This window comes from Pseudomonas sp. F01002 (assembly GCF_004402115.1).
Classification (GTDB): domain Bacteria; phylum Pseudomonadota; class Gammaproteobacteria; order Pseudomonadales; family Pseudomonadaceae; genus Aquipseudomonas; species Aquipseudomonas frigoris.
The window spans coordinates 203,418-260,373 of the sequence record NZ_SOPU01000017.1 but is presented as its reverse complement, the minus strand read 5'-3'; the positions used below and the strand labels follow the sequence as shown (position 1 = coordinate 260,373).

At 61.3% G+C, this 56,956-nt stretch carries 52 protein-coding genes and 1 pseudogene (1 of these 53 running past the window's edge); 39 read left to right on the top strand and 14 right to left on the bottom strand.

Annotated features, from left to right (window positions below):
* Both E3W21_RS13500 and E3W21_RS13495 read right to left on the bottom strand, forming a co-directional pair.
* Positions 1-51, bottom strand: partial view of a cupin domain-containing protein gene (locus tag E3W21_RS13500; protein ID WP_134420340.1) — the start only. The gene continues 663 nt to the left of window position 1, outside the view; 51 of the gene's 714 nt are visible here — the first part of the coding sequence; the start codon lies at positions 49-51; its stop codon lies off the left edge, out of view.
* A gap of 42 nt (positions 52-93) precedes the next feature.
* Positions 94-951, bottom strand: coding sequence for a GNAT family N-acetyltransferase (locus tag E3W21_RS13495; RefSeq protein ID WP_134420338.1), 858 nt, complete (start codon positions 949-951; stop codon positions 94-96).
* Between the two features lie 242 nt (positions 952-1,193).
* Between E3W21_RS13495 and E3W21_RS13490 the strand changes: the two genes are divergently transcribed.
* From E3W21_RS13490 to E3W21_RS13430, 13 genes are all read left to right on the top strand, one after another.
* Positions 1,194-2,666, top strand: coding sequence for an aldehyde dehydrogenase (locus E3W21_RS13490; RefSeq protein ID WP_134420336.1), 1,473 nt, complete (start codon positions 1,194-1,196; stop codon positions 2,664-2,666).
* A 504-nt stretch (positions 2,667-3,170) separates the two neighbouring features.
* Complete coding sequence (locus E3W21_RS13485; RefSeq protein ID WP_129444761.1) at positions 3,171-3,839, top strand: haloacid dehalogenase type II; 669 nt, start codon at positions 3,171-3,173, stop codon at positions 3,837-3,839.
* 57 nt (positions 3,840-3,896) lie between these two features.
* Positions 3,897-5,171 carry an FAD-binding oxidoreductase gene (locus E3W21_RS13480; RefSeq protein WP_129444760.1) on the top strand — a complete coding sequence of 425 codons (1,275 nt, stop codon included), beginning with the start codon at positions 3,897-3,899 and terminating at the stop codon, positions 5,169-5,171.
* Between the two features lie 94 nt (positions 5,172-5,265).
* Positions 5,266-6,903: an ABC transporter substrate-binding protein gene (locus E3W21_RS13475; protein WP_134420334.1), complete on the top strand. Its 1,638-nt coding sequence runs from the start codon at positions 5,266-5,268 to the stop codon at positions 6,901-6,903.
* A gap of 45 nt (positions 6,904-6,948) precedes the next feature.
* Positions 6,949-7,905, top strand: a complete 957-nt coding sequence (locus tag E3W21_RS13470; protein WP_033062145.1) for an ABC transporter permease — start codon at positions 6,949-6,951, stop codon at positions 7,903-7,905.
* Positions 7,902-8,777: an ABC transporter permease gene (locus E3W21_RS13465; protein ID WP_134420332.1), complete on the top strand. Its 876-nt coding sequence runs from the start codon at positions 7,902-7,904 to the stop codon at positions 8,775-8,777. Before E3W21_RS13470 ends, E3W21_RS13465 begins: the two co-directional genes overlap by 4 nt.
* A 1-nt stretch (position 8,778) precedes the next feature.
* Entirely contained in the window at positions 8,779-10,620 is a 1,842-nt protein-coding gene (locus E3W21_RS13460) for an ABC transporter ATP-binding protein (protein WP_134420330.1), read from the top strand.
* Positions 10,617-10,925 (top strand): (2Fe-2S)-binding protein, encoded by a 309-nt coding sequence (locus E3W21_RS13455; protein WP_129444756.1) that lies wholly within the window; start codon positions 10,617-10,619, stop codon positions 10,923-10,925. Before E3W21_RS13460 ends, E3W21_RS13455 begins: the two co-directional genes overlap by 4 nt.
* A complete protein-coding gene (locus E3W21_RS13450) occupies positions 10,907-12,298 on the top strand; it encodes an NAD(P)/FAD-dependent oxidoreductase (RefSeq protein WP_134420328.1) in 1,392 nt (463 codons plus the stop codon). Before E3W21_RS13455 ends, E3W21_RS13450 begins: the two co-directional genes overlap by 19 nt.
* Complete coding sequence (locus E3W21_RS13445; RefSeq protein ID WP_134420326.1) at positions 12,295-13,449, top strand: FAD-binding oxidoreductase; 1,155 nt, start codon at positions 12,295-12,297, stop codon at positions 13,447-13,449. Before E3W21_RS13450 ends, E3W21_RS13445 begins: the two co-directional genes overlap by 4 nt.
* Positions 13,446-14,603 carry an acetylornithine deacetylase gene (gene argE, locus E3W21_RS13440; protein ID WP_134420324.1) on the top strand — a complete coding sequence of 386 codons (1,158 nt, stop codon included), beginning with the start codon at positions 13,446-13,448 and terminating at the stop codon, positions 14,601-14,603. The genes E3W21_RS13445 and argE overlap by 4 nt, the downstream gene beginning before the upstream one ends.
* A gap of 260 nt (positions 14,604-14,863) precedes the next feature.
* Positions 14,864-16,321, top strand: coding sequence for an NAD-dependent succinate-semialdehyde dehydrogenase (locus tag E3W21_RS13435; RefSeq protein WP_134420322.1), 1,458 nt, complete (start codon positions 14,864-14,866; stop codon positions 16,319-16,321).
* Between the two features lie 25 nt (positions 16,322-16,346).
* Positions 16,347-17,426, top strand: coding sequence for a tartrate dehydrogenase (locus E3W21_RS13430; RefSeq protein ID WP_134420320.1), 1,080 nt, complete (start codon positions 16,347-16,349; stop codon positions 17,424-17,426).
* Positions 17,427-17,549: 123 nt separating this feature from the next.
* Here the strand turns inward: E3W21_RS13430 and E3W21_RS13420 are convergent, their stop codons facing one another.
* Positions 17,550-18,476 (bottom strand): glyoxylate/hydroxypyruvate reductase A, encoded by a 927-nt coding sequence (locus tag E3W21_RS13420; RefSeq protein ID WP_134420318.1) that lies wholly within the window; start codon positions 18,474-18,476, stop codon positions 17,550-17,552.
* 272 nt (positions 18,477-18,748) lie between these two features.
* Between E3W21_RS13420 and gabT the strand changes: the two genes are divergently transcribed.
* The 20 genes from gabT to E3W21_RS13315 all read left to right on the top strand — a co-directional run bounded on the left by gabT (position 18,749) and on the right by E3W21_RS13315 (position 41,798).
* Complete coding sequence (gene gabT / locus E3W21_RS13415; RefSeq protein ID WP_129444749.1) at positions 18,749-20,041, top strand: 4-aminobutyrate--2-oxoglutarate transaminase; 1,293 nt, start codon at positions 18,749-18,751, stop codon at positions 20,039-20,041.
* A gap of 95 nt (positions 20,042-20,136) precedes the next feature.
* A complete protein-coding gene (locus E3W21_RS13410) occupies positions 20,137-20,793 on the top strand; it encodes an HAD family hydrolase (RefSeq protein ID WP_134420316.1) in 657 nt (218 codons plus the stop codon).
* 45 nt (positions 20,794-20,838) lie between these two features.
* Positions 20,839-21,327, top strand: coding sequence for an Lrp/AsnC family transcriptional regulator (locus E3W21_RS13405; RefSeq protein WP_008055821.1), 489 nt, complete (start codon positions 20,839-20,841; stop codon positions 21,325-21,327).
* Positions 21,328-21,731: 404 nt separating this feature from the next.
* Positions 21,732-22,502, top strand: coding sequence for a DUF4198 domain-containing protein (locus tag E3W21_RS13400; protein ID WP_256661556.1), 771 nt, complete (start codon positions 21,732-21,734; stop codon positions 22,500-22,502).
* 28 nt (positions 22,503-22,530) lie between these two features.
* On the top strand, positions 22,531-23,736 hold the full coding sequence (locus E3W21_RS13395; RefSeq protein ID WP_129444746.1) for a DUF1624 domain-containing protein: 1,206 nt from the start codon (positions 22,531-22,533) through the stop codon (positions 23,734-23,736).
* A gap of 66 nt (positions 23,737-23,802) precedes the next feature.
* Positions 23,803-25,146: an OprD family porin gene (locus E3W21_RS13390; protein ID WP_134420312.1), complete on the top strand. Its 1,344-nt coding sequence runs from the start codon at positions 23,803-23,805 to the stop codon at positions 25,144-25,146.
* 20 nt (positions 25,147-25,166) lie between these two features.
* Positions 25,167-25,412, top strand: coding sequence for a hypothetical protein (locus E3W21_RS13385; protein ID WP_129444745.1), 246 nt, complete (start codon positions 25,167-25,169; stop codon positions 25,410-25,412).
* 94 nt (positions 25,413-25,506) lie between these two features.
* Positions 25,507-28,068, top strand: a complete 2,562-nt coding sequence (nirB, locus tag E3W21_RS13380) for a nitrite reductase large subunit NirB (protein ID WP_134420310.1) — start codon at positions 25,507-25,509, stop codon at positions 28,066-28,068.
* Positions 28,068-28,445: a nitrite reductase small subunit NirD gene (gene nirD / locus E3W21_RS13375; protein WP_033062163.1), complete on the top strand. Its 378-nt coding sequence runs from the start codon at positions 28,068-28,070 to the stop codon at positions 28,443-28,445. The genes nirB and nirD overlap by 1 nt, the downstream gene beginning before the upstream one ends.
* Positions 28,446-28,485: 40 nt before the next feature.
* The gene (locus tag E3W21_RS13370) at positions 28,486-28,926 is read left to right on the top strand and encodes a CBS domain-containing protein (RefSeq protein ID WP_134420308.1); all 441 of its coding nucleotides are present in this window, start codon (positions 28,486-28,488) and stop codon (positions 28,924-28,926) included.
* 840 nt (positions 28,927-29,766) lie between these two features.
* Positions 29,767-30,210 carry a CopD family copper resistance protein gene (locus E3W21_RS13360; protein ID WP_134420404.1) on the top strand — a complete coding sequence of 148 codons (444 nt, stop codon included), beginning with the start codon at positions 29,767-29,769 and terminating at the stop codon, positions 30,208-30,210.
* Between the two features lie 116 nt (positions 30,211-30,326).
* Positions 30,327-31,670, top strand: coding sequence for a coproporphyrinogen III oxidase (locus tag E3W21_RS13355; protein WP_134420304.1), 1,344 nt, complete (start codon positions 30,327-30,329; stop codon positions 31,668-31,670).
* Between the two features lie 22 nt (positions 31,671-31,692).
* Positions 31,693-33,081: an oxygen-independent coproporphyrinogen III oxidase gene (hemN, locus tag E3W21_RS13350; protein ID WP_134420302.1), complete on the top strand. Its 1,389-nt coding sequence runs from the start codon at positions 31,693-31,695 to the stop codon at positions 33,079-33,081.
* 66 nt (positions 33,082-33,147) lie between these two features.
* Positions 33,148-35,361, top strand: a complete 2,214-nt coding sequence (gene nosR / locus E3W21_RS13345; RefSeq protein WP_134420300.1) for a transcriptional regulator NosR — start codon at positions 33,148-33,150, stop codon at positions 35,359-35,361.
* 53 nt (positions 35,362-35,414) lie between these two features.
* The gene (gene nosZ, locus E3W21_RS13340) at positions 35,415-37,337 is read left to right on the top strand and encodes a TAT-dependent nitrous-oxide reductase (protein WP_371927087.1); all 1,923 of its coding nucleotides are present in this window, start codon (positions 35,415-35,417) and stop codon (positions 37,335-37,337) included.
* A gap of 27 nt (positions 37,338-37,364) precedes the next feature.
* A complete protein-coding gene (locus E3W21_RS13335) occupies positions 37,365-38,660 on the top strand; it encodes a nitrous oxide reductase family maturation protein NosD (RefSeq protein WP_134420296.1) in 1,296 nt (431 codons plus the stop codon).
* The gene (locus E3W21_RS13330) at positions 38,657-39,580 is read left to right on the top strand and encodes an ABC transporter ATP-binding protein (RefSeq protein WP_134420294.1); all 924 of its coding nucleotides are present in this window, start codon (positions 38,657-38,659) and stop codon (positions 39,578-39,580) included. The genes E3W21_RS13335 and E3W21_RS13330 overlap by 4 nt, the downstream gene beginning before the upstream one ends.
* Positions 39,577-40,407 carry an ABC transporter permease gene (locus tag E3W21_RS13325; RefSeq protein WP_134420292.1) on the top strand — a complete coding sequence of 277 codons (831 nt, stop codon included), beginning with the start codon at positions 39,577-39,579 and terminating at the stop codon, positions 40,405-40,407. Before E3W21_RS13330 ends, E3W21_RS13325 begins: the two co-directional genes overlap by 4 nt.
* 33 nt (positions 40,408-40,440) lie before the next feature.
* Positions 40,441-40,944: a nitrous oxide reductase accessory protein NosL gene (locus E3W21_RS13320; RefSeq protein ID WP_134420290.1), complete on the top strand. Its 504-nt coding sequence runs from the start codon at positions 40,441-40,443 to the stop codon at positions 40,942-40,944.
* 110 nt (positions 40,945-41,054) lie between these two features.
* Complete coding sequence (locus E3W21_RS13315; RefSeq protein WP_134420288.1) at positions 41,055-41,798, top strand: SDR family NAD(P)-dependent oxidoreductase; 744 nt, start codon at positions 41,055-41,057, stop codon at positions 41,796-41,798.
* A 125-nt stretch (positions 41,799-41,923) separates the two neighbouring features.
* On the opposite strand, the gene E3W21_RS13310 is transcribed toward E3W21_RS13315, so the two are convergent.
* The 11 genes from E3W21_RS13310 to E3W21_RS13260 all read right to left on the bottom strand — a co-directional run bounded on the left by E3W21_RS13310 (position 41,924) and on the right by E3W21_RS13260 (position 51,164).
* Complete coding sequence (locus E3W21_RS13310; RefSeq protein ID WP_134420286.1) at positions 41,924-43,417, bottom strand: nitrite reductase; 1,494 nt, start codon at positions 43,415-43,417, stop codon at positions 41,924-41,926.
* Positions 43,414-44,253, bottom strand: a complete 840-nt coding sequence (gene cobA, locus E3W21_RS13305) for a uroporphyrinogen-III C-methyltransferase (protein ID WP_134420284.1) — start codon at positions 44,251-44,253, stop codon at positions 43,414-43,416. The genes E3W21_RS13310 and cobA overlap by 4 nt, the downstream gene beginning before the upstream one ends.
* Positions 44,254-44,323: 70 nt before the next feature.
* Entirely contained in the window at positions 44,324-45,502 is a 1,179-nt protein-coding gene (gene nirJ / locus E3W21_RS13300) for a heme d1 biosynthesis radical SAM protein NirJ (RefSeq protein WP_134420282.1), read from the bottom strand.
* Between the two features lie 230 nt (positions 45,503-45,732).
* The gene (locus E3W21_RS13295; RefSeq protein ID WP_134420280.1) at positions 45,733-46,233 is read right to left on the bottom strand and encodes an Lrp/AsnC family transcriptional regulator; all 501 of its coding nucleotides are present in this window, start codon (positions 46,231-46,233) and stop codon (positions 45,733-45,735) included.
* The gene (locus E3W21_RS13290; protein WP_129444726.1) at positions 46,208-46,651 is read right to left on the bottom strand and encodes an Lrp/AsnC family transcriptional regulator; all 444 of its coding nucleotides are present in this window, start codon (positions 46,649-46,651) and stop codon (positions 46,208-46,210) included. Before E3W21_RS13290 ends, E3W21_RS13295 begins: the two co-directional genes overlap by 26 nt.
* Positions 46,644-47,159, bottom strand: coding sequence for an Lrp/AsnC family transcriptional regulator (locus tag E3W21_RS13285; RefSeq protein ID WP_134420278.1), 516 nt, complete (start codon positions 47,157-47,159; stop codon positions 46,644-46,646). The genes E3W21_RS13290 and E3W21_RS13285 overlap by 8 nt, the downstream gene beginning before the upstream one ends.
* A complete protein-coding gene (locus tag E3W21_RS13280; protein WP_134420276.1) occupies positions 47,156-47,614 on the bottom strand; it encodes an Lrp/AsnC family transcriptional regulator in 459 nt (152 codons plus the stop codon). The genes E3W21_RS13285 and E3W21_RS13280 overlap by 4 nt, the downstream gene beginning before the upstream one ends.
* A 1-nt stretch (position 47,615) precedes the next feature.
* Positions 47,616-48,794, bottom strand: coding sequence for a cytochrome D1 domain-containing protein (locus E3W21_RS13275; protein WP_134420274.1), 1,179 nt, complete (start codon positions 48,792-48,794; stop codon positions 47,616-47,618).
* Positions 48,791-49,114 (bottom strand): cytochrome c, encoded by a 324-nt coding sequence (locus E3W21_RS13270; protein ID WP_134420272.1) that lies wholly within the window; start codon positions 49,112-49,114, stop codon positions 48,791-48,793. The genes E3W21_RS13275 and E3W21_RS13270 overlap by 4 nt, the downstream gene beginning before the upstream one ends.
* Before the next feature lie 19 nt (positions 49,115-49,133).
* Positions 49,134-49,448, bottom strand: coding sequence for a c-type cytochrome (locus E3W21_RS13265; RefSeq protein WP_056739447.1), 315 nt, complete (start codon positions 49,446-49,448; stop codon positions 49,134-49,136).
* A gap of 24 nt (positions 49,449-49,472) precedes the next feature.
* A complete protein-coding gene (locus E3W21_RS13260; protein ID WP_134420270.1) occupies positions 49,473-51,164 on the bottom strand; it encodes a nitrite reductase in 1,692 nt (563 codons plus the stop codon).
* A 199-nt stretch (positions 51,165-51,363) separates the two neighbouring features.
* On the opposite strand from E3W21_RS13260, the gene E3W21_RS13255 reads away from it, so the two are divergent.
* The 6 genes and pseudogenes from E3W21_RS13255 to E3W21_RS13230 all read left to right on the top strand — a co-directional run.
* Positions 51,364-52,167 carry a CbbQ/NirQ/NorQ/GpvN family protein gene (locus E3W21_RS13255; RefSeq protein ID WP_129444720.1) on the top strand — a complete coding sequence of 268 codons (804 nt, stop codon included), beginning with the start codon at positions 51,364-51,366 and terminating at the stop codon, positions 52,165-52,167.
* Positions 52,151-52,738: a cytochrome c oxidase subunit 3 family protein gene (locus E3W21_RS13250; RefSeq protein WP_134420268.1), complete on the top strand. Its 588-nt coding sequence runs from the start codon at positions 52,151-52,153 to the stop codon at positions 52,736-52,738. The genes E3W21_RS13255 and E3W21_RS13250 overlap by 17 nt, the downstream gene beginning before the upstream one ends.
* Before the next feature lie 10 nt (positions 52,739-52,748).
* Positions 52,749-53,006: a cytochrome C oxidase subunit IV family protein gene (locus E3W21_RS13245; protein WP_134420266.1), complete on the top strand. Its 258-nt coding sequence runs from the start codon at positions 52,749-52,751 to the stop codon at positions 53,004-53,006.
* 255 nt (positions 53,007-53,261) lie between these two features.
* Positions 53,262-53,702: a cytochrome c gene (locus E3W21_RS13240; RefSeq protein WP_111450213.1), complete on the top strand. Its 441-nt coding sequence runs from the start codon at positions 53,262-53,264 to the stop codon at positions 53,700-53,702.
* Between the two features lie 3 nt (positions 53,703-53,705).
* Positions 53,706-55,133 carry a cbb3-type cytochrome c oxidase subunit I gene (locus E3W21_RS13235; RefSeq protein WP_134420264.1) on the top strand — a complete coding sequence of 476 codons (1,428 nt, stop codon included), beginning with the start codon at positions 53,706-53,708 and terminating at the stop codon, positions 55,131-55,133.
* 79 nt (positions 55,134-55,212) lie between these two features.
* Positions 55,213-56,956 (top strand): annotated as a pseudogene (locus E3W21_RS13230) (nitric oxide reductase activation protein NorD); the annotation flags it as partial.

Genomic DNA, 56,956 nt, shown 5'->3' with positions numbered 1-56,956 from the left:
GACGCGGCTGCCGTCGGCGCGAGCCAACAGCAGAACGGTAGGTTCAGACATACGGGTGACGCTCCTAAAAAAAAGGACTGTGGGGGATAGCGGTCAGCCAATGGCTTGAGTCGCCAGTGCGAACTGTTGGACGCCATTGGCTGTTTGCGGTGGCGTGCCCTTGGTCATTTGCGCCACGGTATCGACCTGCTTCAAACCCGCCGACTGCAGCCATTCGGCCAGGCCGCTGTCTGCCGGAATGTCGATGCGTACGAAGGCGTCCGGTACGTGCGCCAGCAACACGGCGATCAGGTGTTTAGCCTGTTCGAGGTTTTCGGCGACGACCGGGCCGATGCAACGACCACGGCCGAAGGGGCGCAGCAAGGCGAAGGCGCGTAACTGGCCGTCGCGCTCGATCCCCACCGAATGCTCGACCACTTCAAACAGATCCGCGAGCACTGCTTCGCGATCCAGCCCGCTGCCGGCGTTGGCCAAAGCCAGCACGCGAGCCTGATCCGCCGCGTTCAGTGCACGGCAATGTTCGCCGTCGGCCAGTGCGGCGGGTGCAGGTGCATTGACGTTGCCCTGATGCTGCTGAATCCGGCCGAATTCGACAAAGCCCTGGCTGGCGTAAAGCGGTGCGCCGGCCAGTGTGGCGTTGAGCATCGGGGTGCGTGACTGGCAGGCATCCAGTGCCTGTTCCATGAGCTTGCGGCCGATGCCTTTGCCTTGATAGTCATCACTGACAATCACCAGGCCAATGGTGGTGAAGCCACCCTGGGGGCAGGCGAATGCCGTGCCGATCACACGCTCGCCATCCAGCACCACAAAGCCGTCGCTGACCCGTTGCAGCATCGCCCAGTCGTCCAGGCGATGGGGCCACTTCAACTGCACGGACAAGGCGTGGGCCGAGGGCAGGTCGGCGGCCGTCATTGGCCGATAGACATAAGCAGGTTGTTGCAAGGCGGACATGGCGAGTCTCCGTTGGACAGTTAGCGCGAGCGGCCGGATTTCCAGCGCGATGGTGCCTGTATCCCATCTGTGCGAAGGCCTGACAAGGGGGGCTGGAGCATTCGGCAGATTCCGCAAGCCCGAGGCCGGCAGACCACACTTACTACTTAAATGCACCGCAAGGTCGGCAGCAAATGCCAGGGCTTTTTTTCTACGATGGAGACCTGAGTTCACGACGCGTCGTCCCTTATTTGGAGTGCTCCATGGATAGCTTCGATCCCCGCCTTATCGCTGTGCGCAGCGCTCACTTCATTGCTGGAAAGTACCGCGATGCGCAACCCGGGCTGGAGGTGGTGCGCCCCTCTGACGGCCAGGTCTATGCTCAGTTGCCAATCGCCGATGCCGACCTGGTGGATGAGGCGGTCACTGATGCCTGGCAGGCGTTCAACCGCAGTGACTGGGCCAGCCGTCCACCCCGGGAGCGAGCGCGGGTGATGCGCCGCTGGGCCGATCTGATCGAGGCGGACGCCGCCATTCTGGCACCGCTGGAAGCCGTGGGCTCGACGCGTCCTCATAAAGATGTGATCGCCTGGGACATTCCTTATGTCGCCGAAGGCATTCGCTTCTTCGCCGAACTGGCGGACAAGCATGGCGGTCACGTGGCAGCGACCCAGACCGATAGACTGGGTATGCAGATCGCCGAGCCCTACGGCGTCATTGCCGCCATCGCACCGTGGAATTTCCCCTTGAGCATGGCCTCCTGGAAGGTGGCCCCGGCGTTGGCAGCCGGTAATGCCGTGGTGCTCAAACCTTCGGAGCTGACGCCATTCTCCAGCCTGCGCTTTGCCGAACTGGCACTGCAGGCGGGCATTCCGGCGGGGATTTTCAACGTTATCCAGGGCGATGGCCGCATCACGGGCGATGCCTTGTGCCGCCATCCGCGAGTGGCCAAAGTGACGTTCACCGGGTCCACGGCGACCGGGTCGAGCATCATGTCGACCTGTGCGCTGGTGGGGCCGAAACCGGTGACCCTGGAACTCGGCGGCAAGAGCCCACAACTGGTGTTCGCTGATGTACCGGACATCGCCAAAACCGCGCGCACTGTGGCACTGGCCATCACTGGTAACGCCGGGCAGGTGTGCGTGTCCGGTTCGCGGTTGTTGATCCAGCGCTCGATCCTGGAACCCTTTGTTGCGCATTTGCAGGCGTATTTCGAGGAACTACACCCGGGGCCGACCTGGTCATCCGAGAGCACGTTGTCGCCGATCATTTCCCGACTGCAAGCCAGTCGCATCGACGGTATCGTCCAACGCTCGCGTCAGGCTGGTGCTGAAGTGCTGACCGGCGGCGGAGTGTTTGAAGGTCTGGGCGGCGCTTATTACCAACCGACGTTGCTGACGGGGCTGGACAATGACAGCCCGGCCGTCTGCGAAGAAATCTTCGGCCCGGTGCTGACGGTGCAGGCATTCGATGATGAAGAACAGGCGCTGAGCCTGGCCGCGCACGCCACCTACGGCTTGGCGGCGGGTGTACACACCGCCGATATCAATCGCGCCCTGCGCCTGGTCCGGCGGCTGGAGGCGGGGACGGTGTGGGTGAACCGTTACGGGCGCAGTAACGACTACATCCTGCCGACCGGCGGCTACAAACGCTCCGGCATCGGCAAGGACCTGGGGCGCGAAGCGTTCGAAGCCAATTTACGCTTCAAGAGTGTGCTGATCGATATCGTGCAATAACACAAATCCCCCTGTGGGAGCGGGCTTGCTCCGGGCGGCGATCCGACGAAGAGGGAGTGTCAGTCGACATCAATGCTGCCTGACACACCGCCTTCGTCGGATCGCCGCCCGGAGCAAGCCCGCTCCCACAGGTTCTCAGCAACCTCCAGATATTCGCCACGTTTGAATCAGCACCCAAACGGGCGCTTCCGCAAGGAAGCGCCCGTTTTCGTTCAGCCCGGCGCAGGTTCTGCGGTAGATCGGTGCGTGATCGGGCCTTGCAGGGCTATAAAGGCCCATAAGAGCGCACAAATACGGGGTTTGCCCAAGGCTTGTGCGCGCCGCAAAGTCTGCTGAGGGCAGGCGCCAAAACGGTGGTTTGTATCGAGCGAAGGTCGCTTTTAACGCCATCTGCTGATTTCACAGTGTTGTAATGACGGTGTGCTGCAGCGTTGCATCACAGCTTCGGTAACGGAGCGAATGCTTGTCACGCCATGACCTCAACGAACTTCAGGACCGCACTCAATGAGCTTTCTTCGCCCCAAATTCATTACGTTCGACTGCTACGGTACGCTGACCAACTTCCACATGGGCACGATGACTCGCGAGCTGTTCGCCGATCGCGTGAAGCCCGAGCAGATGGATCAGTTCGTCAAGGACTTCTCGGCCTACCGCCTGGACCAGGTCATGGGTGACTGGATGCCATATGACGAAATCCTCAAGACCGCACTGGCGCGGACCTGCAAGCGCTGGGGCATCGAGTACCGTGACGAAGGTCAACTGTATTACGACGCCGTACCGACCTGGGGCCCGCACCCCGATGTGCCGGCCGGCCTGTCGAAAATCGCCGACAAGATCCCGCTGGTGATTTTCTCCAACGCCAGCGACAGCCAGATCATGTCCAACGTCGACAAACTCGGCGCACCGTTCCACAAGGTTTTTACCGCCGAACAGGCCCAGGCCTACAAGCCGCGTCTGGCCGCGTTCGAGTACATGCTCGACAACCTCAACTGCGGACCGGAAGACATCTTGCATGTGTCCTCCAGCTTCCGTTATGACCTGATGCCGGCCCACGACATGAAGATCAAGAACAAGGCCTTCGTCGCCCGTGGTCACGAAGTCCCGGCCAATGCCTTCTACGGCTACCAGCAGATCACCGATATTGGCGGGCTGGCCGCACTGGTTGGTCTCTGAGTCGAACGGTAACGGCGCTCTTCAACGCATTCTTTTTTTGGCATAGGCGGGTTAGACATGGGCAGTGAATCCTACTGGCTCGACACCGCACCGGCGTTCAGCGGTGCACAGTTCGGCGCATTGCCCGGGCAGGTCGACGTGGCCATCGTCGGTGGTGGTTTCACCGGCCTGGCGGCGGCCCGGGCGTTGGCCTTGAAGGGCGCCAGTGTGGTGGTGCTGGAGGCCGGAAGGGTCATCGGTGAAGCGTCGGGGCGCAATGGCGGCCAGTGCAACACCGGCGTTGCCCAGGACTACGCCGGGCTCAGCGCCAGCCTCGGTGCCGACAAGGCACGGGCTTATTACCAAGCCTACGAAAGCGCGGTGCAGAGCGTGGTGTCGTTGGTGGAGCAGGAGCAAATCGCCTGCGACCTGATTCGCAACGGCAAGCTCAAACTGGCCGCCAAGCCCATGCACTACGAAGGGCTGGCACGGACCTGCGAACTGATTCGCAAGGAAGTCGATGCCGACGTCGAATTGCTGACCGCCGAGCAGACCCGCGCGGAAGTCAATTCCGCGCAGTTCCACGGTGGCTTGCTGCAGCGCAACGGCGTGCAGATGCATGTCGGGCGCTTCGGTGTCGGGTTGGCCGAGGCAGCGGCACGTCACGGCGCGCTGATCCATCAAGGCACTTCGGTCACTGACTGGAAAGCCCAGGCCGGCGGTTATCAGGTCAACACCAGCAAAGGATCGCTGCACGCCGGTCAGGTGTTATTGGCCACGGGCGCCTGTCAGCACGGTGGTTTGGGCTGGTATCGGCGGCGGATCGTGCCGGTGGGCAGTTTTGTCATCGCCACCGAAGTCCTTCCACCGTCGCTGATCGAGCAGTTGTTGCCGGGCCGCCGCGCCTATGTCACCAGCCGCATGATCGGTAACTACTTCCGCCTCACCCCGGACAATCGCCTGCTGTTTGGCGGCCGTGCGCGGTTCGCCATGTCGGACAGCGTCAACGACGCCAAAAGCGGCAAGGTGCTGCACGCGGCGATGGTGCAGATGTTCCCGCAGTTGGCCAACGTGAAGATCGACTACTGCTGGGGCGGGCTGGTGGACATGACCTCAGACCGACTGCCTCGGGCGGGTCAGCACGGCGGTGTTTATCACTCCATGGGCTACAGCGGCCATGGCGTGCAGATGTCGGTGCACATGGGCCAGGTCATGGCCGATGTCATGGCCGGCAACGTCGAAGCCAACCCTTGGCGTGAACTCGAATGGCCGGCGATTCCTGGCCATTTCGGCAAACCGTGGTTCCTGCCGTTCGTAGGTGCCTATTACCGCTTCCAGGATTATTTGCATTGAGTTGATGTTGTGGCGTCACCGTCGTTTGCGTTTCCAGGACGTTCCGGTCAACCGGGACACTCGAGCCTTCTCATTTTCGACAGGTACAACTGATATGACTGACAACAAGATCGACTCCCAACTGATCTCCGGCCAGGAAAGCCTACGGGTATTCGAAGGCCTAAATCGCGGCATGTCGCGCCGCAACGCCTTGCAGATGCTCGGCGTGGCCGGTGTGGCTGCGGCGGGCGCCGGCAGCCTGTTCGGCGCCGCCGGTAAACTGTTTGCCGAAGAAGCCGCCACCCCCGGCAAAGGCAAACCGGGCGGGCGGATTCGCGTCGCCGGCATGTCCAGTTCCACCGCCGATACGCTGGACCCGGCCAAAGGCGCGTTGTCGACCGACTACGTGCGCCACTTCATGTTCTACAACGGCCTGACCCGTTTCGACGCCCACTTGGTGCCGCAACTGGAACTGGCCGAGCGCATCGACAACACCGACGCCACGCTGTGGACCATCACCCTGCGCAAGGACGTGACCTTCCACAACGGCAAGACCCTGAGCGCTGCCGACGTGGTGTACTCGCTGTCGCGCCACAAGGATCCGCTGACCGGCTCCAAGGTCATGCCGCTGATGGCGCAGTTCGAAGAAATCAAAGCCACCGGCCCCAACGAAGTTCAAATCCGCCTGAGCGCGCCGAACGCCGAGCTGCCGTCGATCCTCGCCGTGTCGCACCTGATGATCGTTCCGGAAGGCACCACCGATTTCAACCAGGGCATCGGCACCGGGCCGTTCAAGGTCAAGGAATTCAAACCGGGCGTGCGCTCGATTGCCGCGCGCAATACCGGCTACTGGAAACCGGGCCTGCCGTACCTGGACGAAATCGAGTTCATCGCCATTGCCGACGAACCGTCGCGGGTCAACGCGCTGTTGTCGGGCGACGTACACATGATCAACGAGGTCAACCCGCGCTCGACCACGCGCATCAAGGCCAGCGCCAAACACCGGGTCGTGGATGCGCCATCGGGTAACTACACCGACCTGATCATCCGCCAGGATCAGATGCCGGGCAAAAGCGCCGAATTCACTCAGGCCATGAAGCACCTGCTGGACCGTGAACAGGTTAAATCCGCAGTGTTCCGGGGCTTTGCCGTGGTCGGTAACGACCATCCGATTTCCCCCGGTTCGCGCTACTACAACGCCGACCTGCCGCAACGGGTCTACGACCCGGAAAAAGCCAAGTTCCTGCTCAAGAAGGCCGGCATGGAAAGCATCACTATGCCGCTGGTCGCATCGCCGGCCGCCACCGGTTCGGTGGACATCGCGGTGCTTTTGCAACAGTCGGCGAAACAGGCCGGGCTCAAGCTCGACGTCAATCGCCTGCCGAGCGATGGCTACTGGTCCAATCACTGGATGAAGCACCCGCTGAGCTTCGGCAACATCAACCCGCGGCCGAACGCTGACGTGATGTTCTCGCAGTTCTTCCAGTCGAAAGCGCCGTGGAACGAATCGGGCTGGCAGAACGATCAGTTCGATCAGTTGCTGATGCTCGCCCGGGGTGAAACCGACGACGCCAAGCGCACCAAGATGTACGCCGACATGCAGACCCTGGTGCATGACCACAGTGGTATCGGCGTGCCGGTGTTCATCAGCAACATCGACGGTGTCGACCAGCGCATCAAAGGTTACGGCAGCAACCCGCTGGGTGGTTTCATGGGCTACATGTTCGCCGAGCAGGTCTGGCTGGACGCTTGATGAGCAGTGGTTGAAGCGACGGGGACATTGCATGAGGGTAGGGCGATGAATAGCAACACACTGTGGTTGATCGGCCGGCGCCTGGGCGCCGCGATCGTGACTTTGTTGATCGTGTCCATGGTCGTGTTTGCGATCACGGCGGTACTGCCGGGGGACGCGGCGCAACAATCGCTCGGGCAGTTCGCCACGCCGGAACAGGTGGCGGCCTTGCGTCTGAAACTGGGGCTGGATCAGCCCGGTGTGTTGCGTTACCTGCACTGGTTGATGAACCTGCTGAGCGGCGACATGGGCCAGTCGGTCTCCAACGCCATGCCGGTCAGCGAGTTGATGGCCGGGCGGGTGCCCAACACCTTGATGCTGGCGGCCGCGACGGCGCTGGTGTCAGTGCCGGTGGCGTTGATTCTGGGCATCGGCTCGGCGATGGGCCGCGGGGGGCGCATCGACAGCTTCCTGAGCTTTTTCACCCTGGCCATGGTGGCCGTGCCGGAGTTTCTGGTGGCGACCCTGGCGGTGCTGATTTTTGCGGTGAACCTGGGCTGGTTGTCGGCGCTGTCCTATGCCAGCGACATCACCTCACCTTGGCAATTCATGCGCACTTACGCCTTGCCGGTGATGACGCTGTGCTGCGTCATCGTCGCGCAAATGGCCCGCATGACCCGGGCAGCGGTGATCGATCAACTGGACAGCCCCTACGTGGAAATGGCCCGGCTCAAAGGCGTGAGCCCGATGCGCATTGTGCTGCGCCATGCCTTGCCCAATGCCATCGGACCGATCGCCAATGCCATCGCCCTGAGCCTTTCTTACCTGTTGGGCGGGGTGGTAATCGTCGAGACGATCTTCAACTACCCCGGCATCGCCAGCCTGATGGTCGATGCGGTGACCAACCGCGACATGGCGCTGGTCCAGGCCTGCACCATGCTGTTTTGCACGGCGTACCTGGGGTTGGTGCTGATTGCCGACCTGTGCGCGATTCTGTCCAATCCGAGGCTGAGAAACCAATGAACAATCTCATTGTGAAATCGACGCCTGCGACCCCCGACCTGTCGGTTGGCAAGGTGTCTCATGGTCCGGCCTGGCTGGGTCTGATCGGGGCTGCGATGTGCGTTATCTGGTTGCTGGTGGCGATCTTCGGCCCCTGGCTGGCGCCGCACCCGGTGGGTGAAGTGGTCTCTGACAATGTCTTTGACAGCATCAGCGCCGTTTACCCGTTCGGTACCGATTACCTGGGCCGCGACATGCTCAGTCGCATCCTCGTCGGCGCACGTTTCACCGTCGGCCTGGCGTTGGTGGCGGCGGTGTTGGCCAGCGGTCTGGGCACCAGTTGCGCGCTGCTGTCGGTGGTGTCGCCGAAGTGGCTGGACGAGGTGATCAGTCGCTTGATGGACGCCTTTATCTCGATCCCGAGCAAGATGCTGGCGCTGATCATGGTCTCGGCCTTCGGCTCGTCGGTTACCTTGCTGATCTGCACCGCGGTGCTGAGCTTCACCCCCGGCGCGTTCCGCATCGCCCGCAGCATGGCGGTGAACATCGAAGCCCTGGAATACGTGCAAGTGGCCCGTACTCGCGGCGAACGTCGGCTGTACATCGCGTGCGTGGAGATCCTGCCGAACATGCTCAACCCGGTACTGACGGACCTGGGGCTGCGTTTCGGCTTCATCGTGCTGCTGCTCAGCGGCATGAGCTTCCTCGGTCTGGGCGTGCAACCACCGGATGCCGACCTCGGCTCACTGGTGCGCGAAAACATTGGCGGCCTCAACCAGGGCGCGCCGGCCATCGTGATTCCGGCCCTGGCCATCGGCACCCTGACCATCGGTGTGAATCTGTTTATCGACCGCCTGTCTTCGCGACGTAGTCGACGTTCGAGAGGCCATTGAAATGAGTGAATTGATTCGAGTCGAAAACCTGCGCGTGGTCGCCTGCGGTGAGCGCGGCGAGGTAGAAATCGTCAAGGGTGTGAGTTTCTCCCTGGCCAAAGGTGAAGTGCTGGCGTTGATTGGCGAGTCCGGTTCGGGCAAGACCACCATCGCTCTGGCGCTGCTCGGTTACGCCCGGCGCGGTTGTCGCCTGGCGTCTGGCGTGGTGCAGATCGGCGAGCACGACATGCTCGCGTTGAGCGAAAGCGAGCTGCAAGGCCTGCGGGGCAACCGGGTGTCCTATATCGCCCAGAGTGCGGCGGCGGCGTTCAACCCGGCGAAGAAACTGATCGATCAAGTAGTGGAGGGCGCGTTGATTCATGGCCTGGGCAGCCGGGCCGTGCTCGAAGCCAAGGCCGTCGAGTTGTTTCGCGACCTGGCGCTGCCGGACCCCGATCGCATCGGCCAGCGCTATCCCCATCAGGTCTCCGGCGGGCAACTGCAGCGGGTCATGGCGGCCATGGCTCTGATCAGCGATCCGCTGCTGGTGGTGCTCGACGAACCGACCACGGCCCTCGACGTGACGACCCAGATCGACGTGCTGCGCGCCTTCAAACGGGTGGTGCGCGAACGTGGGGCGACGGCGGTTTACGTGTCCCACGACCTTGCCGTGGTCGCGCAAATGGCCGATCAGATTGTGGTACTCAACGGCGGTGAGATTTTCGAACAAAGTGCCACCGCGCCATTACTCAAAGGCCCGGCCCACGAATACACCCGCAGCCTGCTGGCGGCGGCGCGGCCGGACACGACGATTCGTCCGCCCTGCGATGTGGCGCAAGACACGCCCTTGCTGACCATCCAGGGCCTGACTGCCGGTTACGGCAACAAGAACATGCACGGCATGCCGTCGATTCGGGTGCTGGAAGACATCGACCTGACCGTGCGCCGGGGCCAGGCCATCGGCGTGATCGGTGAGTCGGGCTCGGGCAAATCGACCCTGGCGCGGGTGGTGGCGGGGCTGCTGACCCCGGCGCTGGGCGGGCTGACCTTCGATGGTCAACCGCTGGGCGGCAGCCTGTCCGAGCGCACCGCCGAACAGTTCCGCCGCATTCAAATGGTGTTCCAGAATGCCGACACCGCGCTAAACCCGATGCACAGTGTCAGCACCATCCTGAGCCGGCCACTGAAGATGTATTTCGGTCTCAAAGGGGCCGCATTGCGCGAGCGCATCGGCGAGTTGCTGGACCTGGTGCGCCTACCGCGAGACATGGCGGAACGGCGTCCGAATGAACTGTCCGGCGGGCAAAAACAGCGGGTCAATCTGGCCCGGGCGCTGGCGGCCAAACCGGACCTGATTCTGTGCGATGAGGTGACCTCGGCGCTCGACACAGTGGTCGGCGCGGCGATTCTCGAACTGCTGCGCGACCTGCGTCAGGAACTGGGGGTTTCGTACCTGTTCATCAGTCACGACATCTCCACCGTCCGCGCGCTGTGTGATGACATTGTGGTGATGTACAGCGGCCACAAGGTTCAGGCCGGCACTCGGCAAGCGTTCGCCCAAGCCCCGTTCCATCCTTACACCGACCTGTTGATCCATTCGGTGCCGGAACTGCGTCAGGGCTGGCTGGAGAACTGCGGCACCACTTGCGGCGACCTGCCGCCAATCGGCGCCAGGGCCAACGTGCCAGAGCTGTGCACCTTTCTCAATCGGTGCCCGGTGCGGGTCGACAGCCTGTGTAATCGCACCGCGCCGAACCGTCGAGTCATCGCCGGTGGCAGCGAAATCCTTTGCCACCACGACACCGCCGAGCTGCTGAAAACCCAGCAGGATTTGAACATCATGACCCAGGGAGCCTATGCATGAAGGGGCGTTTTGTGAGGCTGGCCGAGCAGGGCCGACCGACCGTCAATCTGAAGGTGGACGGCGCACCCATCGAGGCGTTGCTGGGCGATACCCTGATGGTCGCGCTGCTGACCCAGGGCTCAGCGTTGCGCCAGTCGGAATTCGATTCGGGCCGTCGCGCCGGATTTTGTTTAATGGGCGCCTGCCAGGATTGCTGGGTCTGGACCCGCAGCGGCGAACGCTTGCGTGCCTGTTCCAATGAAGTCCGTGATGGGCTGGACATCGTCACCACACAACCGGAGGCGACATGGCCACTGCACGGCTGAGCTCTAATAAAGTCGTAATTGTCGGCGCTGGGCCGGCCGGGATTCGCTGTGCCGAAACCCTGGTGGCTGCGGGTATCAAGCCGATCCTGATCGATGAAAATCGCCGGGATGGCGGGCAGATCTACCGTCGACAGCCGGAAGGCTTTACCCGCGATTACGCCACGCTGTACGGCACCGAAGCCGCCAAAGCCCGGGACCTGCACCAAAGCTTCGATCGCTTGCGCGGATCGATCGACTACCGACCGGACACGCTGGTGTGGAACCTCACAGCGGGGCAATTGTGCTGCGTGAAACAGAGCAAGCATACGATGGTGGATTACGACGCGTTGATCCTCTGCACTGGCGCTACCGATCGCTTGATGCCGATCGAAGGCTGGCAACTGGCGGGCACCTACAGCCTCGGCGGAGCACAGATCGCACTCAAATCCCAAGCTGTTTCCATTGGCCACAGCGTGGTGTTCATGGGCAGCGGGCCGTTGCTGTATCTGGTGGCCAGCCAATATGTCAAAGCCGGCGCCAACGTGGCGGCAGTGCTCGACACCTCGCCGCTGAGCAAACGCATCCTTGCCATCCCCAAACTGTTGGCGCGTCCCGGATTACTGTTCACCGGGATGAAACTGTTGGCGCAGCTGTATCAGGCGAAAATCCCGGTACACCTGGGGATCAAACCCCTGCAAGTGCTGGGCGACGCGGCGAGCGGCGTCAGTGGCGTGCGGGTCAGCACGGCGAGCGGGGAAACCCTGACGGTCAATTGCGACGCCGTGGCCCTGGGTTATCACCTGCGCCCGGAAACGCAATTGGCGGACCTTGCCGGTTGTCGCCTGCGTTTCGATGAGGCGTCCAGCCAATGGTTGCTGGCGGTTGATGAGGATGGCCGAACCTCGGTCAGTGGTGTGTACGCGGCCGGGGACGGCTCGAAGATTCGCGGCGCGGATGCCGCTGAACACGCCGGAAGGCTGGTCGCCATGGCGCTGTTGGAGGACCTGCAGCAACCGCTGAATGTCGGGTTGCGCGACGAACAACGCCACGCGCTGGCGGTGATGGACCAGTTTCGCCTGGGGCTGGCCCAGGCGTTTCCCTGGCCGTCGGCGCAAGCCAAAGCTCTACCGGATGCCGCCATCGTCTGTCGCTGTGAAATGATCAGCGCCGGCGAATTGCGCCGCACCGTCAGCGAAAAGGGTGCCTGCGAAGTCAATCGGGCCAAGGCGTTCAGCCGCGTCGGCATGGGCCGTTGCCAGGGACGTTATTGTTCCCAGGCCGGGGCCGAGGTGATTGCTGCCGCTGCTGGTGTCAGCGTGCAACAGGTCGGTCGGCAGCGCGGTCAGGCGCCGGTCAAACCCCTTTCGATGCTCACCGAGGAGGTGTCGCCATGACGGTTCATAAAGCCGACGTCGTGATTGTCGGCGGTGGCCTGATGGGCTCGGCGGCGGCGTTTTTTCTGCGTCAGCGCGGTCAGTCGGTGATCCTGCTGGAGCGCGACCAGATTGGTCAGTACGCCAGCGGCGTGAACTTCGGCAACGTACGGCGCCAGGGCCGATTCCTTGGGCAGCTGGCGTTGGCTAACCGTTCGTGGGCGCTGTGGAAACGCTTGCCGGAGTTGATCGACGACGACCTCGAATTCATCGCCAGCGGGCACATGCGTGTGTGTTATCGCGAAGACGAAATCCCTGAACTGGAAGCCTACGCGGCAGCGCCCGAAGCGGCGCAACTGGATCTGAAAATCTATCGCGGTGCCGAGCTGCATGCGCGGTTCCCGTTCCTCGGCCCGGACGTGAAGGGCGGCTCCTACGCGCCCCACGACGGCCACGCCAACCCACGTTTGGCCGCCCCGGCGTTTGCCCGTGCCGCACGGCGACTTGGCGCGCGGATCGAAGAACAGACGGAAGTCGCCGAAGTGCAGAAGGTCGGTGGCGAGTTCAACGTCACCACCACCGATGGCCGCCAGTTCAGCGCCGCTCAGCTGTTGATCACCGCGGGTGCCTGGGGCCAGAAGCTGTCGGCGCAGTTCGGCGAACCGGTGCCACTGGACACCCACGGCCCGCAAATGGCCGTGACCGAACCGGTGCCTTACGCCTTGCCGACCGTGATCGGCGTGTACACCAAAATTCCCGAGGAAGTGATCTATTTTCGCCAGATCCCGCGCGGCAACATCGTCATCGGCGGCGGCTACCGCAGCAAACCGGACATGCTCAATCGCCGGGCCTATGTCGAGCCGCGCAGCATCCTCAATCAGATGGAGCAGATGCGCCGTCTGCTGCCGGGTGTCGGCAACCTGAACATCATTCGGGTCTGGAGCGGCATCGAAGGTTATCTGCCCGACTCCCTGCCGGTGATGGGCCCCAGCGGCACCGTCGATGGCTTGTTCTACGCCTTCGGCTTCTGTGGCCACGGCTTCCAGCTCGGTCCTGGCGTCGGCGACGTGATGGCCGAACTGATCAGCACCGGCAGCACCAGCACGTCGATTGAGCCGTTCTCCATCAACCGGTTCGCCCTCTCAGCCGAGCAACGGAGCAAGGCCTCATGAAACCCCGTGTACTGGATATTCTCAAACGCCTGATGGCCTTCGACACCGTGTCGTCGGAGTCGAACATGGCCCTCATCGAGTACGTGCGTGACTTGCTGCTGACCAAGGGCATCGAGTCGCTGATCGTCAAGGATGAAACCGGCAAAAAGGCCAACCTGTTCGCCAGCACCGGTCCACGCGAGTTGCCGGGGATTCTGCTGTCCGGGCATACCGACGTGGTGCCGGCGGCGGGGCAGGCCTGGACCTTCCCGGCGTTTCAGGCGACGGTGCAGGACGGGCGGATTTACGGCCGTGGCAGTTGCGACATGAAGGGCTTCATTGCATTGGCCATCGACGCCATGCTCGACGCGGCGGACAGCCCGTTGAGCCGGCCGCTGCAACTGGCGCTGTCCCATGACGAAGAAACAGGTTGTGTCGGCGTGCGCCGCTTGCTGGACGTGTTACACCTTGCGCCGGTACGACCGTTTTTGTGCCTGATCGGTGAACCGACCAACATGCAGTTTGTGTTGGGGCACAAGGGCAAGGGTTCTTACCGCACCTACTGTCGGGGCCTGGAAGCGCATTCCTCGCTGGCACCGCGCTCGGTCAATGCGATTCATGTGGCCTGCGATTTCATCGCCGCGCTGCGTCAAAGCCAGCAGCAGTTGCAAGAGCAGGGCACCCAGGATGCGGACTACGACGTGCCCTACAGCACCGTGCATGTCGGGCAGATTGTTGGCGGCAAGGCGCTGAACATTGTGCCCAATCTGTGCACCCTGGACTTCGAAGTGCGCAACTTGCCGGCGGACGATCTGGATCAGTTTCTGGAACAGATGCGCGAGCGTGCCGAAGTCATCGTGCGTGAGGCCAAAAAACTGTCCAGTGTCGCCGCGATCGACATTGAAACCGTCAACGTCTATCCCGGCCTCGATACGCACCCGAGCGTCGAAGCGGTGCGCTTCCTGAAGGACTTCGCCGCGCCGGATACCGGCACCGCCAAAGTATCGTTCGGCACCGAAGGCGGGCTGTTCAAGCAGCGTCTGGATGTGCCGGTGGTGGTCTGCGGCCCGGGCTCGATCGAACAGGCGCACAAGCCGGACGAGTTCATCGAGATCAGCCAGATGGAGGCCGGTGAACGGTTTCTTGATGGCCTGCTCGGTTCCCTGAAACTGTAATCAGGTTCCATGGCAAACACAGATCAAATGTGGGAGCGGGCTTGCTCGCGAAGGCGTCGTGTCAGTCAGCATTTATGACAACTGACACACCGCCTTCGCGAGCAAGCCCGCTCCCACATGGTTTTGTGTTGATCTGACAGATCATGAATCTGCCGTTCCACCGCTAATTTCAGCATCCGACACTGTCCTGAAATCGCTTTCAGCATCCTCACCCGCCACGCCTCCCTAGACTGGAGCGTGTCTCGGATCAGGACTCGACCATGCTCAATAATCGTTTGAAAGACCCCAGCCTTTTGGCAGAACTCGCCTATGTCGACGGGCAGTGGATCGGCGCCGACAACGCCGCGACCCTGGACGTCATTGACCCGGCCAGCGGTCAGTTGATTGGCCGCGTACCGGCGATGCAAGGCGCGGAAACCCGTCGCGCCATCGAAGCGGCCGAAAAAGCCTGGCCGGCCTGGCGCGCTCGCCCGGCGGCGGAACGTGCGGCGCTGCTGGAGCGCTGGTATCAGGCCATGATCGACAACCTCGACGACCTGGCGCTGATCATGACCTGCGAACAGGGCAAACCGTTGAACGAAGCCAAAGGCGAAATTCGCTACGGCGCCGGTTTCGTCAAATGGTTCGCCGAGGAGGCCCGGCGGGTCTACGGCGAAACCATGCCGGCCCCCAGCGGTGACCGCCGACTGCTGACGCTCAAGCAACCGGTGGGAGTTTGCGCCGCGATCACCCCGTGGAATTTCCCCAACGCGATGATCACCCGTAAATGCGCACCAGCCCTGGCGGCCGGGTGCCCGATCATCGTCAAACCCTCGGACCTGACGCCGTTGTCAGCCCTCGCCCTGGCGGTGTTGGCCGAACGGGTCGGCATCCCGGCCGGGGTGTTCAACGTGTTGACCGGCATGCCCGCCGGGATCGGCGAAGAGCTGACCGGCAACCCGAGCGTGCGCAAGATTTCCTTCACCGGCTCCACCGCCGTCGGCCGCTTGCTGATGCGCCAAAGCGCCGAACACATCAAGCGCTTGAGCCTGGAACTGGGTGGCAACGCGCCGTTCATTGTGTTCGATGACGCTGACCTTGAGCAGGCGGTGGCCGGCATCATGCTCAGCAAGTTTCGCAACGCCGGGCAAACCTGCGTCTGCGCCAATCGCATTCTGGTGCAGGATGGCATCTACGAACGCTTCGCCCAGCGCCTGGTGGAGGAGGTGGGCAAGCTCAAGGTCGGCAACGGCCTGGACGCCGACGTCACCATCGGTCCGCTGATCAATCCGGCGGCGGTGAGCAAAGTCGCGCGGCACATCGACGATGCCCTGAGCCAGGGCGCGCGTTTGCTCTGCGGCGGCATTCCCGCGGGCGACAGCCAGTTTGTCCAGCCCACGGTCCTCGGCGAAGCCCACGCGGGCATGCTGTTGGCCAACGAAGAAACCTTCGGCCCGGTGGCGCCGCTGATGCGTTTCACCTTTGAGGCTGAAGCCCTCGCGCTGGCCAATGCCACACCTTACGGTTTGGGTGCCTACTATTTCACCCAGGACTTGCGTCGTTCATGGCGTTTCGGCGAGGCGCTGGAATTCGGCATGGTCGGCCTCAACACCGGAATCATTTCCATGGAAGTCGCCCCGTTCGGCGGCATCAAACAGTCAGGCCTAGGCCGCGAAGGCAGCAAGTACGGCCTGGACGAATACCTTGAAGTCAAAGCCTTCCACATCGGTGGGCTGTAATTCACAGACACGGGGAGGCAGATTGATGAGCAAGACATTCAAAATCGCCGCGATTGCCGGCGATGGCATCGGCAAGGAAGTCCTGCCGGAAGGGCTGCGAGTATTGGAGCGGGCCGCGAAGAAATGGCAGCTGGATCTGAGCATCGAAGTGCTCGACTGGGCGCATTGCGATTACTACCTGGAACACGGGCAAATGATGCCCGACGACTGGTTCGAACAGCTCAAGGGCTTCGACGCGATCTACTTCGGCGCCGTGGGCTGGCCGGACAAAGTGCCAGACCACATTTCCCTGTGGGGTTCGCTGCTCAAGTTCCGTCGGGATTTCGATCAGTACGTGAACATTCGCCCTGTGCGGCTGTTCCCCGGCGTGCCGTGCCCCTTGGCCGGACGCAAGCCGGGGGACATCGATTTCGTGGTGATCCGCGAGAACACCGAGGGCGAGTATTCGTCGGTGGGCGGCAAGATGTTCGAAGGCACCGAGCATGAGTTCGTGCTGCAAGAGTCGGTGTTTACCCGACGCGGCGTGGACCGGATTCTCAAGTACGCCTTCGAGCTGGCCCAGACCCGGCCGCGCAAGCGCCTGACGGCAGCGACCAAGTCCAACGGGATTTCCATCAGCATGCCGTACTGGGACGAGCGCACCGCATTGATGGCGGCGCAGTACCCGGACATCACCTGGGACAAGCAGCACATCGACATTCTGTGCGCGCGTTTCGTGCTGCAACCGGACCGGTTTGATGTGGTGGTGGCGTCGAACCTGTTCGGCGACATTCTGTCCGACCTGGGGCCGGCGTGTGCAGGGACCATTGGTATTGCGCCGTCGGCCAACCTCGATCCCGAACGCCGCTTTCCGTCGCTGTTCGAGCCGGTGCATGGCTCGGCGCCGGACATCTATGGGCAGAACATCGCCAACCCGATTGCGATGATCTGGTCGGGGGCGTTGATGCTGGATTTCCTGGGGAATGGCGATGAGCGCTATCGCGCGGCGCATGACGGGATTTTGCAGGCGATTGAGCGGGTGATTGCGGAGGGGCCGATCACACCGGATTTGGGAGGGAAGGGGTCTACTCAGGAGGTTGGCAAAGCCATCGCCGACATTCTTTAAACCCACCGCCCAACCAATGTGGGAGCGGGCTTGCTCGCGAAAGCGGTGTATCAGTCAACGATGATGTTGGATGTTACGCCGCCTTCGCGAGCAAGCCCGCTCCCACATTGGATCTGCGTGTGTTCAGTAACCTTGGGTGCGATCGATTTGGCCCACCATCGGCTCGCCTCTTTGATGCCGCCGAATATTCTCCAACAACACCCCAAACGCACTCTCCGGCTGCGTCATCGCGGCAATATGCGGTGTCAGCAGAATCTGCGGATGGTCCCAGAACGGATGATCCGCCGGCGCCGGTTCTTCCAGTAGTACATCGAGCACCGCGCCACTGAGCTGCCCGCTGTCCAGCGCCTCCAGCAAATCACTTTCCATCAGATGCCGGCCACGGCCCATGTTGATCAACGCCGCGCCATGGGGCAATTGCCGGAACAACTCACGATCAAGAATGCCCTGGGTCTGCTCAGTCAGCGGCAGCACGCACAGCAGAATGTCGCACTGGCTGAGGAACGCCGGCAGTTGCTCGCGCCCGGCATAGCATTCCACGCCAGCGACCTGATGCGCACTGCGCGCCCAACCCGACAAGGCAAAGCCCAACGGCTGCAATGTCGCCAGAATCTGCTGAGCCTGGGTGCCAAGGCCCATGACCCCGATCCGGCGCGTGGCCGCCGGTTGCAGCAAGTGCGCTTGCCAGCACCGCGCCATTTGCTGCTGGCGATAGCGAAGCATGTCCCGGTGCAGGCTCAGCACCGCGAAACTGGCGTACTCGCACATGCCGCGGGTGATGCCGGGGTCCAGCAGGCGCACCACCGGCAAGCTCGCGGGCAAGCGACTGAGGTCCAGTTGATCGACCCCGGCGGACAACGCGAACAACACTTTCAGATTTGGCAGCAGCGTTTCCAGATCATCCGGTGCCTGCCATGCGGCCAAGTATTCAATCTCAGACGGATCACCGATGTCCGGCCAGGCGCGCCATTCGATATCCGGGGCGTGTTCGGCGAACAGCGCTTGCCACTGTTCGCCGCGCACAGGGTCAGCTTTATAAAGCAGGGCCATGGGCATGTCCTGAAGGATGAAGGTGCTGAACATCATCGCGCAATGCCAGCGCAGGATCTGTCGAAAGGGCCGGGTTAAACGGGTTTCGTGATGTTCGATCGGCGACGGCCCGGCAGATTCGGCGGGCGAAAGGAATCTGCCGTTTGGCAGGGTGAAAACAGTCGATCCGAATTTCTCAGGGGCCAAGTTCGGCGTAGATCGTTTCGCGCAAGGCTTAACCTGAACACCATCGCAACCACCTCCCGGTTGCCGGACTCACGATGGGAAATGCCATGAATAGCAAAGTCGACGAAACCCCTCATTTGCTTCGTCAGCGCGATCAATTCGTGCCGCGTGGCCTGGTTACCGCTCACCCGTTGGTGATCGATCGCGCCCAAGGTGCCGAGTTGTGGGACGTGGACGGCAAGCGCTACCTGGATTTTGTCGGCGGCATCGGTGTGCTGAACATCGGTCACAACCACCCGAAGGTGGTCGCTGCGGTGCAGGCGCAATTGCAAAAGGTCTCTCACGCCTGTTTCCAGGTGGTGGCCTATAAGCCATATCTCGATCTGGCCCAGCGCCTGTGTGAAATGATCGGTGGCAAAGAAGCGTATAAAGCGGCGTTCTTTACCTCCGGTGCCGAGGCGGTGGAAAACGCGGTGAAGATCGCCCGCGCTCACACCAACCGCTCGGCCGTGATCGCCTTCCGCGGCGGCTTCCACGGCCGTACCTTGCTCGGTACCACGCTGACCGGCATGAGCCAGCCGTACAAGCAGAACTTCGGGCCGTTCGCGCCGGAGGTCTTCCACACTCCGTATCCGAATGCCTATCGCGGCGTCACCAGCGAGATGGCGCTCAAGGCCCTCGACGAGTTGCTGGCCACCCAGGTTGCCCCTGAGCGTGTCGCCGCGATCATCATCGAACCGGTGCAGGGCGACGGTGGTTTCCTGTCAGCGCCGGCGGAGTTTCTCCAGGCCCTGCGCGCGCTGACGGAAAAACACGGCATCGTGCTGATTCTTGATGAAATCCAGACCGGTTTCGGCCGTACCGGGAAGTGGTTCGGTTTCCAGCACGCCGGCATTCAGCCGGACCTGGTGACCGTCGCCAAGAGCCTGGCCGGTGGCTTGCCGTTGTCCGGGGTGGTCGGCAAGGCCGAGATCATGGACGCGCCGCTACCCGGTGGCCTGGGCGGCACGTACGGTGGCAATGCCTTGTCTTGCGCCGCCGCGCTGGCGGTGATCGAGGCTTTCGAGCAGGAACAATTGCTGGCCCGCAGCGAAGCACTGGGCGAGCGTTTGCGTCAGGGGCTGCTGCGTTTGCAGGCCCGTCACGGGCAAATCGGCGACGTGCGCGGCGCCGGGTTCATGCTGGCGATCGAATTGATCAAAAATGATGAGGCCCGCTCGCCGGACGCCGACCTGAATCAGCGACTGATCGATGAAGCCCGGGCCGGTGGTTTGCTGGTGATCAAATGCGGTGTGTACCGCAACGTGTTGCGCTTCCTCGCACCGCTGGTGACCACCGAAGAACAGGTCGATGAAGCGCTGCAGATTCTTGAAGCGGCGTTGGCACGGGTCTTGAACTGAGCTCATGCCTGCTCGGGGCGGTGCCACAAGGCATTGCCCGTGAGCGTTTATGGAGCATGGATTGATGGAATGCATCATCGGAGGCTTTGCGCACCATGGGGCTGACTGAATATCGAGCACTGCTCATCGATTGCGATGAGGTCCTGGTCGATCGGGACTCGGGTGTCTGGACGGCACTGCAACCGCTGCTGGACAGCCGAGGCGGTCATCTGGACAAGGAACAGGTGCTGGCCGAATACAGCGAGGTGGTGCGTGCGCTCTATCCGCGTTTCGCTGAACTCGGCTTTAGTGGCGTGCTGTGCTTCGCCCATCGCCAGCTGGCCGAGCGCTGGGGTCTGAAAGCCAGCTGGGAGGAGGGCATGAGCTTTGCCCGTTCGGCGGCCGGCTGGTCGCTGTTCGAGGACGCGCCCGGGGCGATGTTGTACCTGCGCAAGTTCTACCGCTTGCTGGTGCACGGCGACCGGGATGCCGAGGATCGAGGGTTGCTGTGTGAGCGACTGGGGATCATGCCCGACTATTTCATCTCACTGGCCAGCGACCCGTTGCTCGATCCAGAGTGGTTGAAGGCCAACGAACTTGAACCCGGCAGCATCCTGCACGTGACCCGTCCTTCGGCCGGTCGACAGGCGGCCAAAGACGTGTGCCTGATCTGTCGCGGCCGCTCAAAACACCCCACGTCCTGCGCGGCGGATTACTGTATTAACAGCATGGCGGATCTGGTGGCTCAGCATCAGCTGTCTTTACGGCGCTGATTTTGCTAGAAGATTGTCTTACAAACGGCAGTCAAGAGGTACGCAATGGAAGGGTTAGTCAAACTGGACCGAATCGACATCAGCATCCTGGTGGAGCTGCAAAAGGACGGGCGCATGACCAACGTCAGCCTGGCCGATGCGGTGGGGTTGTCGGCCAGTCCCTGCCTGCAACGGGTCAAACGGCTTGAGTCGGCCGGGTATATTTCCAGCTACAAGGCGCACCTGAACCTGGCCAAGATCACCGATTCGGTGACGGTGTTTACCGAAATCACCTTGAGCGACCACAAGCGTGAAGACTTCGCCAAGTTTGAATCCAACATCCGTCTGGTGGACGAAGTGCTCGAATGCCATTTGATCAGCGGTGGCTACGATTATCTGGTGCGCTTCATGACCCGCAGCATCCAGCATTATCAGGAAGTGATCGAAAGCCTGCTGGACAAGAACATCGGCATCTCCAAGTACTTCAGCTACATCGTCATCAAGTCTCCGGTACTCAAGGACGGCGTGCCGCTGCGTAAATTGCTGCGCCACTGACACAACCCCATTCTCATTACCAACACGAATCCCCTGTGGGAGCGGGCTTGCTCGCGATAGCGGTTGATCAGTCGACATCTTTACCGACTGACCCGCCGCCATCGCGAGCAAGCTCGCTCCCACAGTTGTTTTGCAGTTCCGCGACGCACTGTGTTTGGACATGGGGCCTCTGGAACTGCCTAAGGCGCTTCATGCTGGCGCAGTCCGCATAAACAGCTGTTTGCTGCCTGCAAAACAGTCTTCAGATGCGCCGCGACCGATGAATACAGAACAACGCGCAAAAGTCTCTGCGGTGTAATGCGTTCAGAGAGAGGGGAGCGGTTTGTTGTCTTGCTGGTTTCGATAAAACGATGCGGCTGCAATGACCCGCTGAATAACACCAATCGGAGCGTAAAAAAATGCGAATGAGCAACGCAAAAGCACTATTGGGTTACGGCGTCTTCCTGCTGGCGAGCAGCAGCGAGGCGCATCAAATCTGGTATGAACAACCACCCGGGCAACCCCTGGCGTTGTACTACGGGGAATATGACAAGAACATGCTGGAAGTCACGCCGGGCGGGATGGACCGGTTCCAGCAACTCAAGGGCTGGTCGATCAGTAACCGGTCCCAGCCGTTGACACTGACCTTGCAGCGTCAGGCCTTTACGGTGGCGCATCAAACCCGGGCAGATGACTCGCTGCTGGCCCAGGATCCGCACTATCCGATCTTCGATATTCATGAGGCGGACAAGGCGCTGAAGACTCACTGGACGCCAGCGACCCGTTGGGTCGGTGACTTGCGCGCACGCACCCCGGAACTGACCCTGGACATCGTGCCCACCGGTTTCGTCGATGCTGGCAAGGCGCAGTTCCAGGTGTTCTATGCGTCCAAACCGTTGGCCGACCAGGACGTGGTGCTGGAAACCGGTTCCGGTGAAGTGTTCACCCAGCGCACCGACGCCGCGGGCAAAGTCAGCTTCGATCTGCCGTGGCAGGGCACCTATGTGGTGGCTGTGGAATACAAGGACCGCACGCCCGGCGAGCGCATCAGTCCTCAAGGCAAGGCCGAACCGTTCGATATAAAGAGCTTCAGTTCGACATTGTCGTTCTATCGATCACAGGGCCAGACGCCGTTGCCGCGCGCGCCGTCGCAGCTGCCGGCATCGGAAGTCGCCAGGCTGAAGAAACAGGCCTGACCCCTCGACCACTACATGAGTGACTGATATGACCCCATCTTCAGGATTGGCAGGGCCGGCGACAACCGCTTCCCCTGCGCTTGCAACCAGTGCCGTCAAGGCCAACACCCGCATGCTGGCGATCGACGCCCTGCGCGGTTTCGTCATGCTGTTGATGCTGATCGACCATGTGCGGGAAACTTTTCTGCTGCACCGTCAGGTCACCGACCCGATCGATGCGTTGAGCGTCACGCCGGACCTGTACTTCACCCGCATGCTCAGCGAAATATGCGCCCCGGCATTCATCTTCCTCACCGGTTTGTCGGCCTGGCTCTACAGCCAGAAACACACGGCGAAAGAAACCTCGGTGTTCCTGCTCAAGCGCGGGTTGTTCCTGGTGTTTCTCGAAGTTACCTTCGTGTGCTTTGCCTGGAACGCCGAGTTCCCGCCCAAGACCCTGTGGCTGCAGGTGATCTGGTGCATCGGCATCTGCATGATCGTGCTCGCCGGTTTGCTGCACTTCAAACGCAGCTGGCTGATCGTGCTCGGCGTGGCCATTGTCGCCGGGCACAACCTGCTCGATGGCGTGACCGTTGGGCCGGAGTCGCCGTTCTTCGTGCCGTGGTCGATCCTGCATCAGCGGGTGTTCATCGACATCACCGAATTCACCCGGGCCCGCACCACGTACCCGGTATTGCCCTGGATTGGCGTGATCCTGCTGGGGTGGGGGATCGGGCCGTGGTTCGGCAAGGACATGGACCCGGCCGAGCGGATTTCCCGCCTGCTTAAACTGGGCGCCGGCCTGCTGGTGGCGTTCGTGTTCATTCGCTACCTGAACGTCTATGGCGAGAAGCCCTGGGTGCAAACCGGTGATTCGCTGCGCACCTTCATGAGTTTCATGAGCGCCAAGAAGTACCCGCCCTCGTTGATGTTCCTGATGCCGACGATTGGACTTTCGCTGATCTTGCTGGCGCTGTTCGAGAAGCTGCAGGATCGCTGGTCCACCGCGACCCTGGCGATTTACGGCGGGGCGCCGATGTTCTTCTATTTGCTGCACTTGTACGTACTCAAGGCCATGTACCTGGTGGCAGTCGCGATCTGGGGCGCCAATCAGGGTGCCTACTATGGCTTTGACAACCTGCCCACGGTGTGGCTGTGGAGTGTGATCCTCGGGGTGTTGCTGTTCTTCCCGACGCGCTGGTTCGCCAACCTCAAACAGCGCCGCCGCGATATCGCGATCCTCAAATACCTCTGAGGTGACCTACGGTGTCCCCCGTTCGGCGGGACACCTTGCAGACCCCGAATTCTGTGGAGTTGCACTGTGAAAACCCTATCGACGCACACCCTGCTATTGGCATTGGGCGGGCAGTCCCTGCTCGCCCTGGCTTCAGAGCAAGACACCGCAAAAGGCTTTATCGAAGACAGCCAATGGAGCCTGCTGAACCGCAGCCTCTACGACCGTCGCGACTATGAACACGGCTCACTGAGCAATGGCGCGCGCAATGCCTTCAAGCCCCGCGCCGAACGCAGCGACCTGGCCGAGGAGTGGGCCTACGGCCTGATGGCCGATTTCACCTCCGGCTACACCGCCGGCACCGTGGGGCTGGGCCTGGACGCCCATGTCTATTCCGGCTGGCAACTGGACAGCGGCGGCGGGCGGGCCGGCAAGGCGCGGGTGTTGGGCGTGGACGATGACGGGCACCCCAAGGATGAGTTCAGCCGTGGCGGTGCCGTGGCCAAGCTGCGGTTTTCCTCGACTGAACTGCGTTACGGCGAGCAGCGGGTGAAAACCCCGGTGTTCGGTTCATCCGACAGCCGCTTGCTGCCGGAGACCGCCACCGGCTGGCTGCTGACCAGTCGCGAATTGCCCGCCACCACCCTGTATGGCGGGCATTTCAACGAAAGCACCGACCGCAACGCCACCAGTCATGACCAAGGCTTTGTGGTCAATTACTCCAACGGCAAACAGGGCGACAGCTTTGACCTGGTGGGGGTGCGCAACACGGCAGTCAAAGGGCTCAACGCCAACCTGTTCAGCGCGGACTACGCCGACACCTGGCGACAGCACTACCTGGGCGCGGTCTACACCCAGCCGTTGGCGGAAGGCCAGGACTTGATCTTTGATCTCAATCTGTACCGAACCCAGGACACCGGCAAGGCCTTGTCCGGCCGCATCGACAACACCACCTGGAGTTTGCTGTCGACCTACAAGCTCGGTGCCCACAGTTTTGGCCTGGGCTATCAAAAGGTCGATGGCGACACACCCTTCGATTACGTGACCCGTGGCGCGATCTACCTGAGCAACGCCGTGGCGCTGTCCGATTTCAACGCGCCCCGGGAGGCTTCCTGGCAAGCGCGCTACGACCTGAACATGGCCAGTTACGGCATTCCCGGCCTGACCTTCGGCACCCTGTACGTGCGCGGCAGCGGTATTGACGGTACGCACATGGACCCAAACGGCGGCTACAAATGGCTGGGCTACGGGCAGGGCGGCAAGCACTGGGAACGTGATCTGCAGGCCAAATACGTGGTGCAGTCGGGCGTCGCGAAAAGCCTCGCGTTCAGCCTGCGCCATGCGGTTCATCGCGCGAATGCGGCGCAAGCAGAGCTGGACGCCAATCAGATCCGCCTGGCGATCGAATACCCGCTGGGTGGCAAATTCTGATCCGGAACGGGATCGCCTTTGTGCACTTTTATAAGGCCGCGCAACACGCCTCTGCACTATGCGAAGGCAAACATCGGGCGTTCATGGACACCCGTGGTCAACGTTTACTGGCGCAAGGACTGCCAATGGCCGACTGGCACAAAGTCTGCAAGACACTGTTCAGGCCCACTGTGAACACAGTCGAGTGGGCAGCCCCCTCGGTCAACGACGATCGATTGGCCGAACAGGTCGCGGGCAACATCGGTGAATCCGGCATAGATGCCTGACTTAGCACCGTAAACGAACAGGCAAAGACGCCTGGAACCGCAAGGTTTCAGGCGTTTTTTTTGCTTTTTGAACAGCTATCGACGGGTGTCTCTTATGAATTCCAATGTTGCCACTTTGAACAAGCTGCAAACGCTGATCGTGATCGGCAATGGCATGGTCGGACATCATTGTGTCGAACAGCTGATCGAACGCGGTGCCCTTGATCACTATCGGCTGCACGTGTTCAGCGAGGAGCCGATGCGTGCCTACGACCGCGTGCACCTTTCCGAGTATTTCTCTGGCCGTGATGCCGAGTCGTTGGCCCTCGGTGAAGCCTCGTTGTACCAGACCCCGGGCGTAACCCTGCATCTGGGGGTGCCAGTCCTGGAAATCGACCGCGCCCGCCGCCAGGTGATCACCGCGCAAGGCTGTGTCTCCTACAACAAATTGGTGCTGGCCACCGGGTCCTATCCGTTTGTGCCACCGATCGAAGGCGCCGAGGGCGATTCGCGCCTGGTGTATCGCACCCTTGAAGACCTCGACGCCATTCGTGCCGCGGCAAGCAACGCCCGACGCGGTGTGGTGGTCGGCGGTGGCTTGCTGGGACTGGAAGCCGCCAACGCCCTGAAAACCCTGGGTCTGGAAGCTCATGTGGTGGAATTCGCCCCGCGCCTGATGCCGGTGCAGCTGGACGAATACGGTGGCCTGGCGCTCAAGGCGCAGATCGAACGCCTCGGCGTCGGTGTGCACCTGTCGCGCGGCACTCAATCGATCAGCGCAGGCGAGGAATACCGCTACCGCATGAATTTCGCCAATGACGAATTCATTGAAACCGACCTGATCGTGTTTTCCGCCGGTATCCGTGCGCAAGACGCACTGGCCCGTCAATGCTCGCTGGAAGTCGGCCCGCGCGGCGGCGTTGTAATTGACGATCAATGCCAGAGCAGCGATCCGAACATCTATGCCATCGGCGAGTGTGCCGCGTGGAACGGCAGCATTTTTGGCCTGGTCGCCCCGGGCTACCAAATGGCTCGCAGTGTTGCCGCACTGCTGTGCAATGAAACCGCCGAGCCGTTCATGGGCGCGGACATGTCGACCAAACTCAAGCTGCTGGGCGTCGATGTCGGTTCCATCGGCGACGCCCACGGCAGCACGCCAGGCGCACGCAGTTATCAGTTCATCGACGAAACCACGGCCAGCTATCGACGCCTGGTGGTGGACGCGACGGGCAAGCACGTACTCGGTGCGGTGCTGGTCGGTGACAACAGCTATTACGACACGCTGCTGCAATACATGCAGAACGCGATTGCGTTGCCGGCGGAACCCGCCAGCCTGATTCTGCCGTCGTCCGAAGGCGCGCCGACCCTAGGCCCGGGCGCGTTGCCCGAAGCGGCCACGGTGTGCTCGTGCCACAACGTCACCAAGGGTTCCATTTGCTCGGCTATCGACGGTGGCTGCACCGACCTCGGCCTGCTCAAGTCGCAGACCAAGGCTTGCACCGGTTGCGGTGGTTGTGCCGGGCTTCTCAAGCAGGTTTTCGAACATGAGTTGATTGCCCGTGGCGTCAGCGTCGACAAGAGCCTGTGCGAACACTTTGCCTATACCCGTCAGGAGATTTATGCGCTGGTGCGGGTAGAAGGGGTGATCACCTTCGAAGAACTCCTGGCCAAGCATGGCCGTGGCCACACCGGTTGCGACGTGTGCAAACCAGCGGTGGGCTCGATCCTCGCGTCGTGCTGGAACCAGCCGATCATGGACGCCTCACTGGTGCCGCTGCAGGACACCAACGACACCTTCATGGCCAACATGCAGAAAAACGGCACCTATTCGGTGGTGCCACGCATCCCCGGTGGCGAGATCACCGCCGACAAACTGATCGCGATTGGTGTGGTGGCGAAGAAATACGACCTCTACACCAAAATCACCGGCGGCCAGCGTATCGACCTGTTCGGCGCGCAGTTGCATGAGTTGCCGGACATCTGGGCCGAGTTGATTGAAGCCGGTTTCGAAACCGGGCACGCCTACGGCAAGTCGACCCGCACCGTGAAGTCGTGTGTCGGCAGCACCTGGTGCCGTTATGGCGTGCAGGACAGTGTGCAAATGGCCCTGACCATCGAGGACCGCTACAAGGGCCTGCGCTCACCGCACAAACTCAAATTCGCGGTGTCCGGCTGCACACGGGAATGCGCCGAGGCCCAGAGCAAAGACGTTGGCGTGATCGCCACCGAGAAAGGCTGGAACCTTTACATCGCCGGCAACGGCGGCATGCGCCCACGCCATGCCGAGCTGTTCGCCACCGACCTCGACGATGCGACCCTGATCCGCTACATCGACCGCTTCCTGATGTTCTACATCCGCACCGCCGACAAATTGCAGCGCACTTCGGTCTGGCGCGAAAGCCTGGAAGGCGGCCTCGATTTCCTCAAGGACGTGATCATCAACGACAGCCTCGGGCTGGGTGAAGAACTCGAATCGCAGATGCAACTGGTGGTCAATCGCTATGAATGCGAGTGGGCCAACGCCCTCAAAGACCCGGAAAAACTCAAGCGCTTCCGTACCTTCGTCAACGATAAACGCCCGGACCCGGACATCCACTTTGTCCAGGAACGCGGCCAGCGGCGCCCGATCATGGCCGCCGAACTCAACCTTATCCCTGTTATCGAGGAGATTGCCTGATGAGCCAGTCCAATACCCAACGCATCGATTCCCTGGAAAACACCGAGGCCTGGCAAACGGTGTGCGAGCAACAGGACCTGGTCAGCAACTCCGGCGTTGTCGTCTGGCTCGACGGCGCACAAGTGGCGCTGTTCTACCTGCCGGGTGCCGAGGGTCGGACCCTCTATGCCATCGACAACCATGACCCGCAATCCGGGGCGAATGTCATTGGTCGCGGGTTGGTGGGCAGCATCAAGGGGGATCTGGTGGTTGCTTCGCCGATCTACAAACAGCATTTCCGGCTTGAGGACGGTAGCTGCCTGGAGTACCCGCAACAACGACTGCGTGTCTGGCCTGTGCGGTTGAACAGCGGTGTGGTGGAAGTCGGGGTGGCTTGAAGGTGGTCAACAGGATCGCGCAACGGTATCGGAGGCACTGATGAAAACAGCCGCACAATTGCTGAAACTCAAGGTCGTGCAAAACCGCCAGGTGCATAGCATCGCGCCCGATGAAATGGTGCTTGAAGCCCTGAGGATCATGGCCGAAAAGAACGTGGGCGCGCTTCCGGTGATCGAGGCCGGGCAGGTGGTCGGCGTGATCAGCGAGCGTGACTATGCACGCAAGGTCGTTCTGCAGGGGCGCTCTTCGGTTGGTACGCCGGTGCGCGACATCATGAGCGCGCCCGTGGTGACCGCTGAAAGTCAGCAGAGCATCGAGCGTTGCATGGCGGTCATGACCGACAGTCATTTGCGACATCTGCCGGTGGTGGATGGTGGCGAGCTGATTGGGCTGTTATCGATTGGGGATCTGGTCAAGGAAGCCATCGTTGAACAGGCGGATCTGATTCGGCAACTGGAGCATTACATTCGTGGGCACTGAACGGGGCCTCGCTGTTCACTTCAGGTTGGGGTACATATCCGTTTCTGCGGTGATGGCTGCTGGCGGTTTCGCTTTTACAGCGAGTCACTTGGAAAAGCCCCAAGTAACCAAGGGCTCTTGCCCCTTTCGTTCGGTGCCTCGCTTAGGCTCGGNGCTCCGGTCCTGCTCCGTGGGCCCGCCGCCATCGGCCATCCATGGCCGGGGGCGGCTAACCCGGCATCCATGCCGGGTTGCCCACTGCGCAGAACCTCCACTCGGCCTCTCGAGGGGGCGTACACCGCAAACGCCAAAGCGAGGCGGCCTACCGGCCGGCCTGGGCTCAAGTGCACGCGTTCCCCTGTAGGAGCTGTCGAGCGAAGCGAGGCTGCGATCTTTTGATCTTGCCGTTGCTGTTGCTTTGCTTTGGCTTCAGATCTGCCGCCCCTTTCCCAGAGGCCGAACGCAGGCGTTGCGCAGGGGGCACCGCGGCTAGGATGCCGCGGTAGCCGCCCCCGGCCATGGATGGCCGATGGCGGCGGGCCCCCGGAGCAATGCCGGAGTGAGGGCATGCCGAGCCTAAGCGAGGCACCGAATGGCGGGGCAAGAGCCCTTGGTTACTTGGGGCTTTTCCAAGTGACTCGCTGTAAGAGCGAAACCGCCAGCAGCCGCTACCGCAGAAACGGATATGTACCCCAACCTTAAGTGAACAGCATTACACGGTGAACAGGGGTTTTGCCGGTTTCTTGATCGGTGTCAACCGCATGGCCAGGCGGTCTCTGTAGTCTCCAGAGACCGACAGCCAGTGCGCTCACCCCAATGTTCGCCGTAGCGCGGGTTGCCTTGACCCAAGGCGAAAACACCATGATCTATCCGCTGATTCTGACCTTGCACCTGTTTGCCGCGCTGATCTTCATCGGCACGGTGTTCTTCGAAGTCCTGTTCCTGGAAAGCATCCGCAAACAGTTACCCGCAAGGGTGATGCTGCTGGTAGAGCAGGGTATCGGTCGCCGGGCCCGCTCGCTGATGCCGTGGGTGCTGCTGGTGTTGTTCGGTGCGGGGCTGGGCATGGTCTGGTTGCGCTACTTGCCAGCCCTTGCCTCACCACTGGCCTCATCGTTCGGCACATTGCTGGCGTTGAAAATCGCAGTGGCCGTGAGTGTGCTGCTGCATTTCCTCGGCGCCATGTTGTTGTTCAAAAGCGGCCGGATGAGCCCGCGATACCTGCACTTCATCCATGGCAGCCTGTTCTGCCACATGATCGTCATCGTGCTGCTGGCCAAGGGCATGTTTTACCTGACGTGGTAATCGGGTTTGACCGGTGGTCCGTTGTGCAGACACTTGGCTTGCGCTTGATGCAAATCAAGGAGCATTGATGGTTAAACCGGGAGACTGAAAATCCGCAGCCAGTCTCGGAGACGGTCATGCTCGATTTATTTCACAACCCAGGCGAGATCGATCGGTGCGATCAAGGCGTGCTTGACCCTAACTGTCATGCCGACACGCAAAAATTTCATGACGGTATTGGCTCTCTGGATCTGCTTCGTGCACTGCGCGTCAGCCGCCAGAAGTGCCGTCCGCTGTCCCTGAACGTGCAGCTGCCTTCCAGCCTCAAGCCGTCTTCCTGTTCCCCGCGCGATATCGCCGGCGAGCACAATGGAATTGAGCAGTACCTGCAGCGCCTGGAGCGTGAAATCGATCTCGTCGGTTGTCACCTCGGTGCAGAGCAACGGGTCGAGCAGTTTCATCTGGGGGGCGGAACACCCGCGCCTGCCCATCTGGAGCGGCTGATGAGTCATCTGCGTGGCCGGTTCAACTTTCTTGAACATGAAGGCGGTGACTACAGCGTCGAGGTGGACCTTCACCATACCGACTGGTCGACCATGGGGTTGCTGCGCGACCAGGGATTCAATCATGTGAGCATCGGCGTTCCGGATATCGACGCCGACTGTGACAGGTCGGTGGCCTGCTACCAGAACCCGGCGCCGATCCAGTCGCTCATGGATGCCGCGCGCACCTTTGGCTTTCGATCCATCAACGTCGATCTGGGTTTTGGCCATGCCTGGCAGACGCCAGACAGTTTTGCGCTGAAGCTGGCGACCATTATCGAGCTGGAGCCTGACCGGCTGATGGTGTTCGACTATGCCCGGCCGCCACGGCGCTATCGGCCGGTGCTCGGTGACAAAGTCAGAGCGCTGTGCCGCCAGGACGCTAAAGGCGCGATGCGCCAGATCTGCTTTGATCAACTGATTTGCGCGGGTTATCACTACATCGGTCTGGGGCAGTTTGTCCGGCCTGATGATGATTTGGCGGTCGCCCAGGAGCGAGGCCGGTTGCGCCGTACCTGTGAGGGTTTCTCCCGTCACGGCTATTGCGATCATGTTGGATTCGGTTTGGGTGCCATCAGCCAGATCGACGATTTGTACACGCAAAATACCGACGAGATTGAACGCTATCAGCAACAACTGGACCTGAGGCAATTGCCGACGTGTCGAGGCTGGCGCTTCGAGGCGGGGGATCAGATCAGGCAGATGGTCATGGAGCGTCTGGCCTGTGATCAGGAACTGGATATCCGCGCCATCGAGAGGCGCTACGGTCTGGTTTTTTCCAAGTACTTTTCCTCTGTCTGGCCGTTGCTGGAGCAATTGAGCCGGGATGGATTGATTGAGTTGTCAGACCGTTTCATCAGCATCCTTCCCGCCGGTCGGCCGGAAGTGGATGCCATCTGCAACCTGTTTGAAAAGGATTTTGGCGGTGCGAAGCATTAGCCCCATTGCGAGTTGATCGATCATGAACACGACTTTTGATTTCAATCGCGCCCTGGTCGAAAAGTATGACCGACCGGGGCCGCGCTATACCTCTTACCCCACGGCGCCGCAGTTTCACCAGGCGTTTGCCGTTGACGACTATCAGCGTGCAGCCCGTGACAGCAATCAGGTGGCCGCGCCGAAACCGCTGTCGGTGTACATCCACATCCCGTTCTGCAAAAGCCTTTGTTACTACTGCGCCTGCAACAAAATCATTACTCAGAAAACCCATCGCGCCGTCGAGTACCTGAAGTACCTCAAGCGTGAAATCGCGATGCAGGCGGCCTTGTTCGACAGCACCCGCAAACTCACTCAGTTGCACCTGGGGGGCGGCACGCCGACCTATTTGACCAGCGAGCAACTGGCGGACCTGATGGACTGCCTGCACCAGGCGTTCAACATGGATGACAGCGATGACCATGAGTTCTCCATCGAGGTCGACCCGCGCACCATCAGCACCGAGCAGATTCAGTCGTTGCGCCAGTTGGGCTTCAATCGCCTGAGCTTCGGCGTGCAGGATTTCGACCCCGACGTACAGGCGGCGGTCAATCGCCTGCAAAGTGAAGAGCAGATTTATGCGCTGGTCGCGGCGGCGCGCGAGGCGCAATTCAAATCGATCAGCGTCGACCTTATCTACGGTCTGCCACTGCAAACCGTGCAGAGTTTCGACGTCACCCTCAGCAAGATCATCGCGCTGCGTCCAGACCGGATTGCCGCCTACAGCTACGCGCATTTGCCGGAAATGGTCCGCGCGCAACGGCTGATTCGCCCCGCCGACATGCCGCCACCGGAGCGCAAGCTGGAATTGCTCGAGCTGACCATCCGCCGTCTGACCGAGGCTGGTTACGTCTACATCGGCATGGATCATTTCGCCTTGCCGGAGGACGAGCTGGCGCTGGCCCGGGCCAATGGCACCTTGCAGCGTAACTTTCAGGGCTATTCCACCCATGCCGACTGCGATTTGATCGGCCTTGGGGTGTCGTCGATCGGCAAGGTCGGCGACAGCTACAGCCAGAGCGTCAAGGAGCTTTCGCAGTACTACGCCCGTATCGATCAAGGGTTGTTGCCAGTGCATCGGGGTTATCGCTTGAACGCCGACGACCTGCTGCGCCGCGAGGTGATCAGCGACCTGATGTGCCATGGCCGTATCGCGTTCGACAAGTATGAGGCGCGTCATGGCATTCGCTTCACCGAGTATTTTGCCGAGGCGCTGGCGCAGCTGGGCGAGCATGTGCGCGATGGATTGCTGCAGATTCACCGCGACGAATTGGTGCTGCTGCCACAAGGGCATTTGATGATGCGCAGTGCCGCAATGGCGTTCGACGCCTATCTGGGTGGTGAGCAAAAAGGGCAGTTTTCACGCACGGTTTGAGACTGCGTGTCCTCTATGGACTCAAGTTGATTTCAATCAAGGGCAGGGGGCGCAACGCTCCCTAACATGACCGAAAGCCCTTTTGAAATCAGCGAACCCATGACAATCCATCAGCCTTCGATACACGGCAACCTGCGCGCCTGGGGCGTCGGGCTGGTGGTCCTGCTGATGCTGATGCTCGCCACCTTCGAGGGGGTGCAAGCCAAGCAATACGGTGACATCGAGCAGCAGCGCATTGAGAAAACCTTCCCTCAGACCGATTCTGTTTCCGCCCCCGAAGGCCCGTTCAAGGTGCGCACGCTGTCCGCCGCCGGCAAGGTCATCGGTTATGTGTTCCAGAGCCTGGACGTGGTGGATATTCCGGCCTACTCGGGCAAACCGATCAACACCCAGGTGATCCTCGACACGACCGGCATGATTCAGGATGCCTATGTGCTGGAACACCACGAGCCGATTCTGCTGATAGGCATCCCTGAGGCAAAACTTCACGGCTTCAGCGCCAAATACAAAGGCATCAAGGTCAGCCAGCGGGTCGTCGTCGGCCATTCCAGCGACCCGAACGCGGTCACCGTCGATGCGATTGCAGGGGCTACCGTCACGGCCATGGTGGTCAACGAGGTCATCATGCGCGCCGCCCACGAAGTGGCCGTATCGCTGAAACTGATCGAGGACACGGCCGGTGTGGCACGCAAGCCCGCCACCGTACGGCTGGACTTTTTCGAGCCCGCCACCTGGGAACAACTGACCGGCAACGGCGCCATCCGCCGCTTGAACCTGACCCGTGGCCAGGTCGATGCCGCCTTCAAGGGCACCGAAGCCGAAGGCGTCGAAAACGCCGCCGCCGACCAAGTGGATGACACCTTCATCGAGCTCTACACCGCCGACCTGAATCCGCCGACCATCGGCCGTGCGCTGCTGGGCGACAATCAATATCGATTCCTCATGCAAGATCTCAAGCCCGGCGAACAGGCCATCGCGGTGCTGGGTCGTGGGCTGTTTTCCTATAAAGGCTCGGGGTATGTGCGCGGCGGGATTTTCGATCGGGTGCAATTGCGCCAGTTCGGCAACGTCATCAGTTTTCGCGACATGGACCATCAGCGGCTCTCCGACGTGTTTGCCAAGGGCATGCCGGAATTCACTGAAATGTCGATTTTCATTGTGCGCGAACCGGCGAAGTTCGATCCGGGATCGCCCTGGTCCCTGGAGTTGCTGGTGCGTCGCCAGACCGGGCCGCTCAGTGGCACGTTCAGCAGCTTCGAACTGCCTTATCAATTGCCCGAGCCGTACCTTGAACGGCCACTGCCCAGCGCCGAAGAACTGGCCGCCCTCGAGGAAGCCGGTCGGCCGATGTGGTTGACCATCTGGTACCAGAAACACTTCCAGATCGGCGTCCTCGGGGCTGCGTTGCTGCTGCTGACGGCCATCCTGTTCCTGCAAGACAAGTTCACCCGCCGGCCGCATTTTCTGCACTGGCTGCGCCGCGGTTATCTGGTCTTTACCGTGTTGTTTATCGGCTGGTATGCGCTGGGGCAGTTGTCGGTGGTCAATGTCCTGACCTTTGTGCATGCGCTGTTCGAGCACTTCCGCTGGGAGCTGTTTCTCACCGATCCGCTGATCTTCATGCTCTGGGTCTTCGCCGCCGCGAGCATTCTGCTGTGGGGTCGCGGCGTGTTCTGCGGCTGGCTGTGTCCATTTGGCGCCTTGCAAGAGTTGATCAACGAAGCCGCGCGCAAGCTGAAAATCCCCCAATACGAATTGCCGTTCGCAGTGCATGAGCGCTTGTGGGCGATCAAATACATCATTTTGCTGCTGCTGTTCGGCATTTCCCTGGAGTCGATGTCCACCGCCGAACTGTTCGCCGAAGTGGAACCGTTCAAGACCGCCATCACCCTCAGGTTCGACCGCCAGTGGTGGTTCGTGCTCTACGCGGTGGCGCTGCTGGTCATCAACATCTTCACGCGCAAAGTCTATTGCCGCTACATCTGCCCCTTGGGTGCGGCGCTGGCAATTCCGAGCAAATTTCGCCTGTTCGACTGGCTCAAACGCCGCAAGGACTGCGGCACGCCCTGCCAACTGTGCGCCAAGGAATGCGAGATCCAGGCGATTCATCCCGATGGCCGGATCAATGCCAACGAGTGCCACTACTGCCTCGACTGCCAGATGACTTACCAGAACGACAACAAGTGCCCGCCGCTGATCAACAAGCGCAAGAAGCGCGGCAAAGCGGCACCTGCTCCTGTGCAACTGATACCTGTCGTGGAAGTGACCGCTCTGGAATGAACCCCGCGAGCGCCCGTCCGCAGTGACCGTTTTTATCCCTTCAAGGAAAACACCTGATGAACGACACAGAATCCAAAAAGACCACTGAAGTGCCGGAACCGACCGGCCTCAGTCGTCGCGGCTTCCTGGGCACCAGCGCGGTGACCGGTGCGGTACTGGCCGGCGCTACGGCCATTGGTGGCGCGGTCTTCACCCGTGAGACATGGGCGGCAGCGGCCAAGGACGCGCAACTGAAAACCCACGTCGGGCCGGGCGAACTGGACCAGTACTATGGTTTCTGGAGTGGCGGCCATCAGGGGGAAGTGCGGATCATGGGCATTCCGTCGATGCGCGAGTTGTTGCGTGTTCCGGTGTTCAACGTCGATTCCGCCACCGGTTGGGGCCTGACCAACGAAAGCAAACGGATCATGGGCGACAGCGCGCATTTCCGGAATGGCGACTGCCACCACCCGCATTTGTCGATGACCGACGGCAAGTACGACGGCAAATACCTGTTCATCAACGACAAGGCCAACAGCCGCGTTGCGCGTATCCGTCTGGACATCATGAAGTGCGACAAGATGCTCACCGTGCCCAATGTGCAGGCGGTTCACGGGCTGCGCCTGCAAAAGGTGCCGCACACGAAGTACGTGTTCGCCAATGCCGAATTCGTCATTCCGCACCCCAATGACGGCAGCACCTTCGACCTGCAGGACAAGAACAGCTACACCCTTTTCAACGCCATTGATGCCGAGAAAATGGAAATGGCCTTCCAGGTCATCGTCGACGGCAACCTGGATAACACCGACGCCGACTACACCGGCAAATATGCGGCTTCGACCTGCTACAACTCGGAGAAGGCCTACGACCTGGGCGGCATGATGCGCAATGAGCGCGACTGGGTGGTGGTGTTCAATATTCAGCGCATCGAAGCGGCGATCAAGGCTGGCAAGTTCATTACCCTGGACGGCTCCAAAGTCCCGGTGGTCGATGGACGCAAAAACGAGGGCAAGGACAGCGCATTCACCCGTTACATCCCGGTGCCGAAGAACCCCCACGGGATCAATATGACGCCCGATGGCAAGTACTTCATTGCCGCCGGCAAACTCTCGCCCACTTGCACGATCATCGCCACCGCGAAACTGGATGATCTGTTCGACGACAAACTCAAGGACCCGCGTGACGCGGTGGTCGGCGAGCCGGAACTGGGTCTGGGCCCGCTGCACACCACCTACGACGGCCGCGGTAATGCCTACACCACCTTGTTCATCGACAGCCAGGTGGTGAAGTGGAACGTGGAGGAGGCCATCCGCGCTTACACCGGCGAGAAGGTCAACTACATCAAGCAGAAACTCGATGTGCAGTACCAGCCAGGCCACAACCATGCCTCGCTGACCGAAACCCGTGAGGCCGACGGCCAATGGCTGATGGTGCTCAGCAAATTTTCCAAGGACCGCTTCCTGCCGACCGGCCCGCTGCACCCGGAAAACGATCAGTTGATCGATATTTCCGGCGAGGAAATGAAACTGGTGCACGACGGCCCGGCCTTTGCCGAACCCCACGACTGCGTCATGGCCCGTCGTGACCAGATCAAGACCAAGAAGATCTGGGACCGCAACGACCCGTTTTTCGCCGAGACCGTAGCGATCGCCGCCAAAGACGGGATCAAGCTGGAGACCGACAACAAAGTCATCCGCGACGGTAACAAAGTCCGCGTCTACATGACCTCGATGGCCCCGGCCTACGGCCTGCCGGAGTTCACCGTCAAGCAGGGCAACGAGGTCACGGTGACCATCACCAACATCGACCAGATTGAAGACGTGACCCACGGCTTCGTGATGACCAACCATGGCGTCAGCATGGAGATCAGCCCGCAGCAGACCTCATCGATCACCTTCATCGCCGACAAGGCTGGCCTGCATTGGTACTACTGCAGCTGGTTCTGCCATGCGCTGCACATGGAAATGGTCGGCCGCATGAAGGTCGAGAAAGCCTGACCGTTGGCCATCGACAGGAGCGAAGTAATGACTGATAGCAAGGGAAACCCGGTGAAGGTCATTACGCTTGCGCTTGCGCTCCTGCTGCTGTCCGGCAGTGCGCTGGCGGTGCAACCCATCACCACGTTGCCGTTGACGGTGGATGCCGATCAACGCTGGCACCTGCCGGCAGGGGAATACCGTGGTTCGTTCAGCGTCGATCAACCGATGCAGATTGTCTGCGAGCCGGGTGCGGTATTTCAGGGCGAGGAGCAGGGCAACGGTTTGATCATCAGTGCGCCGGATGTCGGCATCGAGGGCTGCACCTTTCTGGACTGGGGGCACGACCTCACGGCCATGAATGCGGCGTTGTTCATCCAGCCCAAGGCCCATGGCGCGGTGATTAAAGGCAATCGCCTGCAAGGCCAGGGGTTCGGTATCTGGGTCGACGGCACTCAGGATGTGAGTCTGATCGACAACCGCATTCAGGGTGATCCGACGATGCGCTCGCAAGATCGCGGCAACGGCATTCATCTGTATGCCGTGCATGGCGCCAAAGTCATTGGCAACCAGGTGCGCGACACTCGCGATGGCATCTACATCGACACCTCCAACGGCAACCTGCTGCAAGGCAATACCCTGGAAGACCTGCGCTACGGCGTGCATTACATGTTCGCCAACGATAACCAACTGATCGGTAACACCACCCGCCGTACCCGCACCGGCTACGCCTTGATGCAAAGCCGCAAGCTCACGGTGATCGGCAATCGCTCCGAACAGGATCAGAACTACGGGATCCTGATGAACTACATCACCTATTCAACCTTGCGCGACAACTTCGTCACCGACGTGCGCGACGGCTCGACCGGCGACAGCATGATCAGCGGCGCCGAGGGCAAGGCGTTGTTCATCTACAACTCGCTGTTCAACAGCATCGAACATAACCACTTCGAGCACAGCGCTGTGGGCATCCATCTCACCGCCGGCTCGGAAGATAACCGTATCGCCGACAACGCCTTTGTCGGCAACCAGCGGCAGGTCAAGTACGTCGCCACCCGCTTGCAGGAATGGTCGGCGGATGGCCGGGGCAACTACTGGAGCGATTACCTGGGCTGGGACCGCAACAACGACGGCCTCGGCGATATCGCCTACGAACCCAATGACAACGTCGACCGACTGCTGTGGCTGTACCCGCAGGTGCGGCTGTTGATGAACAGCCCTGGCATCGAGTTGCTGCGCTGGGTGCAACGGGCCTTTCCGGTGATGAAATCGCCGGGGGTGCTCGACAGTCATCCGCTGATGAAGTCATCCACTCAAACCCTGACCCAGGAGCCCACCTCATGAACGTCATCGACCTACAAGGCGTGAGCCAGCGCTATGGGCATGCCACCGTGTTGCATCAGCTCAACCTGAGCCTGGCGGAAGGTGAAGTGCTGGGCTTGTTCGGGCACAACGGCGCGGGCAAGACCACCAGCATGAAACTGGTGCTTGGCCTGCTCCAGCCCAGCGAAGGGCAGGTCAGGGTGTTCGGCCGTTTGCCCAGCGATCCCCACGTGCGGCGCCTGCTTGGTTATCTGCCGGAGAACGTGACGTTTTACCCGCAGCTGAGCGGTCGTGAGACCTTGCGCCATTTCGCGCGACTCAAAGGCGCCGCGTCCGCTCAGGTGGACGTACTGCTCGAGGAAGTCGGCCTGGCCGGTGCGGCGTATCGGCGGGTCAAGACCTACTCCAAAGGCATGCGCCAACGCCTGGGGCTGGCGCAAGCGCTGCTCGGCGAGCCGCGTTTGTTGCTGCTAGACGAGCCGACCGTCGGCCTCGATCCCATCGCCACCCAGGATCTTTATCGCTTGCTCGATCGCCTGCGCAGCCAGGGCACCAGCATCATTCTCTGTTCTCACGTGTTGCCGGGTGTCGAGGCGCACATCAACCGCGCAGCGATTCTGACCCAGGGCCGCCTGCTGGCTCTGGGCAGTCTGCACAGTTTGCGCGAGGAAGCCGGGTTGCCGACGCTGATTCGCGCCAACGGCCTGAAGCACGCCGGGCCCTTGCAGCAACGCTGGAACAACGCCGGGCACGTCACCGAGCGCTGGGGCGTCGAAGGTCTTGAAGTCGCCGCGCTCAATGGCAGCAAGCTTGGGCTGTTGCGCCAACTGCTCAATGAAGACGAACCGTCCGACGTGGAAATCCATCAGCCGTCTCTGGAAGATATTTACCGCTACTACATGAGCCGGGCCGCTGCGGCGCCGATCGGGGAGGCCGTATGAACGCTGTCTGGAACATGGCCCGCAAGGAATTCAGCGACGGTTTGCGCAATCGCTGGTTGCTGGCGATCAGTGTGTTGTTCGCGGTGCTGGCCATCGGCATCGCCTGGCTGGGCGCCGCGGCCTCCGGGCAATTGGGTTTCACGTCGGTGCCGGCTACCATCGCCAGCCTCGCCAGTCTGGCGACGTTTTTGATGCCGTTGATTGCGTTGCTGTTGGCCTATGACGCCATCGTCGGCGAGGACGAGAGCGGCACGTTGCTGCTGTTGCTGACGTATCCGCTGGGTCGCGGGCAGATCCTGCTCGGCAAGTTCGTCGGCCACGGGTTGATCCTGGCGCTGGCGACACTGATCGGTTTCGGCTGCGCCATGCTGGCCATCGCGGTGCTCGTGGACGATGTCGAACTGAGCCTGCTGCTCTGGGCCTTTGGCCGGTTCATGGCGTCGTCGACGTTGCTGGGCTGGGGGTTTCTGGGGCTGGCCTATGTGCTGAGCAGTGTGTCCGCCGAGAAATCCACGGCGGCCGGGCTGGCGTTGGGTGTCTGGTTCTTCTTCGTGCTGGTGTTCGATCTGGCTTTGCTGGCGCTGTTGGTGCTCAGCGAAGGGCAGTTCAACCCCAAAGTGCTGCCCTGGTTGCTGCTGCTCAACCCCGCTGACATCTATCGCCTGATCAACCTCTCCGGTTTTGAGCCCGGCGCCAGTACCGCGGGTGTGCTGACGCTGGGCAGCGATTTGCCGATGCCGGGCTCGACGCTCTGGCTGTGCCTGTCGCTCTGGGTGGCGCTGCCATTGGGCTCGGCCTGGCTGTTGTTTCGTCGCCGGGCGACATGAATTTCCACTTTGATAGTTTTGGAGCAGTTGACGATGAGTACGTTTTATCTGACGACGGTCCGCGCTGTGGTGGGCCTGATGATGTGTCTGTTGCTGACGGCCTGTGACAACCCGGCACAAGCCACCTACAGCAGCGCCGCTGCAGCCTTTCATCCCAGTGATGAATGCCATGTCTGCGGAATGATCATCAACGGATTCCCCGGGCCCAAGGGCGAGGTCGTCGAGCGGGCCGGGGTCAAGAAGTTCTGCTCCACGGCGGAAATGATCGGTTGGTGGTTGCAGCCGGAAAATCATCATGGCGATGCCAGACTGTATGTCCACGACATGGGCCGTAGCCCTTGGAATGCGCCGGATGACGCTCACCTGATCGATGCCAAAGATGCGTTCTACGTGGTCGGCACCCAACTCAAAGGTGCCATGGGCGTGGTGCTGGCGTCGTTCTCCAGTCGCGAGGCCGCTGAAAAGCTTGCCGCTGAACAGGGTGGTCGCTTGCTGCGGTTCAGCGAGATCACTCCGGCGCTGCTGCAGCAACACTAACGACGTCGAAAAAATCTGATCGCCGTCAAGTCGTTTTTTCTTCTCCTGTTCAAAGATAGGGACTCGCTATGTCCCCAGTGCTTGGCATCCGTGATGCCCAGGAGTAAATGATGAAAACCGAGTTTCAGGATCGTTTGGCGGTGGTCACGGGTGCCAGCTCCGGGATTGGCCTGGCACTGTGTGCCGCGCTGTTACCGCGCGGGGTCAAGGTGCTGGCGATGTCACGGACCCTCGGTGAATTGCCGGCCTTGCAGCAGATCTACGGCGAGCGATTGCAGTGGTTTGCCGGGGACGTCACGAGCCAGCAAGACCTGCGCGAACTGTCCGAGCGCGCGGCGGCGATGGGTCCCGTGGACTATCTGGTGCCCAACGCGGGGATTGCCGAAATGGCCGACAGCCTGGATATGCAGGCCTTCCAGCGTCAGTGGGCGGTCAACGGTGCCGGGGCGTTGAATACGCTGGCGGCGTTGCGGGGTGAATTGGCGAACCCGGCGTCGGTGGTGTTTGTTGGGAGTTTCCTGACCGGTTCGAGCTTTCCCGGGTTGGCCGCCTGCATTGCCAGCAAGGCTGCGCTCGCGGCTCAGGCGCGGACGCTGGCGGTGGAATTTGCGAGTTTTGATGTGCGCATTAATCTGGTTTCCCCGGGACCGACGGCGACCTCGATGTGGGACAACCTGGGGTTGAGCGAAGATCAGCTTGAGGATGTCGCTACTAACCTCACCAAACGTCTGCTGCCCGGTCACTTTCTCGACGCGGCGGCGGTGGCCAATGTGATTGTGTTTCAGTTGTCGCAGGGCGCTCGGGGTGTCTACGGTCAGGACTGGAAAGTCGACAGCGGTTACACCTTGGTCTGAAGCCGCAGGGAGTCGCTGCGTATACCGGATCGCCAAGATCGCAGCCTGCGGCAGCTCCTACAGGGTGTACGCCATTCGAATGTAGGAGCTGCCGCAGGCTGCGATCTTTTGGGAGCACCGCAGAGCTAGTGCGAAGTCCCCTCGGCAAACTCAATCTTGTTCCCCACGTTGTACTTGCCCGAAGGCTTGTTCATCGGAATGCGTTTGATCTCCTTGAGGGTGTTGCTGTCGTAGACGATCAGTGCACCGTCGGTGGCCCAGATGCTCAGCAGCAGGTAACGACCGTCGCGGGTGAACTCAACGTGAGCGGCGGTTTTGCCGGGCATCGGGCGCAGCGTGTGGGCGATCTCCAGGGTCTGTTTGTCGATCAGGTGGATCGCATCGTTGTCGGGCCCGAAGAACACGTCGCTCCAGGCATACCGTGAGTTGACGTGACTGCGCATGAAGAAACCCGGCCCCAGGGTCGGGATTTCCTTGATCAGTTTCCAGGTCTTGAAGTCGATGACCGAGATCAGCCCCTTGCTGATATTCGGCGTGGCGAACACCCACTCGCCGTTGCGTTTCCAATAGGTCCCCGAGCCCAAATGCGGCATGCCCGGCAGCGGTATGTCGGTGACCACCTTGCCGCTGTCGAGGTCGATCACTTGACCGCCCTGGGCTTTGCGCGATGTGGCCAGCAGCTGTTTGTAGTCCGGTGAAAAAGAGAAATCGTCGAGAAAGTCCCCGGCCGGGATCCGCCGTGGTTCGAAATCTGGTGTGCCGGCCCAGGACAGTTCCCAGACTTCCTTCACGTCCTTGAGCGCCACGATAAAACTGTCCCGCGGCGGGGCGGAGTAGACCGCGCTGACCCGTGACTCGGTACCGTCCTGACCGATGGCGGGAATGGTTTGGACCAGCGACAGATCGCGGGCATCGAGCACTACAAGATTGCCGGGTAAATAATTGCCCACCAGCACCCAGCGTCCATCCTTGCTCACCGCCAGGTTGCGGGTGTTGAGACCGGCGCGCACCTCGGCGATCAGCTTCAGGTTGTGCAAGTCATACAGGCTGATCCAGCCGTCACGGGAGGCGAAGTAGACGAAGCGCCCATCGGGTGAGAACTTCGGCCCGCCATGCACGGCAAAGTGCGAAGCGAACCGCGCCAGCACCTCAAAGCGGTCACCGTCGAGGATGTCGATGTGATGGTCGCCAGCTTCCACCACCACGAACAGGTTCAGCGGATCGGCGCCATGCTGGGGCGTGGTGGGCAATTTGCTGAGGTCCGCGAGCATCGAGTGACTGCCGAGAATGTCGTCATTGCTCCAGGTCGGCGGGGTGGCGGGCGGTTGCTGAAGGTAATCCACCAGCGCGTCGATCTGCGCGGGGTTGAACACAGTGGCATAGCCGGCCATTTGGCTCGCGGGGCGGCCGTTCTGAATCACGCTGCGGATTTCATCGGGTTTGATCCGGCTGAGACTCTCCGGCAACAACGCCGGCCCCGCACCGCCGAGACGGTTAATGCCGTGACAGCTCTGGCAATGCTGCTGATAGTTTTCCGCCGCCTGTTCAAATGCCGGAGCCGCTGCGCCGGCCTGGGCCGTACTGACCCATAAAAGCTGGGCAAGGATCATGCGCCTCATATCGCCACCTTGGCATGGCGTTGCAGTGCTTGAGCCGGGTAAAGCCGCGCCGGGTATTCCAGTTGTTCTGCGCCAAACAGATCGACCACGGTGCCGATCACCGTCAATGTCGGAATGCCCGGCGGACAATCCAGCGCCAGGGTCGGTAGTTGGTGCAGCTTGCCACGGGCGACGTGCTGGTCGGGACGCGTGCCGTTGCTGATCAGCGCCGCCGGTGTGTCGGCCGACAACCCGGCTTCGATCAAACGCTGAGCGATGATCCCCAGGTTCGACAAGCCCATGTAAAACACCAACGTCTGGCTACTGTCGGCGAGGCTGCTCCAGGGCAGCGACAACTCGCCATCGCGCTGCAAATGGCCGGTAATGAATCGGCAGGAATTGACCAGGTCGCGGTGGGTCAACGGTATGCCTGCGTAAGCGCTGCAACCCGACGCGGCGGTGATGCCCGGCACCACCTGGCAGTCGATGCCGCGTTGCAGCAGGTACTCCAGCTCCTCGGCGCCGCGACCAAAAATGAACGGGTCGCCACCCTTGAGCCGGACCACTCGCTGCCCGAGATCAGCGAGGTCGGCCAGCAGTTCGTTGATCTGTTCCTGGGGCAGGCTGTGGCAGCCGCTGGCCTTGCCGACGTAATGGCGGGCGCAGGTGAGGGGGATCAAGGTCAGCAGTTCGGGGCTGATCAGCCGGTCGTACACTACGGCGTCGGCCTGCATCAACAGGCTCCAGGCGCGCAGGGTCAGCAGGCGTGGATCGCCCGGGCCGGCGCCGACCAGGGCAACTTCGCCCGGCCGGAACGGGGACTCAAGTGTGGCCGGTATAGCAATCGATGGAGGCATGGGACGTCCTTGGTGCTTCATCAGGTTGGCCGGCCCCAGCCTTTGTCAGGTGGTTGGCCGGACGGGCTATTCAGTGGGTGATGCAAGGGATGGTGGGTAATGGCGGCACACCGATTTCGTCATCGCTGAGATGACAGCCGGGGTCCTGGCCCCACAGATCTCCCTCGGCCCAGGCGCGGGTTCGGGTATTGCCGTTGCAGATGGGCAACCAGCGGCATTGCGCGCAACGACCGCCGACGGCTCGGGGATGTTCACGCAGGCGCAACAACAGGGCATCCGGCTGATCCAGCCACAACGTGCGGAACGGCGTGCGGCGGACATTGCCCACCGAGTGCTGCCACCAGTAGGTGTCCGGGTGCACTTCGCCGGTGTTGTCGATGTTGGCAATGCCGCTGCCCGACGCGTTGCCACCCCAGGCGCGGAGCATGTTTTCCAGGCGCGGGTAATGCTCGGGCAGACGAAGGCCTGCCCATTGCAGCAGGAGAATGGCGTCGGCATCGTTGTTGCCGCTGACAAAATCGCTGTCGCGACCCTGTTGGATGTCTGCCCAGGCGCGCTCAAAGATCAACGTCATGGCCTCGCGGCTCATCTGCTGGTGCGCGTCGAGTTTGCGGCTGCGTTTACCGCGCCCGCTGTAGTTGAGGTGCGACAGGTAAAACTTTTGCACGTCGTACTCGCGCATCAGCGCCAGCAGTTGGGGCAGTTGTTGATGGTTCTCCTGGGTCAGGGTGGTGCGCAGGCCAACGCGAATGCCCTGTTCGCGACAGAGCCGGATCGCCTGCATGGAACGAGCGAAGCTGCCCTTGAGTTGACGGAAGGCGTCATGGGTGGTTTCCAGGCCATCGATGCTGATCCCGACGTAGTCGAAATTCGCCGCGCTGATCTGCGCGATGTTCTGCTCATCGATCAGCGTGCCGTTGGTGGACAACGCCACAAAGAAACCCTTGGTCCGGGCGTAGGCACTGAGCACAAACAGATCCTCGCGCAACAGCGGCTCGCCACCGGAAAGAATCAACACCTTCACCCCGACATCGTGCAGGTCGTCGATTACGGTCAGCGCAGCGGCCGTATCCAGTTCATCGCGAAAGACACTGTCGGCCGAGGTGGCGTAGCAATGTTTGCAGGTCAGGTTGCAGCGCCTGAGCAGGTTCCAGATCACCACCGGCGCCCGGTTACTGCCCGGTGGACTGGTTCTGGGCGCAGGTGCCTGGCCGGCCAGCGCACGCAGGTATTGGCTGATCCTCAACATGTAACTCTCCTTGAGTCGGGAACGTGTTCAGCGCGAAGCAATAGTCAAACGCAAGCCTGATGCCCGTAGCAGCTGTCGAGCTTGCGAGGCTGCGTTCGGCTGCGAAGCAGTCGTAAAACCTGTGTGCGTGGTGTGTCTGACATACCGCACTGCCTGATTTCACGACTGCTGCGTCCGATCGCGGCCCGAACCGAACGCAGGCTTCGCCAGCTGCTACAAGGTATGCGTTGCTAACTGACCGGCATCAGGCGCAAGCCGGTTTTTTTCAGGATGCGGCTGCTCACCAGCATCTCGTCGGCCCCACAGGCGTCGCCCAGTAAGTAGCGCAGGTGCTCGCGGTAGCTGTTGATTTCATCGCTGCTGCGGCCATGCACCATGGCGAACAGGTTGTAGCGCCAGTCGGTTCGGCGCGGACGGCGATAGCAGTGGCTGACGAAGGGTTGCGCGCCGATCAGCGCGCCAAGGCGCGGCATCTCGGTGTCGCGCACATCCCAGACCGTCATGCCGTTATGGCGGTAGCCCAGTCGGTAGTGATTGGGCACGGCGGCGATACGCCGAATCGCGCCCTCGGCCTGCAAGCGCTTGAGCAGATCCAGGGTGGCTTCGATGTTCAGCCCCAGCTGTTCGGCGAGCCACGCCCACGGGTCGTCCAGCAGCGGCAGACCGGCCTGGGTCAACACGATCAGACGCTGGACGAGGGTGTCTTCAGGCCGGGAAATACAGACCGACATGGTAGGTCTCCTCTTTGGGCAGGTTGAGCAGCGGCAAGCCGGTCAGGGTTTCGATGCGGTGCAGGGTCTCGGTCAGGTCATGTTCAGTTGCGCAGGCGAGCACGAACCACATGTTCCAGGCGTGTTCGCGTCGGTAGTTGTGCGCCACTTCAGGCAGACCATGCAGTTGCTCGGCGACGTCGTCGAAACGCTCTTCAGGGACCGCCAACGCGGCGAGGGTGAAGGCGCCGCCCAGCCGTTCAATGTCGAACATCGGGCCGAAGCGTGTGAGCACGCCGTCATCGAGCAGGGCATGCAGTCGGTCGAGCAGTTCTGTGCTGCTGCTCTGCAGTTCGGCAGCCAATACCCGCCAGGGGTGGCGCACCAGCGGCAGGCCCAGTTGCAAGCGGTTGATCAGGCGACGGTCGAGGTCATCCATGGGTCGGTGCTCCTGTGCGCGAGGGCGCAAACCGGCCGCCGCACTGCTTGAAGACCTGGGTGCTGAACAGCAATTGATGGGGCAGGTCGCTCAGCAGATGCTCCTCCAGCAACGCCTGTATCTGCGCCTCCACCTGTTCACGTTGCCGCCCGTGCACCATGCAAAACAGGTTGTACCGCCACTGCGGCAAGCGCCGGGGCCGCTGATAGCAGAGGTTAATGCCGGGCGCTCGCCCCAGGCGCTGGCCGACTTCGTCGATCAGCGCATCGGGAATATCCAGCACCAGCATGGCGTTGGCGGTAAAACCCAGCGCGCGATGGTGCAGCACCAGGCCGATACGGCGAAACAGCCCTTGCTCGCTCCACTGGCGCATTTGTTCGAGCACCTGGCTTTCGTCGGTGTTTATCCGTTCGGCGAGTTCCTGATAAGGGCGCGCTGCCAGCGGCAACCCACCTTCGAGGTGTCGGCGCAGCGCCAGCGCTTGTTGGGGGCTCAATCCGGGCTTCATGAGTTTTCTCCCAGGGCAAAACCGAGGTCGATGCGGTAGGCGGTCAACATCGGCAGGTCCAGCGGCATGAGGCCGGTGTCGTCCTCCAGTTCCTTGAGCACACGGTCGATGTGTTGGCGATCAGGGCCGGTCAGCACAAACCACAGGTTGTAGAAATGCTCCCGTGCGTAGTTGTGATTGACCGCGGGGTACTGACTGACACGATCGGCCACCTGTTGCAGGCGCTCGGCGGGCACGGCGAGGGCGGCGAGGGTACTGGCCCCGGCGCGGCTGTGTTCGAACACCGGGCCGATGCGTGAGAGGGTGCCGGCCCGGTCCATTTCTTCCAGGCAGGCCATTACTTGCGATTCGCGGCACCCGAGAATCCGCGCCATCTCTTTGTACGGTGTCGGGCACAGCGGCATGCCGTGCTGGAAGCGGTCGATGAGTTGGCGGCTGAGCAGTTCAAGGTCCATTTCAATACCCCATTTTCTGCGCGCGACTGCTGAAGAAGATCCCGCTTGGCGCGGAGGCTGGCAGGGTACTCAGCAGCTTCAGGCTGTATGGATCCCAGACCTGAACCTGATCGCCGTCGCGTAACGACAGCCACAGCTGGTCGCCGCGTGCGGTGAATTCCATGTGCAGCACCGCTGGCCCCGGGTGCAGATCGGCGACCACGGCATGGGTTTCGGTGTCGATGACCTGAACCCGATCATTGTCCGGGTAGGCGAAGTTGACCCACAACTGCCGACCGTCCGGGCGCGACGTGACGAACACCGGTTGGCCGGCGACCGGAATCACGGCGGTCTGCTGCCAGGTGCGTGAATCCATCACCAATACCTGATGACGACCCACGGCGGGCACGAAGGCCTGGTTGTCGGCGACGGCCCAGCCTTCCAGGTGCGGCATCTTGTAGACCGGGAGTTTCGCCTGGCCTCGTCCGTAGTCGCCGAGTACCCGTTGCACGCCGCGCTCTGGATGCCAGAGGTCGAGTTGCGCCATGCCGTCTTCACCGAACAGGCCGGCCATGTAATAGCGCCCATCGGGGGTAATCAGGGCGTCGTAGGGTTGCTCACCGATGCCGGTGAAACGGCTGATCTGCGGTGTGTTGCCCTGACTGAAATCGGCGGTCCAGATCTCGCCGGTATCGAACAGGCTGAACACAAAACGTTGCCCCGGTGCGTCGACCAGGCCGACCACCCGAGAGCGCTTGCTGCTATCGGCGAGCGGCGTGGCCGGAATATCGGCCACCTGCTGCAGGGTGTCGGCATCGAACACCTTGACCCCGCCGGGCACGTAGTTGGACACCGCGATCAACTTGCCGTCCTGACTGATGGCGCCACCAATGCTGTTGCCGCCCTGGATGACGCGATGGTCGATACGCCGGGTCAGCATATCGATTTTGCTCAACCCGCCGTCGCGCCCGAACACATAGGCATAGCGCTGGTCACGCGAGAACACCACGGAGGCATGGGACAGGTCGCCGAAACCTTCGAGTCGGGCCAGCGCGGTGCGGGTGTCGCTTTCGATAATTTGCACGCTACCGGTGGCGCGCTCCACGACCACGCCCAGATCACCGGTGCCGCGCAACGGTGGCTGAACGCAAGCGGACAACAACAGCCCGGTCGCCGCTGACAGCAGGATTGAACGGATCATGGTGCGGGATATCCCTGGAGAAGAAGATCGACCAGCCAACGGATGTCGCCGGGGCTGAGCAACGGGGCCCAACCGGGCATCGCGGTGCCGGGCCGGCCTTGGCTGACGGTGGCAATCAGGCTGTCCCGTGACTTGCCGGCCAGCGCTACGCGCGTCAGTTCGGGGCCCAGCCCGCCGGTGAGGTGCAGCCCATGGCAGGCGCCGCAGTCCTGGGTCAGCAGGTGTTCGAGTTGTGCCTGACGCTGGGCGTCCGGCGCCGAAACCGCGGTTGCGCAAATGAGAAGGAGGGCCGCCAGAATCACAGCGTGTCGATAAACCATCTTGACGCCCTCCAGGCGGTTATTTGAGTGTCAGTACCCAGGTCGCGAGAATTTTTGCTTCTTCTTCAGTGACCGGGTTTGCCGGCATTGGCATCGGGCCCCAATTGCCTTGTGTACCGTTCTTGATGTGGCCAGCCAGGGTGTCCACGGCCCCGGGTACGCCAGCGTTCTTGGCCGCCACATCCTTGAGCGCCGGGCCGACAATCTTGGTGTCGATGGAATGACAGGCTGCGCAGGGTTTGCTCTTGAACAGCTCCAGCGCGTCTTGGGCCATGGCCGGCTGCACACTCAGCGCAGCGGTCAGGGCGAACAGTGAGAACAGAGTATTTTTCATGGTGTTTCCTTGCATTGATGGAGCTCAATAGATGTCGTGTTGTGTGTTGTAGACGTTGAACTTTCCGGTGGGTGTGATCAGTCGTTTATCCTTGATGACTGACTTGAGCTTCAGGGTTTTGTCGTCGATCACCACCAGCGCCGACTCGTCTGCCTGGCCGCTCCACACGGAGAACCAGACTTCATCGCCGGCCTTGTTGTATTCCGGTTGCACAACGCGCATCGCGCCTTGCTTGATGCCCGCGTATTCGGCGATGGGCAGCACGGTGTAGCCGGCGTCGAGTTTGTCGATGTCGAACACCGCGACTGACTGGCTGAGTTTCGCGTCCGGGTTGAGGGTGGTGTCGACGTACAGGTGGCGAGAGTTGGGGTGGGTTTTGATAAACAGCGAGCCGCCGCCCTGGCCCTTGAGCGAGGCGACCTGTTTCCAGGCGTATTGCGGGTGTTTGGTCGGGTCGGTGCCGATCAGCGAGATGCCGTCATCACCCAGGTGGCTGGTGGCCCAGACCGGGCCGTAGGTCGGGTGGTTGAAGTTGGCGCCGCGACCCGGATGAGGGGTTTTGCCGACGTCCACCAGCGCGGTCAACTTGCGCTCCTTGGAGTCGATCACGGCGACCTTGTTGGAGTTGTTGGCGGCGGTCATGAAGTAGCGGTGCGTGCTGTCCCAACCACCGTCATGCAGAAAGGGCGCGGCGTCGATGTAGGTGACGGTGAGGTTTTTGATGTCCTGGTAATTGACCAGCATGACCTTGCCGGTTTCCTTGACGTTGACGATGAACTCCGGCCATTCGTGGGAGGCGATGATCGCCGCGACCCGGGGTTCCGGGTGGTATTCCTGCTTGTCGACGGTCATGCCACGGGTCGAGACGATCTGCTTCGGCTCCAGGGTTTCGCCATCCATGATGGTGAATTGCGGCGGCCAATAAGAACCGGCGATGGTGTATTTGTCTTCGTAGCCCTTGAACTTGGAGGTCTCGACCGAGCGCGCCTCGATGCCCACTTTGACTTCGGCGACCTTGGTCGGCTCGACCGGCCACAGGTCGATCATGTCGATCCGGGCGTCTCGGCCAATCACCAGCAGGTAGCGACCCGAGGCAGAAATCCGCGAGATGTGCACCGCGTAACCGGTCTCGATGAGTTTGACGATCTTCTTGCTGTCACCGTCGATCAGGGCGATCTTGCCGTCATCGCGCAGCGTCACCGAAAACAGGTTTGGCAAGTTGAGTTTGCTCAGTTGCTTCTTCGGACGGTCCTCGGGTTTGACCAGCACTTTCCAGGTTTTCAGCGTCTCGGCCATGCCCCATTCCGGTGGCGTCGGCGGCGTGTGCTGAATGAACTTGGCCATGACCGTGATCTGATCCTTGGTCAGCGCATTGGACGTCCCCCAGTTCGGCATGCCCGCCGGTGAGCCGTAGGTAATCAAGGCCTCCAGATACGGTTGCCCGCGGCTCTGGGTAATGTCCGGTGTCAGCGGTTTGCCCGTGGCCCCTTTGCGCAAAACGCCGTGGCAGCCGGCGCAGCGCTGGAAGTAGATTTCCTTGGACGAGTCGAACTCGGCCTGGCTCATGTCGGGAGCGCCAGCGGTTTTGACCATGGGCGGGTTGGCCGCAGCGGCGGCGGGCTCTTCAGCGCTGGCGGCATGACTCACCGCCAGGGCCAGTGCCGAACACAGCGTGGTCAGGGTCAGGGCAAACGTTTTTCTATTGCTGATCAGCATTCCATTTCTCCTCAGGCAAGACCTTTGCGATGTGCTGAAACGGCAGCGCAGAACGCAGGTTCTTAGTGCCGTGCAAGGCTATGCCCGAGCAGGCCAATGTTCGCTTGACGACGATCAAGTTTGCCGGCCATCTCACTTGCCAGGTTGTCGCAGGGGCCCGTAGCGTGTTCCTTGAATCCGCTTTTGGAACAGGCAGCCCATGGACCGTACCCAGTCTTGCGAACACCCGATCGAACCCTTCTACCAACCGCTGAATAATGAGGAGGCGCTGTTCGAACAAGCCTGGCGACACGGCATGCCGGTGCTGATCAAAGGCCCGACGGGGTGCGGTAAAACCCGTTTCGTCCAGCACATGGCCCATCGGCTGAAACTGCCGCTGTACACCGTGGCTTGCCATGACGATCTGAGCGCGGCCGACCTCATCGGCCGTCACCTGATCGGTGCCCAGGGCACCTGGTGGCAGGACGGGCCACTGACCCGCGCGGTGCGTGAAGGCGGCATCTGTTACCTCGACGAAGTGGTCGAGGCGCGTCAGGACACCGTGGTCGTACTGCATCCACTGGCCGATGATCGTCGGGAGCTGTTCCTGGAACGCACCGGCGAAGTGCTGAAGGCGCCGCCGTCATTCATGCTTGTGGTGTCTTACAACCCCGGTTACCAGAACCTGCTTAAAGGCATGAAACCCAGCACCCGCCAACGCTTCGTGGCGATGCGCTTCGGCTATCCGCCAGTGGCCGATGAGGAACGCATCGTTGCCCGCGAGGCTCAGGTGGACAACGCGCTGGCGGCGCAAGTGGTGCGGCTGGGCCAGGCGCTGCGCCGGCTCGATCAACATGATCTGGAGGAGGTCGCCTCAACGCGACTGCTGATTTTCACGGCGCGTATGATCCGCTCCGGCATGAGCCCCCGTGAGGCGTGCATGGCCTGTCTGGCCGAGCCGCTGAGCGATGATCCGCTGACCGTCGCCGCGCTGATGGACGTGGTTGATGTCCACTTCGGCTGAGCCAACGGGCGTTTCGCAACGCCACTTGCCGGGCGATCTGGCGATGTGGTTTTTCATTCTGGCCGAGCTGTCGGTGTTCGCCATCCTGATTCTGGCGTTCGCCGTGACCCAGGCGCTCAAGCCGCAGATGTTCAGTGAAAGCCGTCTGTTGCTGAACACCTCAACCGGGCTGGCGATGACCCTGAGCCTGCTCACCGCGGGCCTATTCGCCGCGCTGGCGCAGGAGCAAGTCAGGCGCTCACGATCCCGTTACGGCGCCGTCTTCCTGCTGATGGCGTTGCTCGCCGCCAGTGTCTACGTGGTGTTGAAACTCACGGAATACCGGCACTTGCTGGCCTCGGGGCTGGGCATGGAGCACAACACCTTTTTCACGCTCTACTGGATCCTTACCGGTTTTCATTTTCTCCACGTAGTGCTCGGCATGGTCATTCTCGGATGGCTGGCCGAGCGCTGTCGCCGTGGCCTGTACGACGCCAGCAAGCGCAGTGGCTTTGAATCCGGCGTGCTGTATTGGCACATGGTCGATCTGATCTGGGTCATGCTGTTTCCGCTGGTCTACGTGCTGAGTTGACGAGGTTCTCATGTCTGTTTCCAGGGTTTTGCTCGTCTGTTGGGCGGCGCTCGCCACGTTAAGCGTCTGCACCGTGATGCTGGCGCAGGCCGGGGCGACGTGGTTGTTGTCGATTGTCATTTTGCTGGTGGCGGTCGGCAAGGCGTGGCTGATCACCGATGGGTTCATGGAGATGCGCCACGCGCCGCGACTGTGGCGCCGGTTGATGTTGAGCTGGGCGCTGGTGTTGGCGGCGGTGGTTGGCCTGACACTGGTGTCGTTCCACTGAAGGAACACCGTCTGTAAAACACCGCAACTCCAATGTGGGAGCGGCGGTGCGGCGATCCGACTTGCTCGCGAAGGCGGTGTGTCAGGCACATCAATTGCGACTGACACACCGCCTTCGCGAGCAAGCCCGCTCCCACATTCGATCGGCGTTGTCGGCAATACCCGACCAAAACCATCTGCCTTTCTTGATCGCCATCAAGCAGGTTTCAACCCTTCGCTTCCTATCATGGACGGGCCAAGCAAAGAGGAAGCGACCATGTCAGAGACCTTCACCAAAGGCATGGCCAGGAATATCTACTTCGGGGGAAGCATTTTCTTCTTCCTGATATTCCTGGCCTTGACCTATCACACGGAACAGACCTTTCCGGCCCGCAGCAATGAAGCGCAGCTCACCGAGTCAGTGGTGCGCGGCAAGTTGGTCTGGGAGCAAAACAATTGCATCGGCTGCCACACGCTGCTGGGCGAGGGCGCTTACTTCGCGCCTGAGCTGGGCAACGTGTTCCAGCGGCGCGGCGGAGAAGCGGGCTTCAAACCCTTCCTGCATGCCTGGATGAAAATGCAGCCACTGGGCGTACCGGGCCGGCGCGCGATGCCTCAGTTCAAGTTGAGTGACCAGGAGGTGGATGACATCGCCGAGTTCCTCAAATGGAGCTCGAAAATCAACACCAATGGCTGGCCGCCAAACAAGGAGGGCTAAGCGATGAGCATTGCTAATCCGCATCTGAAATTCGCCTCGCAAGCCGTGGCCAAACCGTACTTCGTGTTTGCCCTGATCCTGTTTCTCGGTCAGGTGCTGTTCGGTTTGATCATGGGCCTGCAATACGTGATAGGGGACTTTCTGTTCCCGATCATTCCCTTCAACGTGGCGCGGATGGTGCACACCAACCTGCTGATCGTCTGGCTGCTGTTCGGGTTTATGGGCGCCGCCTATTACCTGATTCCGGAAGAGGCCGACCGCGAACTGCACAGTCCGAAATTGGCGATCATCCTGTTTTGGGTATTCGCCGCCGCTGGCGTGCTGACGATCCTGGGCTATCTGCTGGTGCCGTATGCCGGCCTGGCCAAGCTGACCCATAACGAACTACTGCCGACCATGGGACGAGAGTTCCTGGAACAGCCGACCATCACCAAGATGGGCATTGTGGTGGTGTGCCTGGGCTTCCTCTACAACATCGGCATGACCCTGCTCAAAGGTCGCAAGACCACCGTCAGCATGGTGATGATGACCGGGCTGATCGGGCTTGCGGTGTTCTTCCTGTTCTCCTTCTACAACCCCGGCAACCTGGCCCGCGACAAGTTCTACTGGTGGTGGGTGGTGCATCTTTGGGTAGAAGGCGTGTGGGAACTGATCATGGGTTCGATGCTGGCCTTCGTCCTGATCAAGATCACCGGTGTAGACCGGGAAGTCGTGGAGAAATGGCTCTACGTGATCATCGCTATGGCGCTGATAACGGGGATCATCGGTACCGGACACCACTTCTTCTGGATCGGTGCGCCCGAGGTCTGGTTGTGGGTCGGTTCAATCTTCTCGGCACTCGAACCGCTACCGTTCCTGGCCATGGTGATCTTCGCTTTCAGCATGGTGAAGAAACGTCGCCGGCAACACCCGAACCGCGCGGCCACGCTGTGGGCCAAGGGAACCGTGGTAACCGCCTTCTTCGGCGCTGGCGTCTGGGGTTTTCTGCATACCCTGGCTCCGGTCAACTTCTACACCCACGGTTCGCAGCTGACCGCGGCTCACGGTCACCTGGCCTTCTACGGTGCTTACGCGATGATCGTGATGACCTTGATCAGCTACGCCATGCCACGGCTGCGCGGATTGGGTGAAGCCGGTGACGAGCGTTCGCAGACCCTCGAAATCTGGGGCTTCTGGTTGATGACCCTGTCGATGGTGATGATCACGCTGTTCCTCACCGCTGCCGGTGTCGTACAGGTCTACCTGCAACGCTGGCAGGTCGATGGGGTTGCCTTGCCGTTTATGTCCACGGTCGAACATCTGCAGGTGCTGTTCTGGGCCCGTTTTGGTGCCGGTCTCGGTTTCCTCGCAGGGCTGCTCTGTTACCTGTTCAGCTTCAAGCAACGTGGCCGCGCAGCCTTGCGCGCTCCGGCTGCCGTTGTCCCTTCATGAGCCGGTGTAACGGCTAGAAAAGGTCGGCCCGGCTGATACAGCGGGCCGTTTTTTTGGTTTACAGAAAAGGGCAAATGTCATGGCCTTTACTATCGAACTGGAAGAGTGGGTAGGCAGCGTCTGGCATCGTTTCATCACCCGGCGCGCCAGCCCGGACTTCCCCGAAGCACGCGTCGAACTGGCCAGCCAGCAACGACCGCTGGCGCTGCTGTTTCGCGCCATGGGCGGCGCCAGCGGCATCGGTGTCGAAGCCGCCAGCGACCGCGATCTGCTGTTGCGACGCAACGTGCTGCAGCAGATCGCCGGCACCTGCAAGCAAGTGCCCTTGGCGTGGTGCGACGAGACGAACCTTCGTCTGCCGTCGAGCCTTGCGGTCTTTCCTGAAGTTGCACTGAACGAGGAACTCTATCGTTGGCTCGCGCTGCTGGCAGCCCAGGCCGGTCAAATGCGGCACTGGGGTCGGGACAATCAACGCTGGACGCAACAGCTGTTGCGGTGCTATCCCGCGTTGCGTGCCCGGTACAAACGTTTGGTCGATGCTCATCTGCAACTTCGCCCGGATCCGGCAACATTGAACCCCGGCGAAGCTGCGCTGGAACGGGCGTTATGCCAGGCGCTACGCGAGCCGGGCAGTGTCGAACATTTTCCCCGCAGCGAAAGGGCCGCCTGGCCGCTGCCGCTGTGGTTGTACCCGCCGCAAAACCTCGCGAGTCCGCAGGCTGCCGACCTCGGTGACGAGTCGGAAGAATCGCTGACGACCCCGCCCGGCGAACAGAAAGGCGCAAGTAAACGCGCCAAGCGGATCGATGAAGGCAGCCGCGACGGCGGGTTGTTAATCGTGCGCCTGGAGAACCTGTTCAGCTGGACCGAACACGTGGACCTGGATCGCTGGTCAGACGACAGCGAAGACCCGGACGCGGCCAGAGTCGCCGAAGACCTCGACGAGTTGAGCCTGTCGCGCACCCGTCTGCGCAAGGGCGGCGGCCTCAAGCTGCACCTGGATTTGCCGCCCGCCGATGTTGACGATATTCCCCTGGGCGAAGGCATCAAGTTGCCGGAGTGGGACTATCGCAAACAACAGATGCAGGACGCCTTCGTCAATCTGCAAATGATGGTGCCCCGCGATTGTGAGGCGCAGCCACTGCCGCCACGTCTGAAATCCTCGGCGCACCGTCTGCGCCGCCAGTTCGAGCAATTGCGCAACGACCGCCAATGGTTACGCCAGCAACCTCAAGGGTCTGAACTGGACATGCAGGCCTGGCTGGATTTTCACGTTGAACGCGAGCATGGCCAGTGTGCGGAACGCGGTCTGTTCATGGAACAACGGCAGACGCGCCGCGACCTGGCGTGCCTGTTGCTGGCTGATGTGTCGATGTCCACCGACGCGCACTTGAACGATGAGCATCGGGTGATTGATGTGATCCGCGACAGTTTGCTGCTGTTCGGCGAAACCCTGTCGGTGCTCGGCGATGATTTCGCCCTGTACGGGTTTTCCTCGCTGCGTCGTCATCAAGTGCGCATGCAGGAACTCAAATCCTTCACCCAGCGTTATGACGACAACACCCGCGGTCGCATTCAAGGGCTCAAGCCGGGTTATTACACCCGCATGGGCGCCGCCATCCGCCACGCTACCCAACTGTTGGGCAAGAGCAAACGACGCAGCAAACTGTTGCTGCTACTAACGGATGGCAAACCGAATGATCTGGATCTGTATGAGGGGCGCTACGGCGTTGAAGACACCCGCGAAGCGGTGCTGGAGGCGCGGCGTCAGGGGTTGACGCCGTTCTGTATCACGATTGATCGCGAGGCTGGCGATTACCTGC

Excerpts from the sequence above, each read along its gene's own strand:
- E3W21_RS13460 (WP_134420330.1), top strand. The coding sequence starts at position 8,779 with ATGAGTGAATTGATTCGAGTCGAAAACCTGCGCGTGGTCGCCTGCGGT.
- gabT (WP_129444749.1), top strand. The coding sequence starts at position 18,749 with ATGAATAGCAAAGTCGACGAAACCCCTCATTTGCTTCGTCAGCGCGAT.
- E3W21_RS13240 (WP_111450213.1), top strand. The coding sequence starts at position 53,262 with ATGTCAGAGACCTTCACCAAAGGCATGGCCAGGAATATCTACTTCGGG.
- E3W21_RS13455 (WP_129444756.1), top strand. The coding sequence starts at position 10,617 with ATGAAGGGGCGTTTTGTGAGGCTGGCCGAGCAGGGCCGACCGACCGTC.
- E3W21_RS13405 (WP_008055821.1), top strand. The coding sequence starts at position 20,839 with ATGGAAGGGTTAGTCAAACTGGACCGAATCGACATCAGCATCCTGGTG.
- nirB (WP_134420310.1), top strand. The coding sequence starts at position 25,507 with ATGAATTCCAATGTTGCCACTTTGAACAAGCTGCAAACGCTGATCGTG.
- E3W21_RS13330 (WP_134420294.1), top strand. The coding sequence starts at position 38,657 with ATGAACGTCATCGACCTACAAGGCGTGAGCCAGCGCTATGGGCATGCC.
- E3W21_RS13465 (WP_134420332.1), top strand. The coding sequence starts at position 7,902 with ATGAACAATCTCATTGTGAAATCGACGCCTGCGACCCCCGACCTGTCG.
- argE (WP_134420324.1), top strand. The coding sequence starts at position 13,446 with ATGAAACCCCGTGTACTGGATATTCTCAAACGCCTGATGGCCTTCGAC.
- E3W21_RS13485 (WP_129444761.1), top strand. The coding sequence starts at position 3,171 with ATGAGCTTTCTTCGCCCCAAATTCATTACGTTCGACTGCTACGGTACG.
- E3W21_RS13410 (WP_134420316.1), top strand. The coding sequence starts at position 20,137 with ATGGGGCTGACTGAATATCGAGCACTGCTCATCGATTGCGATGAGGTC.
- E3W21_RS13400 (WP_256661556.1), top strand. The coding sequence starts at position 21,732 with ATGAGCAACGCAAAAGCACTATTGGGTTACGGCGTCTTCCTGCTGGCG.
- E3W21_RS13360 (WP_134420404.1), top strand. The coding sequence starts at position 29,767 with ATGATCTATCCGCTGATTCTGACCTTGCACCTGTTTGCCGCGCTGATC.
- E3W21_RS13285 (WP_134420278.1), bottom strand. The coding sequence starts at position 47,159 with ATGAAGCCCGGATTGAGCCCCCAACAAGCGCTGGCGCTGCGCCGACAC.
- E3W21_RS13315 (WP_134420288.1), top strand. The coding sequence starts at position 41,055 with ATGAAAACCGAGTTTCAGGATCGTTTGGCGGTGGTCACGGGTGCCAGC.
- E3W21_RS13450 (WP_134420328.1), top strand. The coding sequence starts at position 10,907 with ATGGCCACTGCACGGCTGAGCTCTAATAAAGTCGTAATTGTCGGCGCT.
- E3W21_RS13310 (WP_134420286.1), bottom strand. The coding sequence starts at position 43,417 with ATGAGGCGCATGATCCTTGCCCAGCTTTTATGGGTCAGTACGGCCCAG.
- E3W21_RS13445 (WP_134420326.1), top strand. The coding sequence starts at position 12,295 with ATGACGGTTCATAAAGCCGACGTCGTGATTGTCGGCGGTGGCCTGATG.
- E3W21_RS13255 (WP_129444720.1), top strand. The coding sequence starts at position 51,364 with ATGGACCGTACCCAGTCTTGCGAACACCCGATCGAACCCTTCTACCAA.
- E3W21_RS13335 (WP_134420296.1), top strand. The coding sequence starts at position 37,365 with ATGACTGATAGCAAGGGAAACCCGGTGAAGGTCATTACGCTTGCGCTT.
- E3W21_RS13480 (WP_129444760.1), top strand. The coding sequence starts at position 3,897 with ATGGGCAGTGAATCCTACTGGCTCGACACCGCACCGGCGTTCAGCGGT.
- nirJ (WP_134420282.1), bottom strand. The coding sequence starts at position 45,502 with ATGTTGAGGATCAGCCAATACCTGCGTGCGCTGGCCGGCCAGGCACCT.
- E3W21_RS13245 (WP_134420266.1), top strand. The coding sequence starts at position 52,749 with ATGTCTGTTTCCAGGGTTTTGCTCGTCTGTTGGGCGGCGCTCGCCACG.
- E3W21_RS13325 (WP_134420292.1), top strand. The coding sequence starts at position 39,577 with ATGAACGCTGTCTGGAACATGGCCCGCAAGGAATTCAGCGACGGTTTG.
- E3W21_RS13250 (WP_134420268.1), top strand. The coding sequence starts at position 52,151 with ATGTCCACTTCGGCTGAGCCAACGGGCGTTTCGCAACGCCACTTGCCG.
- E3W21_RS13270 (WP_134420272.1), bottom strand. The coding sequence starts at position 49,114 with ATGGTTTATCGACACGCTGTGATTCTGGCGGCCCTCCTTCTCATTTGC.
- E3W21_RS13420 (WP_134420318.1), bottom strand. The coding sequence starts at position 18,476 with ATGGCCCTGCTTTATAAAGCTGACCCTGTGCGCGGCGAACAGTGGCAA.
- hemN (WP_134420302.1), top strand. The coding sequence starts at position 31,693 with ATGAACACGACTTTTGATTTCAATCGCGCCCTGGTCGAAAAGTATGAC.
- E3W21_RS13275 (WP_134420274.1), bottom strand. The coding sequence starts at position 48,794 with ATGATCCGTTCAATCCTGCTGTCAGCGGCGACCGGGCTGTTGTTGTCC.
- E3W21_RS13235 (WP_134420264.1), top strand. The coding sequence starts at position 53,706 with ATGAGCATTGCTAATCCGCATCTGAAATTCGCCTCGCAAGCCGTGGCC.
- E3W21_RS13280 (WP_134420276.1), bottom strand. The coding sequence starts at position 47,614 with ATGGACCTTGAACTGCTCAGCCGCCAACTCATCGACCGCTTCCAGCAC.
- E3W21_RS13370 (WP_134420308.1), top strand. The coding sequence starts at position 28,486 with ATGAAAACAGCCGCACAATTGCTGAAACTCAAGGTCGTGCAAAACCGC.
- E3W21_RS13260 (WP_134420270.1), bottom strand. The coding sequence starts at position 51,164 with ATGCTGATCAGCAATAGAAAAACGTTTGCCCTGACCCTGACCACGCTG.
- E3W21_RS13290 (WP_129444726.1), bottom strand. The coding sequence starts at position 46,651 with ATGGATGACCTCGACCGTCGCCTGATCAACCGCTTGCAACTGGGCCTG.
- E3W21_RS13475 (WP_134420334.1), top strand. The coding sequence starts at position 5,266 with ATGACTGACAACAAGATCGACTCCCAACTGATCTCCGGCCAGGAAAGC.
- E3W21_RS13430 (WP_134420320.1), top strand. The coding sequence starts at position 16,347 with ATGAGCAAGACATTCAAAATCGCCGCGATTGCCGGCGATGGCATCGGC.
- E3W21_RS13395 (WP_129444746.1), top strand. The coding sequence starts at position 22,531 with ATGACCCCATCTTCAGGATTGGCAGGGCCGGCGACAACCGCTTCCCCT.
- E3W21_RS13295 (WP_134420280.1), bottom strand. The coding sequence starts at position 46,233 with ATGTCGGTCTGTATTTCCCGGCCTGAAGACACCCTCGTCCAGCGTCTG.
- E3W21_RS13470 (WP_033062145.1), top strand. The coding sequence starts at position 6,949 with ATGAATAGCAACACACTGTGGTTGATCGGCCGGCGCCTGGGCGCCGCG.
- E3W21_RS13495 (WP_134420338.1), bottom strand. The coding sequence starts at position 951 with ATGTCCGCCTTGCAACAACCTGCTTATGTCTATCGGCCAATGACGGCC.
- E3W21_RS13320 (WP_134420290.1), top strand. The coding sequence starts at position 40,441 with ATGAGTACGTTTTATCTGACGACGGTCCGCGCTGTGGTGGGCCTGATG.
- E3W21_RS13355 (WP_134420304.1), top strand. The coding sequence starts at position 30,327 with ATGCTCGATTTATTTCACAACCCAGGCGAGATCGATCGGTGCGATCAA.
- E3W21_RS13435 (WP_134420322.1), top strand. The coding sequence starts at position 14,864 with ATGCTCAATAATCGTTTGAAAGACCCCAGCCTTTTGGCAGAACTCGCC.
- nirD (WP_033062163.1), top strand. The coding sequence starts at position 28,068 with ATGAGCCAGTCCAATACCCAACGCATCGATTCCCTGGAAAACACCGAG.
- E3W21_RS13265 (WP_056739447.1), bottom strand. The coding sequence starts at position 49,448 with ATGAAAAATACTCTGTTCTCACTGTTCGCCCTGACCGCTGCGCTGAGT.
- E3W21_RS13490 (WP_134420336.1), top strand. The coding sequence starts at position 1,194 with ATGGATAGCTTCGATCCCCGCCTTATCGCTGTGCGCAGCGCTCACTTC.
- nosR (WP_134420300.1), top strand. The coding sequence starts at position 33,148 with ATGACCGAAAGCCCTTTTGAAATCAGCGAACCCATGACAATCCATCAG.
- cobA (WP_134420284.1), bottom strand. The coding sequence starts at position 44,253 with ATGCCTCCATCGATTGCTATACCGGCCACACTTGAGTCCCCGTTCCGG.